The sequence below is a fragment of the Lentibacillus kapialis genome, from assembly GCF_014646635.1.
GTDB lineage: Bacteria > Bacillota > Bacilli > Bacillales > Amphibacillaceae > Lentibacillus > Lentibacillus kapialis.
On sequence record NZ_BMNQ01000031.1, the window covers coordinates 1 to 40552 of the forward strand.

The window sequence follows — 40552 nt, forward strand, 5'->3', positions numbered from 1 at the left end:
CATAAAAAAACCCCCCTAACAATATGCAAAAAATTTAGCATATTACGCCGGGAAAGTACAGAAATCAACTGGAGAATTGTGAACAAAACAGGCTTGTTTTGGCTGGAATTAAGTGATGCTTTACATTATTGATTATTCAATTAAAGGAATTGATATCCACGAAGAAAGTGAAAGAATTATAGAAGACATGTTGGAAGTATGTTCAGGAAAACAAACACAACTAGAGATGTTGGAGTTGGGCGAGTTTTCTATACCACACTTAGGGACTACCTATTAAGGAGGGATACCGTTGAGCCAAAAAGTAAATGCTCTTAAGTTAGACGAAGAGGATAATGTTGCGGTAGCACTTGAAACTTTAAAAGCTGGAGAACTTTTATCTATAAAAAATGAGATAACAAAAATCAGCGCGACAAAAACGATACCATATGGACACAAAATTGCACTTAATCCAATTCCTAAGGGTAATAGAGTCATTAAGTACGGGGAGTGTATGGGGCTTGCAACGGAGGATATAGCAATAGGCGATCATGTTCATGTATCCAATGTTCGTGGATTAACTGAGGAGGATAAAAGTTTTCAAAAGGAGTGTATCGATGTTGAAAACATTTGAGGGTTATCGTAGAGCAAATGGAAGCATCGGGGTTAGAAATCATACTATTGTTATCAATACAGTTGGTGAACTAGCCGGACTTACCAAAAAGTTGGCTAATCTCGTTCCGGGCGTTATTCCAGTCGTTCACCAAGCAGGCCAATCCCAATACTCTGAGGACAGTGACCAAACCATTAAAACGTTAACAGGTACAGCTGGACATCCAAATGTTAGTGCTGCATTATTTTTAGGGATGGGAACGGAAGACCCTGCTGAAGGAATTGTAGAAACGCTAAAAAAGGATGGCCATCATGTCTATTCCATTATATTTGATAAGAAGAAATCAATTGCCGAATGTCTTGAAGAAGGGAAAGTCTGGCTTAAAAATGCATTAGAGCTAAGTAAGCAACAAAAAACGGAGAAAGCTGATGTTTCCGAATTAACAATTGGACTCGAATGTGGCGGTTCAGACGCATGGTCAGGAATCACTGCTAATCCTTCGATTGGAGCCTTTTCGGATTCTATCGTTGCGGATGGGGGGACAAGTGTTCTTGCTGAAACAACAGAAGCGGTTGGTGCAGAACATATTTTGGCAAATAGAGCGGTTAATTCAGAAGTAGGTAACAGATTCTTGGAAATAGTGAAAAGATATGAACAACGAGCAAGAGCTGTGGGAGAAGATATTAAAGCTGCTAATCCTTCCCCTGGTAACAAAACAGGTGGTTTAACGACACTAGAAGAAAAGTCTCTTGGGTGTATTAAAAAGGGAGGCAATTCTACGTTAATGGAAGTAATTGACTACGCGCATTCACCAACGGAAAAAGGATTTATATTTATGGATACACCAGGCTATGATGTTGAATCTGTTGTAGGATTAGTGGCTGGAGGGGCACAGATTGTTTTATTTTCCACTGGCAAAGGTTCTCCAACCGGGTCTCCAATCGCTCCGGTCATTAAAATTGGAACGAATCCAAAATTATATAAAAACATGCCCGAACATATCGATGTGAACGCGGGAAAGATAATTGATCAAAATTATACGATTGATCAAATTGGCGAGGAAATTTATTCAAAAGTTTTACAAGTAGCTAATGGCGAAATTACTGCTTCTGAAAAGTTTCATAACCAAGAATTCAGTATATGGCGATTAGCGGAGACACAGTAATACGGGAGTTATCAAATGGATATATAGGGAGGATTTTAATTGCGGATTATTCGTTTCTTAAATAATAAAAAGCCAACTTTAGGTGTTTTAAAGAGCCAGCAGGTTTCCCCTTTGCCTTATTCTGATTTTATGGAATTAGTAAATGATGCGGAAAACAAGAAAACTACACCATTGAAGCTGGTTCAACAATTAATTGATGATAAGAGGATCACTGAGGTATTTGTATATGGTGAATTGAACTTATTAACCCCTGTTGCAGCACCCGAAGTGTGGGCTTCAGGAGTAACATACTTCAAAAGTCGCGAAGCGAGAAATTTTGAAGCGTCTAACGGGGATATGGATAGTTCGCAAACATTTTATGACAAAGTGTATGATGCTGAACGTCCTGAACTATTCTTGAAGTCAACGGAGGCAAGAACAATAGTACCCAATAAAGATTTGAATATTAGAAGTGATTCGGAATGGCAAATTCCAGAACCGGAAGTTGGCGTTGTAATAAATAAAAAAGGTAAGATTTTAGGTTATACGATAGGCAATGATATGAGTTCAAGGGATATTGAAGGGGAAAATCCATTATATCTACCCCAGGCTAAAATTTGGAAAAGTTCTTGCTCATTTGGGCCTGCAATCGTATTGGCAGAATCATTACCAGATCCTTATAATTTAGAGATTACGTTGAGTATCTATCGTGAAGGCATGAAAATAGTTGAGGAGAGTGCAAATACGAATCAATTGAAGCGGGAGTATGATGAACTTGTTTCCTTCCTGACAAGGGATAACATGATTTTTGACGGGACAGTTTTATTAACGGGTACGTCTATTGTTCCACCTAATGAATTTACACTTCAAGATGGAGATCGTATCGAAATTGAAGTACCAGAAATTGGAATATTAACTAATCCTGTTAAGAAATTAATTTCAAAGGATAGTCGTGTGGTTAATTAATCGTAGTAATACCATATATTCTAAAATTTTAACTTACTGGAGGTAGATAAATATGAAATCAGTTACATTTATGAAAGATAATCGTCCATCATTAGGAGTTAAAGTTAAAGAGGGAGTAGTAGATGTTGCGTCAGCCTTATCTGATCACCCTATGGAACACGTTCCAACAGAAGTTATGGATTTAATTAACGGGGGAGATAAAACGTTATCTGTTTTGAAGGACTTCATTAATACCCTTGATACTAGTTCTGATTCTCCTTATGTTCTCAATGATAAAATGTTGGATTGGGGGCCTTGCATTACAAATCCGGGTAAAATAATTTGCGTTGGCTTAAATTACCGGAAGCATGCTGATGAAACAAATGCACCTTACCCGGAAACTCCAATTTTATTTAATAAATACAATAACACATTGACAGGAAACTTTTGTGATATTGTAGTTCCTAATGTAACGGAACAGTTAGATTATGAAGTGGAATTGGGGATTGTTATTGGAGAATCAGCAAAAGAAGTTACAAAAGAAAACGCCTTGGATTATGTCTATGGATATTGCACAGCAAACGATCTATCTGCAAGGGATTTGCAATTTAGAACGAACCAGTGGTTACTAGGTAAAACGTGTGATGGTTTCAGTCCCGTTGGTCCATATCTGGTATCGGCAGATGAGGTAATCGATCCAAATAATTTACCGTTAAAGACAACAGTTAATGGAGAAGTACGCCAAAACTCGAATACGTCAGATATGATATTTTATTGTGACGAAATTATTAGTTATATTTCACAATATATGACGCTCAGTCCTGGGGATGTCATTTTAACTGGTACACCAGAAGGAGTCGTTCTTGGATTGTCCGAAGAAGAACGAGTGTATTTGCAGCCGGGTGATGAGGTGACAGTCGAGATCGAGAAGTTGGGGAAATTAACAAATACATTTGTAACAGAATGAATATAGTAAATAAACAAACGAAGCAAGTAATGGTATTATTTTGCTTTTATTAATATAAAAATCCAAATATGGGGTTGTAACGAATGACGGAAAAATTATCATACTTGAATACGGAAACTTATAAACAGTTAGGTCAGGCAAATCTTTTAAATGATTATCCAGAAAGAATAATTCAAATTGGTGATGGGAATTTTATTCGTGGTTTTGTTGACTGGATGATCTTTGAGATGAATAAAAAGAGTGATTTTGGGGGTAAGGTAGCTTCCATTCAAGCAACTCCAAGAGGCAGAACTGTTCCTAAGCTTAATCGTCAAAATGAGCTTTTTACTTTAATCTTGCGTGGTATAGAAAATGGGGAGACAGTTAAAAGAAAACAGGTTATCAATTCCATCAATAGAGCAATTAATCCCTACACAAACTGGCATGATGTGATGAAATTAGCAGAGCAACAAGAAATAGAGTTCCTTTTTTCAAATACTACGGAAGCTGGTATTCGATATGAAAAAGAGGCTTACCCAGAAGATGTATCTCCACTATCCTTTCCTGGTAAAGTAGTAGCACTTATTTACCATCGATATGTTCATTTTAATGGAGACAAAGATAAAGGATTAATTATTTTACCATGTGAGCTTATTGAAAACAATGGAGAAGAACTAAAAAGGATTTGTTTGAAAGTTATTGAAGATTGGAATCTGTCAAAGTCATTTGTTCAATGGATTGATGAATCATGTGTATTCTGTAATACGTTGGTTGACCGGATTGTACCCGGTTATCCGAAAGAGGAAGACCAACAGTTGTTTAACTTACTTGGATACTACGATGAATTACTAACAGTAGCGGAACCTTATCATTTATTCGTTATTGAAGGACCCGCATCTGTTGAATCAAAGCTCCCTTTTAAGCAGGCAGGCTTGAACGTTCATTTTGACAAAATTTCTTCTTATAGAGAATTAAAAATAAAGTTACTTAATGGACCTCATACAATGCTTGCAACGATGGGATTATTAAGCGGTATTGAAACTGTTCGAGAGGGTATAGAGGATTCCTTACTTTTCTCATTTATTAATAATGCTTTAATTGAAGAAATAATTCCAACGATTCCTTCAAACGAGAAGGAAAAGGCAAGAACCTACATTATACAAACTTTTGATCGATTTGCTAATCCTTTTCTGAACCATAGATTGATTAATATAAGTTTAAATAGTTATGCCAAATTTAAAGCAAGAATATGGCCAAGCATCTATGAATATCGGTCCAAAATTGGGGAGAATCCAAAGCGATTAACTTTTGCCTTAGCAGCATTGCTTTATTTTTTTAAAGATGAACAAACAAAGTATGAGATAAAAGATGATACACACGTAATTGATAAGTTCCGTCATTTTTATAGTGAATTTGATAATACAAAGGGAAGCCTCATTGCATTTATTAGGGATTTGATTGATGAAGATTTCTCACTGAATGATGAGGAATTGAGTGATCTGTATGAAGCGATAGCAGATTACTTTTTGCGCATTGACAAAGAGGGTATTAAACCAGCCCTTTTAAACTTAGAAAAGGGAGATTGACCAATGAAATCACTAGTTTTAACAGAGCCAGGTGAAATGAGTTTAAAAAATAAAAAGGATCCTGATGATCTTGAAAATGAAGATGTTTTAATAGCGATTAAAAGGATAGGTATTTGTGGAACTGATATACATGCATTTAAAGGAAACCAACCATTTTTTACCTATCCACGAGTCCTTGGACATGAAATTTCTGGCATCGTTGAAGCGGTAGGTAAAGAAGTCAGAGATACTAACATTGGTGATACTGTAACTGTTATACCTTACATGAATTGTGGTGAATGTGATGCATGTAGACATGGGAAAACAAATTGTTGCACAAATATGCAAGTGTTAGGTGTACACACTGACGGTGGAATGGAGAATTATGTAACAGTCACTTCTAGTCATGTGCTGCCGGTAAATGAATTAACATTGGATGAAGCAGCTATTGTAGAACCGCTAAGTATTGGTGCACATGCTGTAAGACGAGCGCAGATTCAGAAAAGTGATACGGTTTTAGTTATTGGAACAGGACCTATCGGATTAGGTGTTGCCCGTTTTGCAAAGTTACAAGGTGCGAAAACTATTGTAATGGATTTAAATGAGGGACGTCTAAACTTTTGCCAAGAATGGGCTGATTGTGATGCAATTATAAATGATCCCAATAATATCTTGCAACAGTTGATGGAGATTTGTGAAGGTTCATTACCTTCAATCGTTTTTGATGCGACGGGTAATAGGCATTCAATGATGGAATCCTTTAATTATGTGGGCCACGGGGGAAAACTCGTTTTTGTAGGATTAGTAAAAGATGAAATAAGTTTTTTTAATCCCGATTTTCATTCTAAAGAAATGTCGCTAATAGGGAGTCGAAATGCAACAAAACAAGATTTTAATTATGTAATTAACTGCTTATCGGAAGGAATGATTAAGCCATCTTATATTTCAAATAAAATTACGTTTGATGATACCATTTCTTATTTTAAAGTGGGTAATTTTCAATCCAATAAAACTGTAATATATCTAGATTAGATGGTAAGCTTAATGATGACAGAATCTTTTTTCCTATAAGAAGTCTGTAACCGAGACTATGGTGGTTGTCACATACAATTTGAATGCCGTATAGTAAATTTCTTGTTTCTGAATAAACCAATCCCATCATTAGTATTTCACATGACATTAAAGTGTCTTTATGCAATAATGGAAGTGTTGAAATCTGCAACAAACGAGGGATAAGATGATTAAAACACTTCTAATTGCCCCGTATCAAGGTTTGGCTGAAACAGCTAAAAAAGTTGATGCACCAGATGATATAGACTTGGATGTAACGGTAGCTAATCTTGAAGAAGGTGTAAAGGCGGCAAAATTAGCGGAAAAACAAGGGTACGAGCTAATCATAAGTCGCGGTGGAACAGCTACTATGATTCAAGATGTTGTTTCGATACCTGTCGTTCATATTGATATAACCGGGTATGATATGTTGCGTGTTTTCACCCTCATTCGTGGAATAAAAAATGGAGTGGCGCTTGTTGGTTATCCAAATATTTCGCAAGGTGCAGCCACAATATGCAGCATATTAGAATTTGATGTGAAGATGATTACGATTAAATCAAGGGATGAAGTGAGCGGTCACTTGGAGGAACTGAAGCAACAAGGATTTAATGTAGTTATTGGGGACGTTATTACTGTTCAAGTCGCAGAACAGATTGGATTGCGCGGTGTTTTAATTACTTCCGGAAAAGAAGCGGTTACTGATGCTTTTGAAGAAGGCAAAAGAATATATAGCTTCTTTCGCAGAGTGAACAGCCAATTTTATTATTTTCAGGAAACCTTCAATTCAATGCCTTTTCCAATTATTTTATTGAACAAAGATGCTGAAGTTATTGAAAGAAATCTATTGTATGAACAAGATAATCAGTGTCATGAAATTTTGGATTCCCCCGTTATATTAAAGGTGATTAAGCGAGTTTTGGAAAATAAAACAAGTCAGTGGGCTGAAATTGAGGGTCAAAATAAAACATACGATATACAGGCTTATTTGGTAAGTATAACAGAGTCTATTGTAGGCATTAACATTTATGATTCAGTGATGCAAACCGATAACAGGGCTGTTAAAATCATTGGGGATCCTGTACATATCCCGATTATTGGTGATAGTGCCGAGGCCAAATGGTTAAGAAATAATATACAGCAACTTGCATATACTGATGCAAACGTGTGTATTGTTGGGGAACTGGGGACAGGTAAATATACGGTTGCACAAGCATTACATTTTGAGAAATTTGGTCAGCAATCTCCGCTCGTTGTTATAGAGGGAGGTTACTTAACTAATGATGTTAAAATAGAGAAAATAAGGAACAAGCTTACAACTATAAAGTATGGAACAGTTATAATAAAAGATATAGAGTCAGTATCAACTAACATACAAAATGCTATTAAAAGCTTATTACAACATATACCTGATACTATAAGAATCATTGTGCTTGCTAATGAATCGCTCGATTATCTTGTACATAATAGAGCCTTTGATCAGGAACTTTATAAAAAGATTTCTATTCATGTCATACATCTTTCACCATTACGTAATAGGAAAGAAGATATTGGGGATTTTGTTGATTATTTCCTAGCTGAATTTCATGCTGAAAACGGTAATGAAACAGTGGGGATGAAACCAGATGCAATTGACTGTCTCTTGCAGTTTGAATGGTTGGGCAACTTGTCTCAATTAAAGAAGGTCATTCAGGAATTAAGCACGATGACAACGGACAACTATATAGAGCTTTTCCATGTTAAAAAATTTATGAATAAATCTAAGCTTATGTCGATGGCTCATGATAATAGTTTATCACTTGATGGGACGTTGGAAGAAATTGAACAAAAAGTAATCAAGCAGGTGTTACGGGAAGAGGGGGACAATCAATCAAAGGCAGCAAAAAGATTGAATATTAATCGTTCTACTTTATGGCGGAAGTTAAAAAAGTAATATTGCTCATATTTTGGTTTATAAAAGGAGCCCTTAAGAAGGGTTCCTTTTATATTGTTGTAATATGCAACAATCATTGAGAAAAACGTTAATTAATTAGGGCGATAATTTAAAATATGTTGCATTTTATATCAAGATGTATTAGAATGTTGACTATGAAAACGTTTTAAATTTTATCAAGCGTTTTAAAATTAAACAGAGGGGGAGAAGCATGAGAATTAAGGCATCAATAGAAAAAGTTCCTGGAGGTATGATGGTAGTACCTTTGTTGCTTGCTGCAACACTTAATACTGTCGCTCCCGATTTACTTAGAATTGGTAATTTCACACAGGCGTTATTTGTTGATGGAGCAAGCACTCTTATCGCACTATTCTTATTATGTACAGGGGCTCAAATTAATTTACGTAATGTTGGGGTCAGCCTTGGTAAAGGTGCCACATTGTTAACGACTAAGTGGATAGTAGGTGCGATTTTTGGCCTTGTTGCCTATATGTTAGCCGGAGATAGCGGGCTTTGGTTAGGTTTAGCACCAATTGCAATTATTGCTGCTATGACCAACAGTAATGGTGGTTTGTATGTGGCGCTGGTTGGTCAATATGGTGACAAAACAGACCGTGCGGCATACTCATTACTTGCGTTAAATGATGGCCCTTTCTTCACAATGGTAGCATTGTCTATATTCGGGGCGATGGGCTTTGTTGATGGGTTGTTTTCATTTGTATCCTTTATCGCAGTGTTGTTACCCATCATTGTTGGTATGGTGTTAGGTAATTTAGATGAGGAAATGAGAAAGTTCTTTGATAAAGGGAGCTCCATGTTAATTCCGTTCTTTGCCTTTGCGCTTGGTATGGGAATTGACTTTGGTGCAATTATTGAGGGTGGACTTTCAGGTATTGTTCTTGGTCTAGCAACTGTATTCCTAACTGGAACTGCAGGATTCTTCGTTTTTAAAGCATTTAAATGGAACCCGATTGCTGGTGCAGCAGAAGGCTCAACAGCAGGTAATGCTGTAGCAACGCCGGCTGCGATTGCAGCTGCCAGTGCAAGTTTTGCTTCACATGTTGATCTTGCTACAGTGCAGGTTGCAGCATCTACTGTTACAACAGCTATTCTATTGCCGTTATATATCGGTTTCCTTGTGAAGCGTTTAGAGAAAAAAGGCGTAAAAGTACCCGACGACTATGTGATTGAATAATATAATTTTGCTAATAAATGAGGAATCAACATGAAACACAATATAGGTATTATTGCAGATGATTTAACTGGCGCTAATGATAGTGGTGTTCAACTTACAGAGAAAGGCGTACACACTTCCGTTCTTTTTGATATCCCGGAAGATCAGAATAACCTTGATAACGGTGTTGTGATTGATACGAATTCACGCGCGTTGTCCAGAGAAACGGCAGCTTTTATGACGAAGCAGGCTGGCCGGTTTTTAAAACAAGCAGGTTATTCATCGATTTATAAAAAAATGGATTCTACCTTGAGGGGACATATTGGGACTGAATTGCAGGCCCTTTATGATGTATTTAAACCGGAGTTTGTATTCATTGCTCCGGCTTTTCCTCCTCTTGGAAGAACGACGAAAGATGGTATACACTATGTCAATGATGAAAGAATAGCTGAAACTGAAATTTCAAAAGATCCAAAACATCCTGTTACTGAGTCATCCATCCCCAAGCTTTTGGAAAAAGAAATCGGAAAACCGATTGGCCTTTTGAAAAAAGCAGATATTGAAGCGGACAAAACTGTTTTTGGGGAAAAAATGCGTACCTTTAAAGAAAATAAGCTAAGGTATATTGTTTGTGATGCGGAAACACAGGATGATTTAAAAAATGCGGCACAAAAAATGCACGCTGTATCAGATCAAGTTGTTTGGGCTGGATCAGCTGGTCTTGCAGAAGTACTTCCGGAAGTACTTGGGATTAGTGAAAAGGTAGATAAACGAACATTTCTCAAATCGAATCATGTTATGGCAGTATGTGGAAGCTTATCTCGGGTAACGCAGAATCAAGTGCGTTTTGCAGTCAAACAGTCCGATATAACAGCTGTGGAATTGAATCCGATGCGAATTTTCAGTGGTGATTGGGAAAAGCATAGACAGAATAATATTGTAGCATTGCTTGAGGGATTGGAAAATGGGAATGATCTAGTTTTATATGTTCCCTCCAATAAAGAGGTAAGGGAACAAGTTACGGAAGTCGGAGAAAGTCTGAATTTAACAGGCTATCAAATTGGAGAACGCATTTCCGGAGCGATTGGCGAAGTCGTGGCAGCAGTTGCCGAAACAAATAAAGATTTGACTGGTTTGGTGCTAACAGGCGGGGATACAGCAAAAGACACCTCGAGTCACTTGGGTGGCATTGGCTTCCGTTTAATCAAGCAGGTTGAAGCAGGAATTCCATTGGGCACGTTAATCGGCACAAATCTTGATTATACTATTGTAACAAAAGCAGGAGCATTTGGAAAAGAAGCTTCGATTTATAATGCCATGCAGGAATTGAAGGGAGTTTATAAAGATGAGTCATAAACCAATAGTAGGTATTACGATGGGGGACGCTTCTGGGGTAGGGCCTGAAATTATTGTGAAAAGTTTACAAAGTAAGCATGTATATGAGCAGTCTCACCCAATTGTTATTGGTGATGCGAAAATACTGAAGCGTGCTGCAGAATTGCTAAGTACTGAATTAACGATTAAGGAAGTAGATGGTTATTCTGATTTCACAACACGTTTTGGAGAAATAGCTTGTTATGATCTTGATTTACTGCCAGAAGATTTGCCATTTGGACAGGTTTCTTCAGAGGCTGGAAATGCAGCTTTTGAGTACCTGAGAACTGCTATTGAACTCGCAAACAATGGTCGAATTGATGCGATTTGTACCGCTCCTTTGAACAAAGAAGCATTGCATAAAGGTGGACATATTTATCCGGGACATACAGAAATTTTAGCTGAGTTAACAGGTACAAAAGACTTTTCCATGATGCTTTCTTCGCCTAAATTGAAGGTAATTCATGTAACGACTCATGTGGGTCTTATCGATGCTATAAACATGATTAGACCGGAACGGGTTCACGAAGTTATACGTTTAGCACATGAAACACTTACTAATGCTGGAGTCAGCCACCCTAAAATAGGTGTGTGTGGGATTAATCCTCATGCCGGTGAAAATGGGTTGTTCGGCTATGGAGAAGAGGAAGAGAAAATCATTCCGGCTATTGGTCGTGCAACAGAAGAAGGGATTAATGTTGAAGGGCCACTACCGGCCGATACGCTATTTTTCCGAGCTCAGCGTGGTGATTTTGATATTGTAGCAGCCATGTATCACGACCAAGGTCATGGTCCTATTAAGGTATTGGGACTTGAAGCTGGCGTGAATATTACTGTTGGCTTGCCAATTATTAGAACAAGTGTTGATCATGGAACAGCATTTGATATCGCTGGCACAGGTATAGCAGATGAAAGAAGTATGCTAGAAGCTTTAAGACAAGCAATTGAGTTAGCGCCGAAGAAGGAGTGACGTTTTACACACCCCAATGTAACGTAAAGTAAATAATCACTATCCATCATTACACCCTCATAAATTAGAATTATTCTAGTTTTTATGGGGGTTATTTATAGTTTAATATGAATTAGTGAGCAATATATGTGAAATTCAATTTCACGTCGCTTTTTTGCCCCATGTTGTGAAGCATAGTTCAGAAAATCCCCAACTGACTCAATCAATGGCGATTATAGGAATTCTACCATACAAACAAATGAGCCATGGTTACAAATAGAGCAGCCAATAAGTAGTGGATTACAATTAAGGGCCAGATCCATTTTACCCATTTCACCCAAGGTACTTTAGCAATGGCTAATGCTGCCATAAAGGCTCCGCTTGTTGGGGTTAATATGTTGGAAATGCCATCTCCCATTTGAAATGCTACCACAGCGGTTTGTCGGCTAACACCTACCAGGTCGGATAAGGGTGCCATGATAGGCATGGATAAAGCGGCCTGACCGCTTCCGGAAGGGACAATGAAATTGAGCAGGCTTTGAGTAATTAACATTCCAATCGCCGTCAGTGCCGATGGTAAATTAGTGACTAAATCGGAGATGCCGTATAGAATAGTGTCGATTGTGCTGCTCTCCTCAAGAACGACTAGTATACCATAAGCAAAACCTACAACTAACGCTCCCATTACTATATCCTGACATCCTTTGACGAATCGTTCTGCAATCTGATTTAAGCGCAGCTTTCCAACTAATCCGACTAAAATTCCCATGATAATGAATAAAGCTGCAATCTCTTGGATATACCATCCAATGAAGATTACCCCTAAGGCAAGTGTTATGAGCGTAAGGATTAATATTGCTATAACCAGGATATTTCTTTTTGATATTGATGTATCATCGTACTCCCGAGGAATATTAATTTGTCTTTCTTGATCTTCTTCATACATAATACTAATTTCTGGGTTCTTTTTAACCTTTTTAGCATAAAACATAACATAGGCTATACTAGCACCTACAAAAATGATCCACATAAAAATCCTAAAGCCTATGCCCGAAAATAACGGTAAATCTGCTATAGTTTGGGCAACGCCAACGGTAAAAGGATTCAAAAAAGCTGCGGTAAATCCTGAGTATGCGGCAAGGAGTACCATTGCGGCTCCAACCATTGAATCAAATCCCATTCGTATGGCAAGAGGGATTATAACTAACATAAAGGGAATTGTCTCTTCCGCCATGCCAAATGTGGCTCCCCCCAAAGCAAAAATAACCATTACGATGGGAATTGTGTAAATTTCTTTGTTGTTCATTTTCGATGATATACTAGTGATTGCTTCATCCAGAGCATTAGTCGAAATTAAAATATTAAAGGCCCCTCCGACGATAAGAATAAAGAAGATTATTGTGGCTGATTCAGACATACCATTAGGAATAGCTAAAAAGATGTCAAACAATCCAGTGGGGTTACTTTCCACGCTATGATAGGTGCCTTCAACCACAACCGTTGTTCCATCTTCGGTAGTGGTCCTGTCAAATTCACCGGCTGGGATAAAATAAGTGGCAACAGCCATAATAATGGTTAAACCAAACAAAATAATAAAAACATGAGGAAATTGAAATTTTGGTTTTTTCCGATTCTCTTGATTATCTGGGCTGCTTATTTGAACACCCAAAATTCATCACACTCCTTTGTTTTTAGTTTATTCAGCCAATATGTTTATTTTTTCAGTATCATCAATAAGTTTTTTCCATAAGACGAAGGACATTATGTGTATTAATCGATTGAGTCAAACTCAGATTTTATGCTCTTTAAGAGCTCTTTATCCGTTAATATGTCATAGCCAGTTAGCGCCAGTGCCAGAGCCCCGGATGATAATGCTTGATGGCCTTCTTTTGTAACAGTTTTATCTGCAAATTTTTTCGTATGAAATACTAATCCTGGTTCGTTTAAACTAATAAAAGGGTGAATCGCCGGCACAACTTTACTAACATTACCCATGTCTGAAGAACCAAAGCTTTGTTCACCGGGATGAACAGGATGTTTACTCACCTCTTGCAACCGTGTAGTAAAAGTTTTTGACAAAACATTATTGGTAACCAAATTATCAAAGCTAGATTCGAAATTGGAGATGTTGAGGGTGGCTCCTGTCATTAAAGCAGCGCCCTCTGCAATGTTTTTAACCTTTTCAACAACATAATCTAAATGTGAACGGTTCCGTGCTCGAATATAAAAATTGGCAGTGGCTTGTTCGGGGACAACATTAGCGGCCTGTCCACCTTCTGTAATTATTCCATGGATACGAATATCCGAGGTTAGGTGTTCCCGGAATGCATTGATGCCATTAAATAACTGAATAACACTATCTAGAGCATTAATGCCTGCTTCAGGTTTAGCTGCGGCATGGGAGGCCTTTCCAGTATAGGCAAATTCGATAGCATCCATAGCTGACATGCTACCGCTTTGATATGACTGATCAGCAGCATGAACCATCATTGCAACATTAATATTGTCAAATACCCCTTTGTTGCTCATGTCGACTTTAGCTCCATTTGTTTCTTCTGCCGGTGTTCCAATGATGACAACCTTTCCACCAGTTTCTTTAACAATTTGACTAAGTGTTACTCCTGCGCCAACACTCATTGCAGCAATCAGGTTGTGACCACACCCATGACCTATATCAGGAAGGGCATCATATTCCGCTAAGTAGGCAACTGTTGGCCCAGGTTTTTTACTTGCAAACTCCGCTTTAAAGGCTGTTGCTCGATTGCTAACCCCGGTTTCCACTTGAAAATGATTTTGGTTCAAAAAATCAACGAGCAGTTGCATTGATTGATATTCTTCATCACCAAGTTCAGGGTTTTCGTACAGGTGGTCACTAATATCCCACAATTGTTGTTCAATTCTTTTCATTTCATCGGTTAATACATACTCCATAAATGCTCCTCCTTGCAGATTTAGGATTTGTTTTGATAGTTGATCCTTTTGATAAAGGAAGTGATACGTACAATCAGGAAAATTGCGATTATTACGTTTGAAATAATAACGCTCTCAAAATGATATTTCCAAATAATTTGCGATAAGATATCTCTAATGATATTATACAATTAAATATATTCAAAAAATTAACATAAATTAAATTAGTTGTCAAATCTACTTTAAGTCATATGAAAAAAGATGCGTTTTATAAATCTACAAGGAGGGATTGTTATGAAGATAACGCAAATAGAGCTTTATCACGTCAATTTACCACTCAAGGAACCTTTTATTGTTTCTTATATGAGGTATGATATGATGCCTTCGATTATTATTAAGATCCATACGGATGAAGGTATTATAGGATATGGGGAAAGCGTTCCGGATGAAAATGTAACAGGTGAGTCGGTTCAAAGTGACATAGTTACGCTTAAACATTATCTTATACCTACTGTAATAGGAAGTGATCCAAGAAATATTTATCAAGTCCATGAGAAGATGAATCGAAAAATATTTGGCAATCCCGCGGCAAAAGCCGCTATTGACATCGCATGTTATGATATTATCGGAAAATACAGTCAACTTCCAATTTACTTATTGCTAGGTGGAAAAAAAGATACAGCACCTTCATTACCATTTGTGCTTAGCATTCTGGAGCCAGGTGTGCTGGCGAAACAAGCAAAGGCCGCTGTTGATGACGGTTATACGGAAATAAAAATGAAACTTGGGGCAGGTGATGAAAAAGATATCCAAAGGGTAAAAGCAGTTCGAAAGGCAGTTGGCAATGACGTTTTAATCAGAGTTGACGCTAATCAGGGATGGAAATCTGTCCAGAGGGCGAAAAGGATAATTGAATATTTATCCCCTTACAATCCGTCATGGGTTGAGCAGCCAATTGCTGCAGATGATGTATCACTTTTTAAGGAATTAAAACAAAGTACTTCTATACCATTAATGGCAGATGAAAGTTTAGTCACAGTAAAAGATTTAAGAATATTGGCAGAACATCAATCAGTTGACTATATTAATATTAAATTGATGAAAAGCGGAGGGATATATCCTTCACTCCAGTTAGCCACACAAGCGGATTTTATGGGGATACAATGTCAAATAGGGTCAATGGTCGAATCCAGTATTGCTTCTGCTGCGGGGTTCCATTTAGCTTTATCCAAGAAAAATATTATATCAACTGAAGTCTCTGGACCAGTGATGTTCACAAAAGAACCTGGTGATCTCGATTATTCACCACCGCATATTAATTTAAGCAATAAGCCTGGCCTTGGGATAACTGTAGATGAAGATGTGATTCAGGAATTGGTCGTTAAATAAAAGTTTGTTGCTACTGATGGAGGAGGCAGTGTAATGGTAAAAAAATGAATGCTGACTTATATACGAAATTAATTGAACCTTATGATAACAATCATGACTATGGTGGAATTTGCGGGGAACGGCTGGCAACGTCTTTGGAAGACTGGAAGGGAAGCAGAATGGTTTTCCGTCTATTATGAGTGGTTCTCACTTAGATAGTGTTCCGAACGGCGGCCATTTTGACGGTGTGTTAGGTGTGTTATCGGCACTGGAAGTGGTGGAGGCCTGGAATGAATCAGAATTTCAACCTAATAAAACTTCGAAGTAGCGATATTTTCAGATGAAGAAGGTTCACGGTTTAATGGTGGCTTTAATGGCAGTGAAGCTTCCCGCCAGTATCAGTGATTCTGCTGTCGCAACTGTAGGAAGGCAAATAGTAGAGCCAAATGGTGTTAATGTTATACTGGGTCAAGTAACGCTTTATGTAGATATCAGGGACTTTCATATAGAAACACGCGATCAATTAGTGGAGGAAACCATTCAGGTGGCCGCGATATGCAGAAAAGCATCGAACTCGGGAACAGCCCAACAAATAGCGGATACTGGTTTATTTTCTACACCCGGAATAAATTAAAACATATGAATTGAACAAAATTACTTTATAAGACCCGCCTGAACAGCAATTGGGAATCCGCTCAATCAAGGTGGATCCCAAAGCTTTTAAATGTACCAGCAGGAACGAGTATGTTGACAGCTCGACGGAAGCTGGTGGATGCGAATGGCGGAATTGTTGAATATGATCGGCTTCCTATTGCTCAGATATGTATTCATTTAAGATTAAACTTTTCAGGGGAAAATGGCATGACTTGGCTATTTAAACAGATGTTAGAAAAACTATCTTTTCTAACATCGGCTAAGATAGTCTTTTTGTCGTTTTGGGGTGGGTAACTCTGATGCACTGGTACGAACATTAGAACCATGTTGCTATGTGTGGGTAACGATCTTTAATATAACATTATGAAAATAAATAGAAAGCTGTCGACTTTAATTGATAGAGTCGGTTGAAGAGGGAGAGATTGTTATCACGTTCATGATAGCTTTTGGTTTAGCGAGTATTATGCTCTGTGCTGGCATGATCATACGAACGAAGGTTTCTTTTATTAGCAGAATGCTGGTACCTGCCAGTGTCATTGCCGGCGTGTTGGGTTTAATTGTCATGAATACGGGTCTGATTACATCTGTTGACGCGCAAATGTATGTCGATATTGTGACCTTCTTATTTACGGTTACCTTTATTTCTATCGGATTGACCCGTAATCCTAAGTCCAAATCATCGAATTCTGTTGGGAAAAGTATAGCGAAAGGATCGATCGGATTGGGCTTTCTCTGGAATTTAATCTATGCCCTTACCCCAGCTGTTGGAGCGATTATCATTATTGGGATTGGCGGCTTTTTCGGGATGAATCCGGTATACGGCTTATTAATTCCTTTTGCTTTTACCCAAGGACCGGGACAATCAGCGACTTTTGGATCGATTATGGAACAGCAATACGGTATTGCCAACGCTGCGACAGTCGGTGTCACCTTTGCCGCGTTAGGATTCCTGCTTTGTTTTCTCGTTGGTGTCCCGTTAGCGAGGTACGGGATTAAACGGGGATTGGCGAAAAACATGGGGTCATCCAAGATTGAAGATTTCGTTGAACGAGGCTATTACGTCAAAGACGAAAAAAGAAACACATTGGGAAACGAAACAATGTTCAGCGGCAACATTGATACGATGACTTTTCATTTCGCTATTATTGGTCTCTGTTTTCTATTGGCTCTAGGCATGTCTGAAATTGTTTCATTCATCCCGGGGGTCGGCTCAACATTTAGCGGCATGCTGTTTATTTATGGCATGTTGGCCGGGTACCTGGTTAAATTCATTATGAAAAAATGGCGTATCGATAACATGCTAGATAATACATTTCAGTCTAAGATCACCGGCTGGTCAACAGATTACCTGATTGTTGCGTCATTTATGGCTGTTCCATTCAGTGTGATTGGAAAATGGATGATTCCCATTATCACCGTGACCATAGTGGTTATGCTCCTGAGCGTTATAATCTGCATCTACTTTGGCCAGCGCATGGGTGGCGAAAATGACTTTGAAAGAACAATCGGCTTATACGGGACAGTCACAGGAACCGTCCCAAGCGGTATTGCGCTTGTAAGGATTATTGATCCTTCTTTAAGAACCTCAACAGCAGTTGAATTAGGTTTGATGAACTTGCCAATGGTAGCTTCATTTGTGACTGTGTCGACAATAATGGCGATAGCCTCGGGGGCATTGTCAATGAGTCTGGGCATTCTATTGCTATTGGCACCAATTCCCATTTACTTAATTGTGTTAAAGGTGTTCAAAGTATGGGGTGCAAAAACGTATGATTTTAGATCGGAATCCGGATCCGAAGTAGAGAGATTGAAAAGAGCCACTGCAGAATAGAGAGAGGAGTACTGAATGATGAAGACATTGTATTACGGCGGCGATATTGTAACGATGGAGAACGAAATGGATGCTGCAGAAGCGGTGTTGATTGAGGACGGTGTAATTAAAGAAGTTGGCAAGTTAGGTGCACTGCAGACCCATATGGAAGATATGGGTGTTGAAAACGTTGATTTAAAAGGGAATACTTTGATGCCGGGCTTTGTCGATCCGCATAGTCATGTGTCCATGATGGGACCATTGACAACTATGGCTGATTTAAAAGAATGTGGAAGTTTCGACGATATTATTCAGACACTAAAATCTTACATGCAGCATAAAGGAATGGGTAAGGGCGACTTGGTTGTTGGCTTCGGCTATGATCATAATTTCCTGAACGAGGAAAAACATCCGCTAAAACACGTTTTAAATGATGTATCAACAGAGAATCCGATCCTTATTTTTCATGCGTCCGGTCATATGGGATGCGCAAATGATGCAGCATTAACGTTTGCAGGGATTGACGAAAATACACCCGATGAAGAAGGGGGCCGTATTGGTAGAATTAAAGGCACGATGGAGCCTAACGGTTATTTGGAAGAAGGAAACCTGATGTCCTTGCAGAGCAGCATCTTTGCCGATATCGACATGGATTATGTCCAGTTAGCCAATCTTGGTCAGGCGATTTATATTAAAAATGGTATTACGACTGTACAGGATGGTGCGACCTCAAGTGAAACCCTTGAGCTTTTCAAAATGTTATCGGAGAAGGGTGACTTGAATGTAGATGTTGTTGCGTATCCATTAGTGGCTGAGAATCCTGATGACATGAACAGTAATGAGGAATATGCAAAGCAGTATCATAACCGGTTGAAAATCGGCGGATACAAAATGTTTTTGGATGGCTCGCCGCAGGGCAAGACGGCATGGATGACGGAACCATATGAAGGAGAAGAAAGCTATGGCGGTTATCCATGGTACGAGGACGAACAAGTAAAGCAATACGTGACAAAGGCTATTAATGATGATGTACAGCTGCTTACCCACTGTAATGGTGACGCTGCCTCCGATCAGCTGCTTAAAAACTACGAAGCCGCATGGCAGGAATCGGATAATCCGAATAAAGATCATTTGCGTCCGGTTATGATTCATTGTCAAACTGTTCGTCATGATCAACTGGACAAGATGGCTGAGCTGGCGATGATACCTTCTATATTTATAGCTCACACATATTTTTGGGGCGATGTACATTTGAAAAACCTGGGGCAAGAGCGCGGAAGCCGAATAAGCCCTGCAAAATCAGCTTTTGATAGAGGGTTAATGGTAAACTTTCACCAAGATGCGCCAGTTGTCAAACCGGATATGCTCCATACCATATGGTGCGCGGTCAATCGAATCACACAGAAGGGCGTTAACATTGGACCTGAAGAATGCGTCTCTGTTTACGATGCCCTGAAGGCCGTCACAATCAATGCAGCTTATTCATACTTTGAGGAAGATCAAAAGGGGAGCATAAAAGCAGGAAAACTTGCTGACTTCGTGATATTGGACCAAAATCCGCTGAAGGCGGATAAACAGAACATAAAGGATATACACGTTTTAAATACTATCAAAGAAGGCAGGACGATTTATAGTAGAGATACGGTTTTTGCTGAAGGCTGAATCTGTATGGTGCCTGTCACTTCCCGAATTTTGTCACATTGTGTCGAATTATTTTTTATATAGGTGGCTGGTCCAGGGTTATCCGAGTATGGGGGCATACCGCGTACTTCCAAAGTGATAGATATGAATGCTGCTCAGGCAGGTGGTCGAGTTTCAGTAAAACGGAGTGCGTTCTCTATACCTCTTAACGGCAGGGGTGCGTGCAAATCGCTTCAAGTAACAGCTGATAAAAGGGTTATCAAACACTGGTTTGATAACCCTTTTATCATTTTTTCCTCGATAGTTTAATATTAAATGAATACATATCTGACCGATAGCAGGCACGTTCGTATTCGATAAAGTTGTCGCTAACATCTTTCAGGTTTCTCTCGGCAACGAGCATACTGGTGTTTGCCGGAACTTCGAGCAGCTTGGCGTCCTCTTTGGCAATTCGCTCTGATCTGATATTCTGCTCTGCTTCAATCGAACGCATGCCTAACTCCTCCTCAAGTAGGTCATACAATGCTACTTTGTTTAAGTCATATTCCATAATGTTTTTGCCGATTTCAACAGGATAATAGTTGTTTTCAACTCCCATTGGAATATGGTCGGCATAGCGGACCCGCTTAATATGAACGGCTTCTTTCAGCCCGGTCATATTCTGCAGATGCACGGGTAATTGGACACCTTCTGCCTTAACAAGCTTTGCTCCGGGATCCATTCCCATACGCTGAATCGTTTCCGATGTGCTGCTCAAACTGCCCAGCCAGTCATTGATTGGCCTTAATGCGACGAATGTACCTCTTCCGGGCTTTTTATCAAGTGTGCCTTCGCGTGTCAACGCATCAATCGCTTGTCTGACAGTACTGCGGCTGACGTAATATTCATCGATTAACTCACGCTCGCTGGGAACCTTGCCAATGTACACCCCATCCATTATTTTTTGTTCTATTTTCTCTTTCAGTTGGATGTAAAGCGGAATCGAATTCGTGTAGTCCAGTGCCATGAGAATCCTCCATGATTTTCTATTATTCTGACAGAAATAGTTTAACATAAAATAGCTTGCTGTGCTTTTGGCGCCTGTCACTTCCTGAGTTTTATCATATGTCGAATAAAGTTTTGTTTAAAAATTGATGCTCATGGTGAAGCTGATGGCTTTTTTATGATGTGCTGATTTTTACATGGATAAGCAAAATTTAACGTTTAGTCAAAATGACATTTTTATAGCACTTTTTGTTATTTTTGTATTTTATCTTGGTGGCATAGCATTTTGGCAAAATAAAATTTGCACTTCACTTCTTGAATTCTTCGTCATTGTACAATGGAAAAGAAGATGTGGATTAATATACAGTAAAGATATACAGATTGACTCAAGAAATTTTCCAAAAGTCTTGTGGTATTTCTGAATATATTGCATAATCAATTTGGAAGAACTCTACAATAGGGAAGGATAATTCACAATAGGCATATAAAAGTTATAAATGTTAAATGGGGGACCAAATTTGAAACAAAATAGAAATTTAGTATCAAAAGTAATAACCATTCTAAGGGCTTTTGCCGATGTCAAAATGGAATGGGGGGTAAACGAATTATCCCGTTATATAGGCATTCCTGCTGGCTCTCTGCATCGCCACCTAAGTATCCTAATGGATGAAAATATTTTAAATGTATCCCATGAATCTGGAAAATATACGATAGGTGAAGAATTTATTAGAATATCATCCATTATTTCATCAAGGGTAAAAATTAAGGATGTAGCTAAACCATTTTTAGAAACATTGGCTCAGACTGTGGATCAATCTGTATATTTAGCATTATACCATCCCCAATATAAGCAGTTGTCTTTTGTGGAAAGTGTACAGAGTTCAAAGGCTTTGCAATATATTTTGGAGATAGGAGTTTTAAAACCCATCCATATAGCAGCTAGCGGGAAATCTATTTTAGCTCAGTTGGAGAATAGCGAGAAAGAATTAATCCTGCATAATATTGGAATGGATAAAGAATCAGCCATGAAGTTGGATGAAGAATTGAGCATGATTCGTAACGAAGGATATGCTTTGACAGCAAACGAACGAAAAAAAGGTGCTTTAAGCGTAGGTGTTCCTATTTTTGGCGTATCACATAAAGTGATTGGTAGTGTTATTACCGTAATTCCCATTGTTAGTTATGAAGAATCTCAAAAAGATTTTATTGTTGAACAAACAAAAAAAGCAGCAAATGATATTTCTTATGCAATTGGATTTGAAAAACGGATATTTTAATTATATTCATTTGAAAGAATTTATTGAAATTTCAAATCCAAAATGTTATAGTTAAAAAAATCGAATAATGAAGACATTTTATTTTTTTACTGAATAAGTGGAATGCTATTCTATCAGATGGAATGATTATTAGATTAAAATTGGGGAGGGCGTACAAATGCGATATTGGATACACGAAAGTGAAATTGAAAGCTACATACCACTTAATCATGAATTAACTTACAATAAAAAAGTGGTTGGCAGAAAAGATGGGATAAATGAGGTGGAAATGATTATTGGAGAAATGGAGGAAGGAGGGGATGCTGATCCACATTCTCACGAAGAAATTGAACAGCTTATGTACATTTTGGAGGGAAAGATGCATGCAAAAATTGGTGGAGAAGAAGCTGAATTAACTGCTGGCCATTCAGTTTTCATTCCTAAAAAAGTTAACCATGAAATAAAAAATGCGGGTAAAGGTAATTTGAAATTTGTTTTGATTTATAGTCCAGCTAAAGGCGCCTGATTTGTATTAATTTATGCATCATTTTGTAACCCCTTACATTTAAAAATTAGGAGGTTTATCAATTATGTTAAGAAAATACTGGGTAGGAAATATTATTTTAATTCTTTCAATAATCCTATTGGGAGCGTGTGGTGATAGTTCCACTAGTAGCGAGGCGGAGAATAAAGATACGATAAAACTCAAAGTTGCAGATTCCTTTCCAACCACAAATTTGTTATCTAGTGAAGGAATTGTTTATTTTATGGATCAGGTTGAGAAACATACAGATGGAAAAGTGGAATTTGAATATTATCCAGCGGAGCAAATGGGGAAGGCAGGAGATTTTCTAGATTTGATTCAAACTGGAACAATCGATATAGGATACACATCTTACGCGACAGATAAACTACCATTGAGTGAAGTTCCAACTCTCCCGGGAGCTTACAGTACTTCCCAAGAAGGCACTCAAATTTTCTGGAAGCTGATGGAGGATATGCTTATTGAAGAAGAGTATAAGCCGAATGATATTCAGCCATTATGGGCTGTACCAATTCCACAATACCAGATAGCTACAAAGAATAAAAAAGTAGAAAATCTTGAAGATGTTCAAGGGCTAAAAATGCGAGCCACTGGCACTATGGAATATGCGTTGGATGAATTAGGTGCATCTCCTACGTTCATGGCTGCTCCTGAGGCATATACAGCTCTAGAACGCGGTACAGTTGATGGTGTTGTATTTCCGTTTACGAGTTTCAAACCTTATCAGATACAGGAAATTGTTAACTATTCTACTGGAAATGTCAGGTTAGGAAGTTTTAACGTTATTTATTCCATTGATTCGAAAGTATATCAAAATTTACCTAATGACGTAAAAGGCTCCATAGACAAAGCATCACAAGAAACGATGGATCATCTATCCAAAGTACTGGATGAAAAAAGTAAAAAACTTCGAGAAGAGTTCAGTAAACAAATGAAGATTACGGATTTAAGTGAGGAAGAACTAAAAAAATGGGATGAAGGATTAGAACCAGTTTGGGACAGATGGGCAAAAGATTTAGAAAAAAGAGGTATACCAGCACAGAAGGCTGTGGAGAAATATAATCAATTCAAGGATGAAGTGAATAAGTAAATTGTACAAAAATAATGGAAGGTAAGTTTTGGTACCTGCTATAAACTACCCTCTTTTATTCAATTAAAAAAGTTCCTTTATGAGACTCGTATTCATCAAGGAAGGAGATCATATATGGGGAAATTTAAACAGGTATTTAATTGGTTAGAATATGTTTTTTTAATGGGATCAAAATTCGGATTATTCGCAATGATGTTGTTAGTTTCTGGTGATGCTATCGGAAGATATTTTTTTGGCAAACCAATCGTTGGGACATATGAAATTGTTGAAATGTACCTTATGGTTGTTACCATTTTTCTAAGTATGAGTTATGTTATGAAAATCGGTGGACATATACGGTTGGATGTTGTTTTTGACAAATTACCTAAAACCTTACAAAAGAGATTAAACTTTTTTTATTACTTTTTAACGGCAATTTGGATGTCCTTTATTGGCTATTATGGTTTTCAAACAACTCACGAGGCTTGGGTCGAAAATCTAACAGAATCAGGAGTTGTATCCTTTCCCATGTGGCTTTCATATATTTGGGTTCCTATAGGCGCATTTTTATTATGCATAAGGTTGTTAATTATGTGTGTAAATACGCTGGGACCCAAAAGTGAATTGAAAGGGGAATGAAGACTTGTCAATTATAATACCACTTTTATTGTTAGCACTATTATTGATATTTGGAATGCCTGTTGCATTTGCAATCGGTATTTCTGGTTCAGTCGGCTTGATTCTTGCTGGAGGGTGGGAAGGATTTACTGGAATTTTGCTGACAGCTCCATATGCTAGTGTGAAAAGCTTTTTACTGAGTGCTATTCCAATGTTTATTTTAATGGCATCTTTTATGACGGTAAGTGGAGTAATGAAAGATCTGATAAGTGCTGCTTATAAATGGCTGGGCAAGTTGCCTGGGGGACTAGGAATAGCATCAGTCTTTGCTGGTGCGGTTTTAGGCGCAGTCTCGGGTTCTAGTCAAGCTTCGGCAGCCACTATGGCAAGTTCTGTAGCTCCGGAAATGAAAAAGTATAAACATAAAACACCATTTATTTTAGGAGTAGTTAGTATTTCAGGAACATTGGCAGTGATGATTCCCCCGAGTATTGTTTTGATTCTGTATGGGATATTGACAGAGACGAGTGTTGGTGCCCTATTAATAAGTGGTATTATTCCAGGGTTACTTACCGCATTGGGGTATATAGTTGTTATATTTATATGGGTCAAAATAAATCCGGATATTGCCCCTAAAATAAGTATGAATCCTACCACGAAAGAAAAAATTAAATCATTAAGTTCCGTATGGCCAATGTTAATTATTATTACAGCTGTACTTGGCGGAATATACAGTGGGATTATTACAGCAACGGAAGCGGGTGCTGTAGGGGCACTTATAACGTTTCTGGTTATTCTTTTTATGGGTAGATTCACGCTTGCCAAAATAAATCAGGCTTTAAATGATGCAATTAAAGCCTCCACGATGATTTTGACAATAATTATTGGAGCACATATATTTGGTTACTATTTAACAATGACACAGATTACACAAAAATTAGTGATGTTTGCTGAAGGTCTAGAGGTTTCAAAATACGTGATTTTACTTATCATTATGATTGTTTACTTGATTCTGGGCTTGTTCATGGATCAAATGGCAATCCTTATTTTGACTCTTCCGCTTACTTTTCCGATTATTATGTCACTTGGCTTTAACCCGATATGGTTCGGAATTATTGTTGCCAAAACTGCGGAAATTGGACTGGTAACCCCACCTCTGGGTATGAACGTTTATGTTGCTTCTGGGGCATCTGGCTTAAAGACATCAGAAGGGTTTCGAGGGGTGAAATGGTTTGTTTTGATGGATTTACTAGTTTTGTCTATATTAGTTCTGTTTCCGATACTCTCAACTTGGTTACCAAGCCAAATAAAATAATTAGGGGGCTATAACGTGAGTCTTTTTCGAACTTTTCTGTTTGTTCCGGGGTCTAACTACAGATGGTTTAACAAACTATCAAATTATAATGCAGATAATATAATTTTAGATTTAGAAGATAGCGTTCCTATCGGCAAGAAATCTGAAGCAAGATGGCATGTAGCTAATTCAATATCGAAGTTAAGCGAAAATCAACAGGTATATGTAAGGGTAAACAAAGAAGGGCTCAGCTATTCAAACGAAGATTTAAAGGTAGTCATTCAAAAGAATTTAACGGGAATAGTTCTTCCAAAGATAAATGGTCCTGAGGACATTGAACAATTATCGGAACAAATGGCTGAAATAGAAAAGCAAAAAAATTTACGAGTAGGAAAAATTAGTTTACTTCCAATCTTGGAGACCGCCCGATCTATGTATTTTGCTTATGAAATTGCAATACAAAAACGAATTGTTGCCATTGCGGGATTAACTGCTAAAGATGGGGATGTACAGAGAGCTATTAACTATCAGTGGACTCCGGGAGGATTGGAAACATTATATCATCGATCAAAAGTTGTTCTGGCAGCTCGTGCAGCGAATAAAATACCAATTGGTGGCCTGTGGCAAGATGTACATAATCTGAATGGATTAAAAAATAGTGCTTCATTCAACCGTCAATTGGGGTTTGATGGGGAGATGGTGTTACATCCGTCTAACATATCAGTTGTGAATAAGATATACTCCCCGTCCCAAGATGAGATTGCATATTATAGAGAGATGATTCATGAGTTTGAACAAGCTGAAAAGGCAGGGATGAATTCTATTATTTATAATGGTAGTCATATTGACGGAGCGCATATAAAAACAGCACGAAGAATATTGAAGTATATGGATAAAATAAATTATCAGAAGGAGGATAAGGGTGGGGAAATACTATGAAGAACTGAATGTTGGGGATGTTTTCAATCACAAAATAACAAGGACAGTTACTGAAACAGACAATTTGCTGTTTTCAACATTGACTCATAATACTCAACCTTTGCATTTGGATGAAGAATATTCAAAAAAAACAATTTTTGGCGAAAGAATTGTTAACAGCCTATATACATTATCTTTTGTAGTCGGTATAAGCGTAAATGATCTTACGCAAGGTACTACTCAAGGAAATTTGGGGTTTGAGGATGTCACATTTTCAAATCCTGTAAAAATCGGAGATACATTAAACGGTGTTACTGAAATAGTTGGAAAAAGAGAATCCAAATCAAGAAATAACGCAGGAATAGTAAGGTTTGAACATAGAGGCTACAATCAGAGAAATGAGCTTGTGGTAAAAGTTAAACGAGCTGGATTGATGCTAAAAAAAGAGTGAAATAAATAGAGATTCAAGTATGGAATTAGGAGGGAAAGCATGAATGGACCATTAAGTAATTTGAAAGTTATTGATTTTTCCTCAGTACTAATGGGACCTTATTGTACTATGATGCTAAGTGATATGGGTGCGGATGTAATTAAAGTTGAACGACCTTCAGGTGATTCCACTAGATATATTGGGCCTTCACACACCGAAGGTATGGGAAGTATGTTTTTGAATTTGAACAGAAACAAGCGAAGTATTTCACTAGACTTAAAGAAAGAAAAAAGCAAGAATGCGATATTTAAGCTTTTGCAGGAAAGCGATGTATTTGTACACTCTCTCAGACCACATACGATGAAAAAACTGGGGTTGGCATATGAAGATGTTGTAAAGGTTAATCCAAAAATTATATATTGTGGAATGTATGGTTTTAGCAAAGAGGGACCGTACAACACCAGACCTGCATACGATGATATAATCCAGGCAGCTTCCGGTATGGCTGCTGTACAAGGAGACATGGCTGGGGAGCCTCAGTATTTAAGTGCTTTGATAGCTGATAAAACAACCGGATTGATTGGTGCTAGCACGATTATGGCAGCATTATTACACAGAGAAAAAACGGGAGAAGGCCAGGAGATCGAAGTACCTATGTTTGAATCTATGGTCTCGTTTTCAATGGTTGAGCATATGTATGGCCACACATTTTCACCTCCTATTGGAGATTCTGTTTATCCACGTGCCGCTTCACCAAATAGAAAACCTTATAAAACCGCAGATGGATATATAAGTGTTCTCATATACAGTGATAAACAATGGCTGTCCTTTTTTGAGGTTTCAGGAAATGAACATCTCAGAAACGATCACAGGTTTAAAGATATCTCTGCACGAACAAACAATATTAATTACGTGTATGAAACTGTTCAAAAAATTATCGAATCAAAAACAACTAACGAGTGGCTGGAATTATTGGAGAAAGGAGATATCCCTTGCGTAAATGTGAATAGACCCGAAGATTTATTTCATGATCCACACTTGGAAAAGTTAAACTTTTTTGAAACAGTGAAACATCCTTCAGAAGGAAAAATTAAAAACATGAAATTTCCGGCGACTTTTTCATCCTCGAAAACAGAAGTGAGAAGGTTGGCACCTCATTTGGGAGAACATAGTGAGGAAATACTAAGGGAAGCAGGATATGACGAACAAGAGATAAAAAAAATACTAAATACTGAAGAAGTTTAATGAATCGACTTCTATGATAAGGATTTAAAACTATATAAATCTTTAAGTAAATAATGGTCATAAATTCCTTCGGGGTCGGGTGAAAGTATTTATCCCAATCCCGTTTCAATATCCTTTTGTCAGTATTTTTTGATGAAGGGTTTGTTAACATATAATCATTTGTTACACGCTGGGAGTGATGGAAGGCATATGACATAATCGGGATATTCAACATGAAAGATTCCAGCACATAAGCGTGAGTTTCATCATGGTAGCTAAAATTTCCCCATTCAAACAATGAAGCGATGATTATTTTCATACTGGAAAGAACGTATCAATCAATATGTAGCTTGGAATCTTGATCAGCTTTATTATAGATTACGAATCACCAATCGATGAACAGGTTTACGTTTTGGTCGACAGATTGCCGATGTACTTAAGCAATTAAAACTTTCAGCCTAAATAAGGCCAGTGACAAGGAGAGGTCTGTGCTTTTTATGGTTGCCAGTAGTATTGGTCAATTCGTTTTACAATACCCATTTTATGCTGGAATTATGTGAATGGTAAGTACATCAAGTTTAACGGCATTTCTGACGTAGCAAACCAGGACACTTTACCATCCCTTACTTATTTGTCTGCAGGAATAGCTAACATGTTTGTCAAAAGCATAATCTTCGAAGCGCTGATTCTAAGACGTGAGTAAAACACCTATAGACCGATAGGGTGTGTGATGCGCCGGGACATTGAAGTCTTCCTTAAAACAATCAAGTCCCTTTTGAAACTGCAGAAAGAATTTCAGGGCAGATCCTATAATTCCATGATTGCGCATACTACCATCGTGTTCACAAGGTATATTGTATTGTCCTGGCAACATCGATGCAGTACCGATGACCGCACACTTGGCGGTATGTTTTATGAACTCTGTGACGAAATAAATGAACTCGATTGGGCTGTGGCACTGCAGCAGTTAATCGAGCTTTTTGAAGATGTTTTAAAAAGGATTAATTACAAAGTCAAAAAGCTAATCAAAAGTCAATTACACCAATGGTTTGCCGCCTTGCCTAGTTCTATCAAGACATATCTGCCTAATTTGTCTGGAAGTTGAGTTATGTAAATATGAGTGAACTTTTTGTAAATGGAGAATGCCCCGGATTAAGCGGGTATTCTCTATTTTTAATTAACAATTAACTTTGGCGGAGGAGTTTAAATCTGTGTTTTTTGGGGTGGTTTTCGAATATTTCGGTTAACATTGGTCGGAAAAGTTGATTTTTGTCATGTAATATGACGTACGAATCCCGCGGTAATGGGCAGGCACCGGCGTATCGAATGGCTCGCTTATTGTGAGGTATGGACCAGGGTGCGAGCTGTGGGATTGGTACAGAAGCGGCGCAGCATGCATACGTATTGTCGACTGCTATGCTACTGCTTGGTCGTTTTGTGTTAAATTTTCAGTATCTAATGGGGGGCAATGCGCACAATAACCAGCATTGGAATCAACTTTTTTCCATAAGTGAAGCACGACGCTTCACTCGTTAGTTTTGAAATGATTAAAAATGTTGCATAAAGCTGGGCAGCAGCAGGTTGATATCAGCAACATCGGAAATCAAAAAATAATAAATTTTCAAATTAATTAATAATTCAATATTGACAGACATAAGATAAGCCTATATAATTCTGTATATAAAATCATATTCTGTATTAAAAACAAATGGTTCGTGGAGGTGAAATATGAAAAAGCAATATTTACAATCCAGGAAGCCAAGTTTAATTAATCAAATAGACAACACAAGCGTCACAATTGGTTCAACAGCTTTTTGGCATTTAGGTCAATCCGGTATTGCCGTGAAGTTGGATGATGTTGTTTGTTACATTGATCCTTATTTATCGAACTATATTGAAGATGAGAAGCTCGTTGATCCACCAGGTTTGCTAAAACGCAATTTTGATCCTCCCATTCATCCGATAGATGTTACAAATGCAGATGTCGTCTTAATAACCCATGAACATTTGGACCATCTTGACCCTGAAACTATAAAAGGAATACGTCAATCCTCTCCTAATGCTCATTTCGTTTGTCCGGCACCGTCTATTGAAATATTGACTGATTTAGGAATCAATAAGGAAAAAATTCACCCTGCCAAAGAACAAGAAGCCATTCAAATAAAAGGGGTACATATTCACCCCATACCGGCGAAACACGAGAAATATCTGCGCGATGAGAACGGCTGCCATTATTATCTGGGTTATGTATTACAATCAAATGATGTGACCTTATATCATGCTGGGGATACTATCTTATTTAATGAATTACTGGAATTTTTGAAACCGTTTTCAATAGATGTCGGTTTTCTCCCTATAAATGGAACCGATTGGAGGCGATCCAAGGAAGGTGCATTAGGTAATATGAATTTTCGGGATGCGGTGGAATTGACTCAAGCTGCTAATATCGATTTACTTGTCCCGGTTCATTACGATTTATTCGTATCCAATACGGAAAACCCGGCTTTTCTGGTTGATTATTTGTATCGTCAATATCCGCAACAAAAATTTAAAATGATGGTGCCGGGTGAAAGGGTGATTTATATGAAGGATTAATGTCAGGAATGACTGTTGCTGATGATGAAAGCCTTTTATCTTATTGAGCACAGTGAAAGGAATGATACTTTAAATGATGAGAAAGCTTCTCGTTTTGATTATGTTGGCGCTTTTTTTAGCAGCTTGTAACGCGTCGGAGGATGCCGAAAGCAGTTCATCCGAGGATGGGAAAACTACGTTGACGTTATGGCATTATTGGTCGGATCATTTGGAAACGGAATTGACAAACCGTGTGGAAGCGTTTAATGCGTCTCAATCAGACATTGAAGTTGAATTAACGTATGTACCATACAGTGAATTGACCCAACAGCTCTTAATCAGTGGAACAAGTGGTGATACCCCTGATTTGATTATCGGAGGAATCAATGAGATTCAATTTTACGCGGAATCCGGTATTTTGGAAAATATCACGGATAAAGTTGAGGAATCGGGTTTAGAAGATCGAATGTATGAGAATATTGCCGGCATTCATAAGCTTGACGGGGAATTTTACGGCGTGCCCTTACACACGAATGCTGTGGGGTTATTCTATAACACCGATATGGTCAATGAACCTCCAACTACGTGGGATGAATTGAAGCAAAAGGCCGCGGATTTAACGAAAGATGGTCAATATGGTTTTGCGGCTTCTGCTCATAACTCTCAGCACGGAACCGCTTCCTGGATACCATTTTTGTGGTCAACCGGCAGTGATGTTAGTGATTTGCAGAGTCCTGAGGCAGCTAAAGCGCTGGAATTATGGAAAGGTATGTATGATGAAGGCATCATGCCACAGGAAGTCGTCAATAAGAAATTAGAAGAAGTAGGGGCTGACTTTTATAACGGTAGCATTGCTATGACCATTGGTGGATCATGGATGATTCCAACATTCAATAATGAAGCACCGGATTTGAATTGGTCTGTTGCGCAGATTCCGAAAGATCAAACCCATTCATCCGTGATAGGTGGAGAAAGTATTGCGATTGGAAGCGGGCAGGCTGTAGAGGAATCGTGGAAATTCATCGCGTTTATGCTTGAACCTGATCGTCAGCTTGAATGGTTAAAAGCAACAGGAAATTTTCCATTCGGCAGTGAGGTAGCGAGTAATCCGTACTTTCAAGAAAATGAGGTCCGCAGTGTATTTGCTGATATCATCCAAAGCTCACAGGGTTATGGATGGGGAGAAAATCACAATGATATTAACACAGCCATTTATTCGGCTATTCAAGATGCGTTGGCGGGAGGGCAATCACCTGAAGAAGCGTTAAAGAAAGCAAGTGAAACCATTGAGCCGCTTTTAGAAGAAAAGTGATCCATTACCAGCTATAGGGAGCAAAAATAAAGGGAGGGATTTTTGTGAATGACAAGAATCATAAAGTTTATCTTCATAAAAAGAAATATACACGTGATAAAATGAAAGACTATACATTTTTGCTCCCTGCAGGTTTGTTTTTGACCGTTTTTCTCGTTTATCCGATATTCTACAATATCATTTTGAGTTTTCGTGATATCAATATTGGTAACTTAATCCAAGGTGAGCAACCATTTATTGGGTTTGAAAACTATCAAACAGTATTAAGCGATCCATTGTTCAGGACCGCATTAACCAATTCTATTATCTTTACGTTAGCTACGATTATTTTTTCAACCAGTATTGGATTCGCATTTGCTTTATTTTTTAATAAAAAATTTCCAGGGCACAAGTGGATGCGGTCTATTCTTCTTATTGCCTGGATGACACCAATCATTATTATTGGAACGGTTTTCAGTTGGATGTTAAGCGGCGATAACGGTATTATTAACGAACTTTTCATAAGCTTAGGGGTAATGTCTGAGCCCATCTATTGGCTAACCGATACGGATACGGCCTTATTAGGCACGATTATTGCAAACGTCTGGATAAGTATTCCGTTTAGTATGGTGATCTTGTTGTCAGGTCTGCAAGGCCTCCCTACAGGTATATATGAAGCAGCAAAGATAGATGGTGCCACCAGATTTCAGCAATTCAGGCACATTACATTGCCGTTAATGAAGCCTACTATATTAGTTCTGTTAATGCTGGGTGTGATTTTTACATTTAAGGTGTTTGACTTGATTTATATTATGACAGCAGGCGGGCCGGCGGATGCAACACAGGTAATACCATTTCTTGCTTACCAGTTATCCTTTGGCATGTATCGATTTGGGGAAGGCGCTGCCCTTTCAAATATTTCATTCTTAATCATCGGAGCAATTGCCGTCCTTTACCTCTACCTTATTCGGAAGGAGGAGGTCATGTAATGAAACGGAAAAAATGGCTGATGTCGATTACCGGGTTATTGATTGTTATTGGTTTCTTATTCCCTATCTACTGGATGCTTGCTTCATCTGTGAAACCATCTTCCGAAATTTTTGGTGATCCATCACTTTTTCCTAGGGAAATGACATTTGAAGCTTATTCCAATATATTTGCACAAAGTGAGGTCAAAATACTCAACAATATTCTCAACAGTTTTATAATCAGTTTTGGCGCAATGATTGGCTCGGTGTGTTTAGCTGCTCCCGCGGCCTATGCCATTGCCAGGAAAAATCTGAAAGGGATCACCCTATTTTTGTTGTTTATATTAATTGTTCAAATGTTTCCAAGTAATATGCTTGCATTACCGCTTTACTCGATGTTCGCGAGTATCGGGCTATTGAATACTTATATAGGTGTCATCATCGCCAATATGACATTGTCTCTCCCATTTGTGATTCTGATTATGAGAACTTACTTTTTAACAATCCCTACAGCACTTGAGGAAGCCGCTATCATTGACGGCTGTTCCAAATGGGGTGCCTTCTTTCGTGTCATATTACCGCTTGCAAGACCAGGAATTATGACTTGTGCAGCCTTTAGTTTTCTATTGGCGTGGGGAGAATTTTTATATTCGTTAACCATGCTTACCAATAATGAAAAATGGCCGATTACCGTAGCAATGCGACAATTTGTTGGACAATTTGGAACAAATTGGGGAGAGTTAATGGCATTATCTGCCGTATCAACCCTTCCCATTATCATTATATTTATTTTTACACAGCGTTATATTGTAAGCGGGATTGCAGATGGTTCAACTAAATAAAAGATGCTGTATAACTGAAAGGGGAATATTGTGACAAAATACAAGGTACCAGCACTAGAAAAAGCCATTACTATCTTGGACTTCATTGCATCACACAATGGAAAATATTCGATCACAGACATTCATAAGGAATTGGATATTTCCAAAACAACTGTTTTTTCGACTTTAAAAGTGCTTGAATATCACGACATGGTCAAAAAGAATGAAAAAGGACAATATAAAATTGGGGTGAAGTTATATGAATTGGGGATGTCTTACATCTCTGAAGTGGATATGGTGAAAATCGCACGTCCGCACCTTCAAAGATTGATGGAAGGTACAGGATATACCGTCCATTTAGGTGTGATTGACGAAGGAGAATTGCTGTATGTGGATAAGGTGGAGCCAAATTCTTTTATCCGCTTTTCCACCTTTCCTGGACTACGCTCGGATTTTCATATTACGAGCCTTGGTAAGGTTATAGCAGCCTACCTTGATGAAGAAGAGCTAGACAATTTGTTAGCCAATAAAGAACTCACAAAACATACATCGAGCACCATAAGGGATCAGAGTGAGCTGAGGCTTATTCTGAATGATATTCGGAAAAAGGGGTTCGCAATTGAAGATGAGGAAGAAGAAATTGGTGTCAGGTGCATCGGTGTTCCGGTTTTTAATGGGGAAAATGTCGTTGCATCCATTAGTATTGTTGGTCACACATCAATGCTCGATTTTAATCATGCTGATGAACTAATCAACCGGTTACAACAGACAGCGCAACATGTTTCAAAAGAATTGGGTGCTGTTAATGTTTCATTATAATTTGGGAGGTTTTATAAATGGAAAAAACACGTAACGCTGAATTGTATCAAGAAGCAAATGTATATTCTCCGGGTGGTGTTCATACCTCGATCCGGAATGTAGATCCTCATTTGATTTTTACAAAAGCAGAAGGTGCCTATATGGAGGATGTAGAAGGAAACAGATTTATAGACTATCAAGCCGCATTTGGTCCGTTTGTTCTTGGTCATAACTATCCTTTTGTAAATGAGCAGGTCAAAGAGGCAATCTCAAGAACTGATTTGTTCGGTGTAGGTACAACCGATATGGAAATAGAACTTGCCAAAAAAGTATGTGAACACGTCCCAGCATCTGAACAAGTACTATTTTGTAACTCTGGTTCTGAGGCAACCTATCATGCGATAAGATTAGCCAGAGCCGTTACTGAAAAAAAGAAGTTGATTAAATTTCAAGGTTGTTATCATGGATGGCATGATTATGTAGCCCGTAATATGCTGAGTGACTGGGATAAAATTGGTGAAAGGGATCCTGGCTCAGCAGGAATGATGGATGAAGCGATTGATAATACACTGATTTGTACGTTTAATGACCTGGCGGATGTAGAAGAAACATTACAAAAGAATAAGGGGGAAGTTGCAGCTATTATATTGGAACCAATTCCTCATAATATTGGATGTATATTACCTGAGGATGGATTTTTGCAAGGATTAAAAACGCTTTGTTCAGAATATGGGGCGTTACTGATTTTTGATGAGGTGGTCACAGGATTTCGTCATAGTATTGGCGGGTTTCAAGAGATTGCGGGTGTCACACCGGATCTTACAACATTAGGAAAGGCGATGGCGAATGGCTATCCAATGGCAGCTATCGCGGGGAAGAAAGAATATATGTCCAGGTTTAATACGCAGCCGGGAGGAGATGTATGGTTTGCAGGAACGTACAATGGCCATGCAGTAGGGACTGCTGCATCACTGGCAACAATTGAAATGATGGAAAAAGAACCGGTGCATGAACATATCTTCCGGTTAGGGGAAAAAATGCGATCAGGCATTACTGAAATTCATGACATGCTTAATATTGATGCATTTGTAGCAGGTTTTGGCTCGGTTTGGACGACGTATTTTATGGATTTCCAACCAAAGAAATATTCAGATCTGGAATATAATAATGGTGATTTATATGTACGTTACCGAAAAAAATTATTGGAAAAAGGTATTTTTAAAATGCCTATGAACATGAAACGAAATCATATTAGCTACAGTCATACCGATAAGGAAATTGACTTAACCCTTGAAGCCATTGAAGACGTACTGCGTGAATTAATATGAAGGGGTGGAGGTATATATGAAAATTACGGATGTCAAAACATATATAGCGGGAAATAATTGGAAAAATTGGGTGTTTACACAGGTTGAAACTGATGAAGGCATAACTGGACTAGGGGAAGCAACATTGAACGGGTTCGCCAAAACGACCGAAGCAGGTGTCCATGATTTGAAAAGGCTGGTGATCGGAAAAGACCCTTTTGATGTGGAACACCTTTCTTTAAGTATGTTCCGTAATTATTACTCTGACGGTGGACAGATTCAGGGTGCTGCGCTTTCCGGGATTGAGTACGGGTGCTGGGACATTATGGGGAAGGCATTAGGCGTTCCGGTCTACAAATTGCTCGGAGGAAAGGCTCAGCCCAAGCTTCGTGCCTATGCAAATGGCTGGTATCGTTCAGCCCGGACACCGGAAAATTTTTATAAAAATGCTAAACAGACTGTTGAGAAGGGTTATACGGCTTTGAAATTCGACCCTTTTGGCTCAGCTTGGAGGGTAGTTGATCGTCCGGATTTCTATTATGCTATTGAAAATATTGCTGCTGTCAGGGATGCCGTAGGAGAAGAAGTTGATATTTTAATAGAGGGCCACAACCGGTTCAGTGTTCATACAGCCTTGCAATTTGCTGAGGCAATGAGGCCGTATAGCCCTACCTGGTTTGAAGCGCCCGTTCCACCGCAAAAGATTTCTTCGATGGTGGAGGTTGCTAAGCGCAGTCCTGTACCGATCGCTTGCGGGGAAGATTACTATTGCCGGGAACAATTCTCGGAACTTTTGGCATATAACGCCGTTCATATTATTCAGCTGGAACCTCAGTATTTGGGAATAACGGCTGCGAAACAAATCGCTGCCATGACCCATGCCCATAACGGTGTGATTGCTCCGCATAGTGCGCAAGGACCACTTTGTTCTCTGGTATGCGCTCATTTGAATACAGCTACACCAAACTTCTATCTTCACGAAGTATTTGATGATTTCAATGTAGACTGGACACGTCAACTTTTGAATAATCCCATAAAGGTAGAAGATGGGTATATAACTGTCAATGAAGAGCCGGGATGGGGAGCAGAATTAAACCTTGATGTTGTTGAAGCCCATCCATATAACCCTAATAATTTCCTTCCTCTGTTCTCAGATGGCTGGGAAAAACGGCAATCGGTAGAAATGGATTGAATGAATATTGGGAGGAAGAGACATGGATAAATTACGTATCGGTATAGCAGGAATCAGCCGGGGCAGTCAATTTTATAAAGAATTCAGCAGAATAGAGGGTGTCGAAGTAACGGCTGTAATGGACCCTGACGAACAGGCGGTTGAAAAATTCCGCCGCCAATATTCTATTGATCATGGTTTCACTGAATATGAGGATCTGCTGAATGCGACTATTGATGCCGTTGTTATTGCTTCTCCGCTAAGGTTCCACGTTCAACAGGCTGTTGCTGCACTAAAGCAGGATATTCATGTTTTGTCGGAAGTAACGGCTGCAACTTCGACTGAGGATTGTAAAACGTTGTTTGATGCGGTTAAGCAGAGTAAAGCCCAATATATGATGGGAGAAAACTATTGCTATATCCGCGAAAATATTGCCATTCAAAATATGGCGCAATCCGGGGTTTTTGGCGAGCTTTATTTCGCTGAAGGAGAGTATCTGCATGATGTGAAGTATCTGCATTACGATGAGCACGGAAGACCGACTTGGCGCAGAACAGAAACAATGGGCAGAAGGGGATGCACATATGGCACCCATAGTCTTGGCCCGCCATTGGAATGGTTTGGGGAACGTGTTAAATATGTAAATTGTGTTGGACCGGGTTCACATACTGCTCCGGCGTATGAGAATGATGATACGACTTTGATGTTATGCAGAACCGAAAGTGGTGCTTTGATTAATGTAAGGGTCGATATGGTTTCAAACCGCCCCCATAACATGGGGTACTATTCCTTGCAAGGAACAAAAGGATGTTATGAAGCCCCGAGAGTACCAGGGGGCAAACATCGACTATGGTTAAAAGACTACGGCTTATCAAGTGAGAAATGGATGGATCTGTCGGATGTATATGAAGATTTTCTTCCTATAGATTTGATCGAAATGCCTGTAGAACGAACAAATGCGAATCATTGGGGTTCTGACTACTTTATGGTGAATGATTTCGTGAACTGTCTGCGTACAGATAAACCTGTAAGCATTGATATTTACAGAGCATTGGAATTGACGCTGCCAGGACTATATTCGGAAAAATCGATCGTTGCTGGTGGCAGCCCCGTGGAAGTTCCGGACGTTCGCCAATGGTAAATATCATGAATTGGAGGAACACATGTGAAGAATCTATTTCGGCAAGTTGATATAGATCGTGTTATACGTGATACGACTGAACTGATCGATATTCACGATACCGCTGGAGATACGGTTGAAATTACTGCTCTTTATGAAACGTTATTGAAGCAAGCGGGCTTTTCTGTCGAACGATATGAATGGATCCCAAATAACCCTACCTTAGTAGGACGCTATCGGGGCCATACCAATACGGAAGGGAAAACGCTTTTGTTTAATGGGCACATGGATGTTATTCCACTGGAACATAAACCGCCGCTGGTAAAGGACGTGAAAATATATGGTCGCGGTGCATGTGATATGAAAGGTTCCCTGGCAAGTATATTGGAAGTGGGAAGGATTTTGAAAACAACTCAATCAAAGATAGATGGCGAGATTGTTGTCATCGCAAACAGTATGCATGAAAGCCCCGGGGGGCGTGGAGAAGATCTCATTAAGTTAGCAGAAAGCGCAAAAGTGAAAGCGGATGCGGCAATTGTCATGGAAGGTGCTACGTACGATTGTACAATTGCCCAGCTAGGCTCCGCTACGTTTCACATAACGATTGAAAGAGAAGGGCAGCCGAGTCATCAATTGTATACATCAAGTGATGAACCACATCCCATAACAGTGCTTAGTGACGTCATCAAGGCTTTGGATCAAGACAATGAGAAATTGAAGGAAATAACAATTGAGGACATTGGACATGGGAGCTATTTTATCGGTAACGTTCAAAGTGGTGCTTTCTATAACCAAATGCCCCAACACGCCACTTTAGAAGGCGTTCGGCGATACGGGCCAGAGGAATCATTTGACGACGTGAAGCAGCAAATGATGCATGTATTAAATCATATTGCAGCAGAGCATGGTGTGGATATTTCTCTGGATATGAAAAAAGTAAGAGACGGTTATCGGATACAAAAAAATGAATTGGCAATTACCAGTCTCCAACAGGCTGTTAAAAAGGTAAGAGGAATTGACCTGCCTCCCGTTGGAAAAAAGCTGGTGACAGATGCAGGGATTTTTGCGAAAGATATGGAAATACCGACTGTTTGTTATGGGCCAGATCAACGTAAAGCACATAGTGAAGTGGAATATGTTGAGATAAGCGAATTGGAAAAATCCATCCAGGTGTATCTGCAGTTTATTCACGAATATTTAGGTATTAAAAGTGGGATTGCATCTGGATGATAAGGAGAGGTCTTGATGCGGGTACTTGTTACGGGAGCAGCAAGCGGAATTGGAAAAGGGATTGCTGAAAGGTTTTTATCAGAAGGGTTCAAGGTCGTTTTACTGGATAAAAATGAATCGCAACTAGCGGAGACAGTGCAACAAGCAAGTAAACTGAACGGAACTGCTGAATCGATTATTTGCGACTTAGGGGATGAAAACGACGTAAAATCTGCAGCAGATTCTGCGTGGAATTGCTGGGACGGACTTGATATATTAGTCAACAATGCTGGATTAGCCGTTCGTGAGGGTTTTGTAGATATCCCGATAGCAAACTGGGACCAAATTCTAAACGTCAATTTAAAAGGTACATTTATGTTAAGCCAGGCCATCGCAAAACGAATGATAAAAGAAAAGATTGCGGGGTCTATCGTCAATATGTCATCTAAAAATGGTTTATCAGGCAGTTCAAAGCTCGCACATTATAATACTTCCAAAGCAGGGATCAACCTTCTCACACAATCAATGGCAGTTGAGCTAGCAGAATATCATATACGTGTTAACGCCGTTGCACCAGGGTTTATTAAAACGCCGCTCGATCGTAAATTAAAGCAGAAAGAAAACGGTTTGACCCTCACTGAAAAAACACCAATGAATCGGATGGGAACTGTTCAGGAAGTTGCCAATGGCGTGTTTTTCTTAGCATCAAACGAAGCGTCCTATATTACAGGAACAACATTAGTGATTGACGGAGGACATCTTGCTAATGCAAGCGAATTTTAGATGACGTAAAATAGTTTGTGTAGATTCTTTGAGACAAAAAAAGAGGTAGGGTATCCTCAAAATTGGACAGAAAAAAAGAGAGGAGAAACCCTACCATGTCTCAAAGTATATCGAAAGATAG

Annotated in this window: 35 protein-coding genes and 2 pseudogenes; 34 read left to right on the forward strand and 3 right to left on the reverse strand. The window is 38.8% G+C overall.

Going from position 1 to position 40552, the window contains the following annotated elements; genetic code table 11:
* Window positions 1-289 precede the first annotated feature (289 nt).
* The 10 genes from IEW67_RS10940 to pdxA all read left to right on the forward strand — a co-directional run bounded on the left by IEW67_RS10940 (window position 290) and on the right by pdxA (window position 11690).
* Window positions 290-610, forward strand: coding sequence for a UxaA family hydrolase (locus tag IEW67_RS10940; protein ID WP_188633112.1), 321 nt, complete (start codon window positions 290-292; stop codon window positions 608-610).
* Window positions 594-1754, forward strand: a complete 1161-nt coding sequence (locus tag IEW67_RS10945; RefSeq protein ID WP_229671759.1) for a UxaA family hydrolase — start codon at window positions 594-596, stop codon at window positions 1752-1754. The genes IEW67_RS10940 and IEW67_RS10945 overlap by 17 nt, the downstream gene beginning before the upstream one ends.
* Before the next feature lie 39 nt (window positions 1755-1793).
* Complete coding sequence (locus tag IEW67_RS10950; protein WP_188633113.1) at window positions 1794-2699, forward strand: fumarylacetoacetate hydrolase family protein; 906 nt, start codon at window positions 1794-1796, stop codon at window positions 2697-2699.
* 52 nt (window positions 2700-2751) lie between these two features.
* Window positions 2752-3645 (forward strand): fumarylacetoacetate hydrolase family protein, encoded by an 894-nt coding sequence (locus tag IEW67_RS10955; protein ID WP_188633114.1) that lies wholly within the window; start codon window positions 2752-2754, stop codon window positions 3643-3645.
* An 83-nt stretch (window positions 3646-3728) separates the two neighbouring features.
* Window positions 3729-5210, forward strand: a complete 1482-nt coding sequence (locus IEW67_RS10960; RefSeq protein ID WP_188633115.1) for a tagaturonate reductase — start codon at window positions 3729-3731, stop codon at window positions 5208-5210.
* Between the two features lie 3 nt (window positions 5211-5213).
* Entirely contained in the window at window positions 5214-6221 is a 1008-nt protein-coding gene (locus IEW67_RS10965; RefSeq protein WP_188633116.1) for a zinc-binding alcohol dehydrogenase family protein, read from the forward strand.
* A 205-nt stretch (window positions 6222-6426) separates the two neighbouring features.
* Window positions 6427-8172, forward strand: coding sequence for a PrpR N-terminal domain-containing protein (locus IEW67_RS10970; protein ID WP_188633117.1), 1746 nt, complete (start codon window positions 6427-6429; stop codon window positions 8170-8172).
* Between the two features lie 211 nt (window positions 8173-8383).
* The gene (locus IEW67_RS10975) at window positions 8384-9367 is read left to right on the forward strand and encodes a 2-keto-3-deoxygluconate permease (protein WP_188633118.1); all 984 of its coding nucleotides are present in this window, start codon (window positions 8384-8386) and stop codon (window positions 9365-9367) included.
* 30 nt (window positions 9368-9397) lie between these two features.
* Entirely contained in the window at window positions 9398-10702 is a 1305-nt protein-coding gene (locus IEW67_RS10980) for a four-carbon acid sugar kinase family protein (RefSeq protein ID WP_188633119.1), read from the forward strand.
* Entirely contained in the window at window positions 10692-11690 is a 999-nt protein-coding gene (gene pdxA, locus IEW67_RS10985; protein ID WP_188633120.1) for a 4-hydroxythreonine-4-phosphate dehydrogenase PdxA, read from the forward strand. The genes IEW67_RS10980 and pdxA overlap by 11 nt, the downstream gene beginning before the upstream one ends.
* Before the next feature lie 223 nt (window positions 11691-11913).
* Here pdxA and IEW67_RS10990 read toward each other — a convergent pair whose 3' ends face one another.
* Window positions 11914-13338: a YfcC family protein gene (locus IEW67_RS10990; protein WP_229671761.1), complete on the reverse strand. Its 1425-nt coding sequence runs from the start codon at window positions 13336-13338 to the stop codon at window positions 11914-11916.
* A gap of 101 nt (window positions 13339-13439) precedes the next feature.
* Window positions 13440-14600, reverse strand: coding sequence for a M20 family metallopeptidase (locus IEW67_RS10995; protein ID WP_188633121.1), 1161 nt, complete (start codon window positions 14598-14600; stop codon window positions 13440-13442).
* A 273-nt stretch (window positions 14601-14873) separates the two neighbouring features.
* Here IEW67_RS10995 and IEW67_RS11000 point away from each other — a divergent pair, with 273 nt between their 5' ends.
* From IEW67_RS11000 to IEW67_RS11020, 5 genes and pseudogenes are all read left to right on the forward strand, one after another.
* On the forward strand, window positions 14874-15968 hold the full coding sequence (locus IEW67_RS11000; RefSeq protein ID WP_188633122.1) for a mandelate racemase/muconate lactonizing enzyme family protein: 1095 nt from the start codon (window positions 14874-14876) through the stop codon (window positions 15966-15968).
* A gap of 121 nt (window positions 15969-16089) precedes the next feature.
* Window positions 16090-16334: pseudogene (locus IEW67_RS18475) on the forward strand (M20/M25/M40 family metallo-hydrolase); the annotation flags it as partial.
* The gene (locus IEW67_RS18480) at window positions 16321-16581 is read left to right on the forward strand and encodes a hypothetical protein (protein WP_188633124.1); all 261 of its coding nucleotides are present in this window, start codon (window positions 16321-16323) and stop codon (window positions 16579-16581) included. The pseudogene IEW67_RS18475 and the gene IEW67_RS18480, both read left to right, overlap by 14 nt.
* Window positions 16582-16995: 414 nt before the next feature.
* Window positions 16996-18432 (forward strand): sodium/glutamate symporter, encoded by a 1437-nt coding sequence (locus tag IEW67_RS11015; protein WP_229671763.1) that lies wholly within the window; start codon window positions 16996-16998, stop codon window positions 18430-18432.
* Window positions 18433-18447: 15 nt separating this feature from the next.
* The gene (locus IEW67_RS11020; RefSeq protein ID WP_229671765.1) at window positions 18448-20073 is read left to right on the forward strand and encodes an amidohydrolase; all 1626 of its coding nucleotides are present in this window, start codon (window positions 18448-18450) and stop codon (window positions 20071-20073) included.
* Between the two features lie 265 nt (window positions 20074-20338).
* Here the strand turns inward: IEW67_RS11020 and IEW67_RS11025 are convergent, their stop codons facing one another.
* Window positions 20339-21058 (reverse strand): GntR family transcriptional regulator, encoded by a 720-nt coding sequence (locus IEW67_RS11025; protein WP_188633125.1) that lies wholly within the window; start codon window positions 21056-21058, stop codon window positions 20339-20341.
* 496 nt (window positions 21059-21554) lie between these two features.
* On the opposite strand from IEW67_RS11025, the gene IEW67_RS11030 reads away from it, so the two are divergent.
* The 19 genes and pseudogenes from IEW67_RS11030 to IEW67_RS11120 all read left to right on the forward strand — a co-directional run bounded on the left by IEW67_RS11030 (window position 21555) and on the right by IEW67_RS11120 (window position 40431).
* Entirely contained in the window at window positions 21555-22313 is a 759-nt protein-coding gene (locus IEW67_RS11030) for an IclR family transcriptional regulator (protein ID WP_188633126.1), read from the forward strand.
* A 157-nt stretch (window positions 22314-22470) separates the two neighbouring features.
* The gene (locus IEW67_RS11035; protein ID WP_188633127.1) at window positions 22471-22818 is read left to right on the forward strand and encodes a cupin domain-containing protein; all 348 of its coding nucleotides are present in this window, start codon (window positions 22471-22473) and stop codon (window positions 22816-22818) included.
* Window positions 22819-22882: 64 nt separating this feature from the next.
* Window positions 22883-23926: a TRAP transporter substrate-binding protein gene (locus IEW67_RS11040; protein ID WP_188633128.1), complete on the forward strand. Its 1044-nt coding sequence runs from the start codon at window positions 22883-22885 to the stop codon at window positions 23924-23926.
* A 114-nt stretch (window positions 23927-24040) separates the two neighbouring features.
* Window positions 24041-24544: a TRAP transporter small permease gene (locus tag IEW67_RS11045; protein WP_188633129.1), complete on the forward strand. Its 504-nt coding sequence runs from the start codon at window positions 24041-24043 to the stop codon at window positions 24542-24544.
* Between the two features lie 4 nt (window positions 24545-24548).
* Window positions 24549-25838: a TRAP transporter large permease gene (locus IEW67_RS11050; RefSeq protein ID WP_188633130.1), complete on the forward strand. Its 1290-nt coding sequence runs from the start codon at window positions 24549-24551 to the stop codon at window positions 25836-25838.
* 15 nt (window positions 25839-25853) lie between these two features.
* Window positions 25854-26756 (forward strand): HpcH/HpaI aldolase/citrate lyase family protein, encoded by a 903-nt coding sequence (locus IEW67_RS11055; protein ID WP_188633131.1) that lies wholly within the window; start codon window positions 25854-25856, stop codon window positions 26754-26756.
* Window positions 26740-27186 (forward strand): MaoC family dehydratase, encoded by a 447-nt coding sequence (locus IEW67_RS11060; protein WP_188633132.1) that lies wholly within the window; start codon window positions 26740-26742, stop codon window positions 27184-27186. The genes IEW67_RS11055 and IEW67_RS11060 overlap by 17 nt, the downstream gene beginning before the upstream one ends.
* Window positions 27187-27225: 39 nt before the next feature.
* Window positions 27226-28410, forward strand: a complete 1185-nt coding sequence (locus IEW67_RS11065) for a CaiB/BaiF CoA transferase family protein (protein WP_188633133.1) — start codon at window positions 27226-27228, stop codon at window positions 28408-28410.
* Window positions 28411-29119: 709 nt separating this feature from the next.
* Window positions 29120-29494: pseudogene (locus IEW67_RS11070) on the forward strand (IS4 family transposase); the annotation flags it as partial.
* A 623-nt stretch (window positions 29495-30117) separates the two neighbouring features.
* Window positions 30118-30984, forward strand: coding sequence for an MBL fold metallo-hydrolase (locus IEW67_RS11075; RefSeq protein ID WP_188633134.1), 867 nt, complete (start codon window positions 30118-30120; stop codon window positions 30982-30984).
* A 178-nt stretch (window positions 30985-31162) separates the two neighbouring features.
* Complete coding sequence (locus IEW67_RS11080; RefSeq protein ID WP_229671766.1) at window positions 31163-32275, forward strand: ABC transporter substrate-binding protein; 1113 nt, start codon at window positions 31163-31165, stop codon at window positions 32273-32275.
* A 44-nt stretch (window positions 32276-32319) separates the two neighbouring features.
* Window positions 32320-33243, forward strand: coding sequence for a carbohydrate ABC transporter permease (locus IEW67_RS11085; RefSeq protein ID WP_229671768.1), 924 nt, complete (start codon window positions 32320-32322; stop codon window positions 33241-33243).
* Entirely contained in the window at window positions 33243-34064 is an 822-nt protein-coding gene (locus tag IEW67_RS11090; RefSeq protein WP_188633136.1) for a carbohydrate ABC transporter permease, read from the forward strand. The genes IEW67_RS11085 and IEW67_RS11090 overlap by 1 nt, the downstream gene beginning before the upstream one ends.
* A gap of 30 nt (window positions 34065-34094) precedes the next feature.
* Window positions 34095-34862 carry an IclR family transcriptional regulator gene (locus IEW67_RS11095; RefSeq protein WP_188633137.1) on the forward strand — a complete coding sequence of 256 codons (768 nt, stop codon included), beginning with the start codon at window positions 34095-34097 and terminating at the stop codon, window positions 34860-34862.
* Window positions 34863-34879: 17 nt separating this feature from the next.
* A complete protein-coding gene (locus tag IEW67_RS11100) occupies window positions 34880-36169 on the forward strand; it encodes an aspartate aminotransferase family protein (protein ID WP_188633138.1) in 1290 nt (429 codons plus the stop codon).
* A gap of 16 nt (window positions 36170-36185) precedes the next feature.
* A complete protein-coding gene (locus IEW67_RS11105) occupies window positions 36186-37340 on the forward strand; it encodes a mandelate racemase/muconate lactonizing enzyme family protein (protein WP_188633139.1) in 1155 nt (384 codons plus the stop codon).
* Between the two features lie 22 nt (window positions 37341-37362).
* Window positions 37363-38460 carry a Gfo/Idh/MocA family oxidoreductase gene (locus tag IEW67_RS11110; protein WP_188633140.1) on the forward strand — a complete coding sequence of 366 codons (1098 nt, stop codon included), beginning with the start codon at window positions 37363-37365 and terminating at the stop codon, window positions 38458-38460.
* Between the two features lie 24 nt (window positions 38461-38484).
* Complete coding sequence (locus IEW67_RS11115) at window positions 38485-39669, forward strand: M20 family metallopeptidase (protein ID WP_188633141.1); 1185 nt, start codon at window positions 38485-38487, stop codon at window positions 39667-39669.
* A 15-nt stretch (window positions 39670-39684) separates the two neighbouring features.
* Window positions 39685-40431: an SDR family NAD(P)-dependent oxidoreductase gene (locus IEW67_RS11120; RefSeq protein ID WP_188633142.1), complete on the forward strand. Its 747-nt coding sequence runs from the start codon at window positions 39685-39687 to the stop codon at window positions 40429-40431.
* The last annotated feature ends 121 nt before the right edge of the window (window positions 40432-40552 follow it).

Coding starts and splice junctions, on each gene's coding strand:
- IEW67_RS10945 (WP_229671759.1), top strand. CDS start 594: ATGTTGAAAACATTTGAGGGTTATCGTAGAGCAAATGGAAGCATCGGG.
- IEW67_RS10955 (WP_188633114.1), top strand. CDS start 2,752: ATGAAATCAGTTACATTTATGAAAGATAATCGTCCATCATTAGGAGTT.
- IEW67_RS10960 (WP_188633115.1), top strand. CDS start 3,729: ATGACGGAAAAATTATCATACTTGAATACGGAAACTTATAAACAGTTA.
- IEW67_RS10965 (WP_188633116.1), top strand. CDS start 5,214: ATGAAATCACTAGTTTTAACAGAGCCAGGTGAAATGAGTTTAAAAAAT.
- IEW67_RS10970 (WP_188633117.1), top strand. CDS start 6,427: ATGATTAAAACACTTCTAATTGCCCCGTATCAAGGTTTGGCTGAAACA.
- IEW67_RS10975 (WP_188633118.1), top strand. CDS start 8,384: ATGAGAATTAAGGCATCAATAGAAAAAGTTCCTGGAGGTATGATGGTA.
- IEW67_RS10980 (WP_188633119.1), top strand. CDS start 9,398: ATGAAACACAATATAGGTATTATTGCAGATGATTTAACTGGCGCTAAT.
- pdxA (WP_188633120.1), top strand. CDS start 10,692: ATGAGTCATAAACCAATAGTAGGTATTACGATGGGGGACGCTTCTGGG.
- IEW67_RS10995 (WP_188633121.1), bottom strand. CDS start 14,600: ATGGAGTATGTATTAACCGATGAAATGAAAAGAATTGAACAACAATTG.
- IEW67_RS11000 (WP_188633122.1), top strand. CDS start 14,874: ATGAAGATAACGCAAATAGAGCTTTATCACGTCAATTTACCACTCAAG.
- IEW67_RS18480 (WP_188633124.1), top strand. CDS start 16,321: ATGGCAGTGAAGCTTCCCGCCAGTATCAGTGATTCTGCTGTCGCAACT.
- IEW67_RS11020 (WP_229671765.1), top strand. CDS start 18,448: ATGATGAAGACATTGTATTACGGCGGCGATATTGTAACGATGGAGAAC.
- IEW67_RS11025 (WP_188633125.1), bottom strand. CDS start 21,058: ATGGCACTGGACTACACGAATTCGATTCCGCTTTACATCCAACTGAAA.
- IEW67_RS11035 (WP_188633127.1), top strand. CDS start 22,471: ATGCGATATTGGATACACGAAAGTGAAATTGAAAGCTACATACCACTT.
- IEW67_RS11040 (WP_188633128.1), top strand. CDS start 22,883: ATGTTAAGAAAATACTGGGTAGGAAATATTATTTTAATTCTTTCAATA.
- IEW67_RS11045 (WP_188633129.1), top strand. CDS start 24,041: ATGGGGAAATTTAAACAGGTATTTAATTGGTTAGAATATGTTTTTTTA.
- IEW67_RS11065 (WP_188633133.1), top strand. CDS start 27,226: ATGAATGGACCATTAAGTAATTTGAAAGTTATTGATTTTTCCTCAGTA.
- IEW67_RS11075 (WP_188633134.1), top strand. CDS start 30,118: ATGAAAAAGCAATATTTACAATCCAGGAAGCCAAGTTTAATTAATCAA.
- IEW67_RS11090 (WP_188633136.1), top strand. CDS start 33,243: ATGAAACGGAAAAAATGGCTGATGTCGATTACCGGGTTATTGATTGTT.
- IEW67_RS11100 (WP_188633138.1), top strand. CDS start 34,880: ATGGAAAAAACACGTAACGCTGAATTGTATCAAGAAGCAAATGTATAT.
- IEW67_RS11105 (WP_188633139.1), top strand. CDS start 36,186: ATGAAAATTACGGATGTCAAAACATATATAGCGGGAAATAATTGGAAA.
- IEW67_RS11110 (WP_188633140.1), top strand. CDS start 37,363: ATGGATAAATTACGTATCGGTATAGCAGGAATCAGCCGGGGCAGTCAA.
- IEW67_RS11120 (WP_188633142.1), top strand. CDS start 39,685: ATGCGGGTACTTGTTACGGGAGCAGCAAGCGGAATTGGAAAAGGGATT.